The sequence below is a fragment of the Caulobacter sp. GW821-FHT12A07 genome, assembly GCF_058807655.1.
On record NZ_JBXAQX010000005.1, the window covers coordinates 167,975 to 208,405 of the forward strand.

The 40,431-nt window shown below is 68.8% G+C and carries 33 protein-coding genes and 1 tRNA gene (2 of these 34 only partly in view); 16 read left to right on the top strand and 18 right to left on the bottom strand.

All coding sequences use genetic code 11. The features are described 5' to 3' along the window. Nucleotides 1–443, top strand: partial view of an NAD(P)/FAD-dependent oxidoreductase gene (locus AC1RRS_RS12425; RefSeq protein ID WP_492855446.1) — the 3' portion only. The gene continues 838 nt to the left of window position 1, outside the view; 443 of the gene's 1,281 nt are visible here — the last part of the coding sequence; the start codon falls outside the window, past its left edge; the stop codon is at nucleotides 441–443. Nucleotides 444–569: 126 nt separating this feature from the next. Here the strand turns inward: AC1RRS_RS12425 and AC1RRS_RS12430 are convergent, their stop codons facing one another. Continuing rightward, nucleotides 570–1,673 (bottom strand): anhydro-N-acetylmuramic acid kinase, encoded by a 1,104-nt coding sequence (locus AC1RRS_RS12430; protein ID WP_492855447.1) that lies wholly within the window; start codon nucleotides 1,671–1,673, stop codon nucleotides 570–572. A 197-nt stretch (nucleotides 1,674–1,870) separates the two neighbouring features. On the opposite strand from AC1RRS_RS12430, the gene tyrS reads away from it, so the two are divergent. The 4 genes from tyrS (at nucleotide 1,871) to AC1RRS_RS12450 (ending at nucleotide 5,597) form a co-directional block, all read left to right on the top strand. Next, a complete protein-coding gene (gene tyrS, locus AC1RRS_RS12435; RefSeq protein WP_492855448.1) occupies nucleotides 1,871–3,199 on the top strand; it encodes a tyrosine--tRNA ligase in 1,329 nt (442 codons plus the stop codon). Nucleotides 3,200–3,278: 79 nt separating this feature from the next. After that, nucleotides 3,279–3,746 (top strand): peroxiredoxin, encoded by a 468-nt coding sequence (locus AC1RRS_RS12440; protein WP_110119815.1) that lies wholly within the window; start codon nucleotides 3,279–3,281, stop codon nucleotides 3,744–3,746. A gap of 221 nt (nucleotides 3,747–3,967) precedes the next feature. Continuing rightward, nucleotides 3,968–5,119, top strand: coding sequence for a M23 family metallopeptidase (locus tag AC1RRS_RS12445; RefSeq protein ID WP_110119816.1), 1,152 nt, complete (start codon nucleotides 3,968–3,970; stop codon nucleotides 5,117–5,119). Further along, on the top strand, nucleotides 5,100–5,597 hold the full coding sequence (locus AC1RRS_RS12450) for a bactofilin family protein (protein ID WP_492855449.1): 498 nt from the start codon (nucleotides 5,100–5,102) through the stop codon (nucleotides 5,595–5,597). The genes AC1RRS_RS12445 and AC1RRS_RS12450 overlap by 20 nt, the downstream gene beginning before the upstream one ends. Before the next feature lie 81 nt (nucleotides 5,598–5,678). Here AC1RRS_RS12450 and prfB read toward each other — a convergent pair. The 3 genes from prfB to AC1RRS_RS12465 all read right to left on the bottom strand — a co-directional run bounded on the left by prfB (nucleotide 5,679) and on the right by AC1RRS_RS12465 (nucleotide 10,770). Then, nucleotides 5,679–6,798 (bottom strand): peptide chain release factor 2 gene (gene prfB, locus AC1RRS_RS12455; protein ID WP_492855450.1). Its coding sequence is split into 2 segments (ribosomal slippage): nucleotides 5,679–6,728 and nucleotides 6,730–6,798, totalling 1,119 coding nucleotides; the frame shifts between segments, so codons are not numbered across the junction. A gap of 95 nt (nucleotides 6,799–6,893) precedes the next feature. After that, on the bottom strand, nucleotides 6,894–9,275 hold the full coding sequence (locus tag AC1RRS_RS12460; RefSeq protein WP_487289407.1) for a penicillin-binding protein 1A: 2,382 nt from the start codon (nucleotides 9,273–9,275) through the stop codon (nucleotides 6,894–6,896). Nucleotides 9,276–9,573: 298 nt separating this feature from the next. Beyond that, entirely contained in the window at nucleotides 9,574–10,770 is a 1,197-nt protein-coding gene (locus tag AC1RRS_RS12465) for an N-acetylmuramoyl-L-alanine amidase family protein (RefSeq protein WP_492855451.1), read from the bottom strand. A gap of 546 nt (nucleotides 10,771–11,316) precedes the next feature. On the opposite strand from AC1RRS_RS12465, the gene AC1RRS_RS12470 reads away from it, so the two are divergent. The 4 genes from AC1RRS_RS12470 (at nucleotide 11,317) to AC1RRS_RS12485 (ending at nucleotide 16,973) form a co-directional block, all read left to right on the top strand. Beyond that, complete coding sequence (locus AC1RRS_RS12470; RefSeq protein ID WP_492855452.1) at nucleotides 11,317–14,076, top strand: Rne/Rng family ribonuclease; 2,760 nt, start codon at nucleotides 11,317–11,319, stop codon at nucleotides 14,074–14,076. A gap of 161 nt (nucleotides 14,077–14,237) precedes the next feature. Further along, nucleotides 14,238–15,647 (top strand): M48 family metalloprotease, encoded by a 1,410-nt coding sequence (locus AC1RRS_RS12475; protein ID WP_492855453.1) that lies wholly within the window; start codon nucleotides 14,238–14,240, stop codon nucleotides 15,645–15,647. Nucleotides 15,648–15,690: 43 nt separating this feature from the next. Further along, nucleotides 15,691–16,455 (top strand): DsbA family protein, encoded by a 765-nt coding sequence (locus AC1RRS_RS12480; protein WP_487289411.1) that lies wholly within the window; start codon nucleotides 15,691–15,693, stop codon nucleotides 16,453–16,455. A 188-nt stretch (nucleotides 16,456–16,643) separates the two neighbouring features. Further along, a complete protein-coding gene (locus tag AC1RRS_RS12485; RefSeq protein ID WP_492855454.1) occupies nucleotides 16,644–16,973 on the top strand; it encodes a hypothetical protein in 330 nt (109 codons plus the stop codon). A gap of 150 nt (nucleotides 16,974–17,123) precedes the next feature. Here the strand turns inward: AC1RRS_RS12485 and AC1RRS_RS12490 are convergent, their stop codons facing one another. Together AC1RRS_RS12490 and thiS are read right to left on the bottom strand one after the other, a co-directional pair. Further along, nucleotides 17,124–17,939: a thiazole synthase gene (locus tag AC1RRS_RS12490; protein WP_110119826.1), complete on the bottom strand. Its 816-nt coding sequence runs from the start codon at nucleotides 17,937–17,939 to the stop codon at nucleotides 17,124–17,126. A gap of 1,000 nt (nucleotides 17,940–18,939) precedes the next feature. After that, nucleotides 18,940–19,140: a sulfur carrier protein ThiS gene (gene thiS / locus AC1RRS_RS12495; protein ID WP_058346516.1), complete on the bottom strand. Its 201-nt coding sequence runs from the start codon at nucleotides 19,138–19,140 to the stop codon at nucleotides 18,940–18,942. 78 nt (nucleotides 19,141–19,218) lie between these two features. Between thiS and AC1RRS_RS12500 the strand changes: the two genes are divergently transcribed. The 4 genes from AC1RRS_RS12500 to aat all read left to right on the top strand — a co-directional run bounded on the left by AC1RRS_RS12500 (nucleotide 19,219) and on the right by aat (nucleotide 22,339). Then, nucleotides 19,219–19,662, top strand: a complete 444-nt coding sequence (locus AC1RRS_RS12500) for a type II 3-dehydroquinate dehydratase (protein ID WP_110133346.1) — start codon at nucleotides 19,219–19,221, stop codon at nucleotides 19,660–19,662. A gap of 40 nt (nucleotides 19,663–19,702) precedes the next feature. Then, nucleotides 19,703–20,206 carry an acetyl-CoA carboxylase biotin carboxyl carrier protein gene (accB, locus tag AC1RRS_RS12505; RefSeq protein WP_492855455.1) on the top strand — a complete coding sequence of 168 codons (504 nt, stop codon included), beginning with the start codon at nucleotides 19,703–19,705 and terminating at the stop codon, nucleotides 20,204–20,206. 5 nt (nucleotides 20,207–20,211) lie between these two features. Further along, the gene (gene accC / locus AC1RRS_RS12510) at nucleotides 20,212–21,555 is read left to right on the top strand and encodes an acetyl-CoA carboxylase biotin carboxylase subunit (protein WP_492855456.1); all 1,344 of its coding nucleotides are present in this window, start codon (nucleotides 20,212–20,214) and stop codon (nucleotides 21,553–21,555) included. 130 nt (nucleotides 21,556–21,685) lie between these two features. Next, complete coding sequence (gene aat / locus AC1RRS_RS12515) at nucleotides 21,686–22,339, top strand: leucyl/phenylalanyl-tRNA--protein transferase (protein WP_492855457.1); 654 nt, start codon at nucleotides 21,686–21,688, stop codon at nucleotides 22,337–22,339. Here the strand turns inward: aat and AC1RRS_RS12520 are convergent. Both AC1RRS_RS12520 and AC1RRS_RS12525 read right to left on the bottom strand, forming a co-directional pair. Next, the gene (locus AC1RRS_RS12520; RefSeq protein WP_492855458.1) at nucleotides 22,276–22,935 is read right to left on the bottom strand and encodes a DUF2155 domain-containing protein; all 660 of its coding nucleotides are present in this window, start codon (nucleotides 22,933–22,935) and stop codon (nucleotides 22,276–22,278) included. The genes aat and AC1RRS_RS12520 overlap by 64 nt on opposite strands. A gap of 1 nt (nucleotide 22,936) precedes the next feature. Beyond that, entirely contained in the window at nucleotides 22,937–23,332 is a 396-nt protein-coding gene (locus tag AC1RRS_RS12525; RefSeq protein ID WP_492855459.1) for an NADH:ubiquinone oxidoreductase subunit NDUFA12, read from the bottom strand. Nucleotides 23,333–23,555: 223 nt separating this feature from the next. Between AC1RRS_RS12525 and AC1RRS_RS12530 the strand changes: the two genes are divergently transcribed. Both AC1RRS_RS12530 and AC1RRS_RS12535 read left to right on the top strand, forming a co-directional pair. After that, nucleotides 23,556–26,285: a TSCPD domain-containing protein gene (locus tag AC1RRS_RS12530; RefSeq protein ID WP_492855460.1), complete on the top strand. Its 2,730-nt coding sequence runs from the start codon at nucleotides 23,556–23,558 to the stop codon at nucleotides 26,283–26,285. An 83-nt stretch (nucleotides 26,286–26,368) separates the two neighbouring features. Beyond that, the gene (locus tag AC1RRS_RS12535; RefSeq protein ID WP_487288650.1) at nucleotides 26,369–26,866 is read left to right on the top strand and encodes a pentapeptide repeat-containing protein; all 498 of its coding nucleotides are present in this window, start codon (nucleotides 26,369–26,371) and stop codon (nucleotides 26,864–26,866) included. 3 nt (nucleotides 26,867–26,869) lie between these two features. On the opposite strand, the gene AC1RRS_RS12540 is transcribed toward AC1RRS_RS12535, so the two are convergent. The 8 genes from AC1RRS_RS12540 to AC1RRS_RS12575 all read right to left on the bottom strand — a co-directional run bounded on the left by AC1RRS_RS12540 (nucleotide 26,870) and on the right by AC1RRS_RS12575 (nucleotide 38,574). After that, nucleotides 26,870–27,415 carry a hypothetical protein gene (locus tag AC1RRS_RS12540; protein ID WP_492855461.1) on the bottom strand — a complete coding sequence of 182 codons (546 nt, stop codon included), beginning with the start codon at nucleotides 27,413–27,415 and terminating at the stop codon, nucleotides 26,870–26,872. Between the two features lie 108 nt (nucleotides 27,416–27,523). After that, nucleotides 27,524–29,362 carry an aspartate--tRNA ligase gene (aspS, locus tag AC1RRS_RS12545; RefSeq protein WP_492855462.1) on the bottom strand — a complete coding sequence of 613 codons (1,839 nt, stop codon included), beginning with the start codon at nucleotides 29,360–29,362 and terminating at the stop codon, nucleotides 27,524–27,526. Between the two features lie 1,072 nt (nucleotides 29,363–30,434). Then, complete coding sequence (locus AC1RRS_RS12550) at nucleotides 30,435–32,186, bottom strand: class I adenylate-forming enzyme family protein (protein WP_492855463.1); 1,752 nt, start codon at nucleotides 32,184–32,186, stop codon at nucleotides 30,435–30,437. A 260-nt stretch (nucleotides 32,187–32,446) separates the two neighbouring features. Then, nucleotides 32,447–35,170, bottom strand: coding sequence for a valine--tRNA ligase (locus AC1RRS_RS12555; RefSeq protein ID WP_492855464.1), 2,724 nt, complete (start codon nucleotides 35,168–35,170; stop codon nucleotides 32,447–32,449). A 150-nt stretch (nucleotides 35,171–35,320) separates the two neighbouring features. Next, complete coding sequence (gene popZ, locus AC1RRS_RS12560) at nucleotides 35,321–35,863, bottom strand: pole-organizing protein PopZ (RefSeq protein WP_110121235.1); 543 nt, start codon at nucleotides 35,861–35,863, stop codon at nucleotides 35,321–35,323. A gap of 135 nt (nucleotides 35,864–35,998) precedes the next feature. Next, entirely contained in the window at nucleotides 35,999–37,447 is a 1,449-nt protein-coding gene (locus AC1RRS_RS12565; RefSeq protein WP_492855465.1) for a TolC family outer membrane protein, read from the bottom strand. A 125-nt stretch (nucleotides 37,448–37,572) separates the two neighbouring features. Beyond that, the gene (locus tag AC1RRS_RS12570; protein WP_110121236.1) at nucleotides 37,573–38,145 is read right to left on the bottom strand and encodes a protein-L-isoaspartate O-methyltransferase family protein; all 573 of its coding nucleotides are present in this window, start codon (nucleotides 38,143–38,145) and stop codon (nucleotides 37,573–37,575) included. A gap of 99 nt (nucleotides 38,146–38,244) precedes the next feature. Continuing rightward, nucleotides 38,245–38,574 (bottom strand): hypothetical protein, encoded by a 330-nt coding sequence (locus tag AC1RRS_RS12575; RefSeq protein WP_487288659.1) that lies wholly within the window; start codon nucleotides 38,572–38,574, stop codon nucleotides 38,245–38,247. A 175-nt stretch (nucleotides 38,575–38,749) separates the two neighbouring features. Here AC1RRS_RS12575 and AC1RRS_RS12580 point away from each other — a divergent pair, with 175 nt between their 5' ends. Next, nucleotides 38,750–39,181 (top strand): hypothetical protein, encoded by a 432-nt coding sequence (locus AC1RRS_RS12580; protein WP_487288661.1) that lies wholly within the window; start codon nucleotides 38,750–38,752, stop codon nucleotides 39,179–39,181. A gap of 24 nt (nucleotides 39,182–39,205) precedes the next feature. On the opposite strand, the gene galE is transcribed toward AC1RRS_RS12580, so the two are convergent. Then, a complete protein-coding gene (gene galE / locus AC1RRS_RS12585) occupies nucleotides 39,206–40,180 on the bottom strand; it encodes a UDP-glucose 4-epimerase GalE (protein WP_492855467.1) in 975 nt (324 codons plus the stop codon). A 215-nt stretch (nucleotides 40,181–40,395) separates the two neighbouring features. Beyond that, nucleotides 40,396–40,431: transfer RNA gene (locus AC1RRS_RS12590), tRNA-Asn, on the bottom strand (it continues 139 nt past the right edge of the window).

Consider the following 40,431-nt stretch of genomic DNA (forward strand, 5'->3'; position numbering starts at 1 on the left):
TGGAGACCAACCGCCTCAACCAGTTCGTGGTCAACGACCGGCTGGAAAGCTCCGCCCCCGACATCTGGGCCCTGGGCGACTGCGCCGCCTGCCCGTGGAAGGACGGCAAGCTCGTCCCCGCCCGCGCCCAGGCCGCGCACCAACAGGCCAGCTACCTGGCCAAGGTCCTGCTCGCCCGTCTGCGCCAGGCGCGGGTGGAAGAACCCTATGTCTACAAGGACTTCGGCTCGCTGGTGTCGCTGGGCGAGAACAAAGGCGTCGGCGCCCTGATGGGCGGCCTCGGCGGCCCCAACTTCTTCATCGAGGGCCTGGTCGCCAAGTGGTTCTACGTCTCGCTCCACCTGGCCCACCACAAGGCCATCCTCGGCGTGACCAAGACCGCGCTGCTGGCCCTGGCGCGGCTGCTGCAGCAGCGCGTGGCGGGGCGGCTCAAGCTGCACTGACCGCCTGCGGCGGCCCCCTCAGTCGCTCCGCGACAGCTCCCCCAAAGGGGGAGCATCTATCGCCGCAAAGATCCTCCCCCTCTGGGGGAGGTGGCCCGGAGGGCCGGAGGGGGCCCGCGCAGCGGGCTACGGCCGCACGATCCGCCCCCCCGTCATCGCCCGCGCCACCCCCGTCGTCCCCGGGAAGCTGATCGGCAGCCCCCGCGCCGTCCGGGCCGCGAGATACGCAAACGCCTCCGCCTCGATCGCATCGCCGCGCCAGCCGTAGTCCTCGGCCGTCTTCACCGGCACCGGGCAACGCTCGGTCAGCACCTTCATGATCTGCGGATTATGTCGCCCGCCGCCGCAGACGATCAGGGCGCTGGGTCGGGCGCCGTGTTCGAAGGCCTTGACCACGGCCTCGGCGGTAAAGGCCACCAGGGTGGCCGCCGCGTCCTCGGCCGACAGCGGCTCCACCAGGTCGAGCGGGAAGTCGTAGCGGTCCAGCGACTTGGGCGCGGGGCCGGCGAAATAGGCGCTGGCCAGGAACCGCTCCAGGATCGCCTCGTCCACCTTGCCGGCGGCGGCCAGGCGGCCGTTCTCATCGAACCGGCCCAGGCCCCGCTCCTGCAGCATCAGGTCGATCATGCCGTTGCCGGGACCGGTGTCGAAGGCCAGCAGCGTGCCGTCCTCGTCGACCAGGGTGATGTTGGCCACCCCGCCGATGTTCAGGGCCGCCACCGGCGCGGCCAGGCCCGAGGCGCGGGCGCGGGCATCGTGATAGATCGGGGCCAGCGGCGCCCCCTGCCCGCCCGCCGCCACGTCTGCGGTGCGGAAGTCGAAGGCCACCGGCCGGCCGGTCAGGCGCGCCAGCCGCTCGGCGTCGAGCAACTGCACCGTCCGGCCGATCCGCTCGGGCGTCGGCCGCTCGTGCAGCACCGTCTGGCCGTGCACGCCCAAAAGGTCGAAGTCGCCCCAGGAGAGGCCGTGCTCGGCCAGGAAGCTCTCGGCGGCGTGGAAATGCTCGTCGGCCACGACCTGGGCGGCCTCGGCGAAGATCTCGGGCTCGGGTCGCTCGCGCGGCCAGCCGCGGGCGATCTCGGTCGCCACCAGCAAAAGGTCGCGCGTCGCCTCGCGCAGCTTGCGTTCGCCCGAAGGCCCGAAGGCCTGGATCGTCTCGCCGTCGGTCTCGAGCACCGCCATGTCGACCGCGTCGAGCGAGGTGCCGGTCATGAATCCCAGAATGCGCATGGGTCCGTTGACTGCCACGGCCCGCGTCGGGTAGCTAGGCCCCATGACCGCCAAGGCCCTCCGTACCCGCGCCTATTATCGCCCGCTGATCTAGCGGGCGAACGACCGGTCATGTCGACGCACCGCCACCTGGCCGGCGATGCGTCCCTCCCCTTACCGACGACGTCTCCGGCGCACAGCCTTCAAGGAGACTATCGATGAAACCCTCGCCACAGACCGCCCCGCCCGTGCTAGACGCGCGGACCAGCGATACAGAGAGTCGAGCCATGTCCGCGCCGCAGAGCTTTAAGTCCGATTTCCTCAAGACCCTGCAGGCGCGCGGCTACATCCACCAGATCACGCATCCGGAAGAGCTGGATACGGCGGCCGCCTCGGGCGTCGTCACCGCCTACATCGGCTTCGACGCGACGGCCCCCAGCTTGCACGTCGGGTCCTTGATCCAGATCATGATGCTGCGCCGCCTGCAGCAGGCCGGCCACAAGCCGATCGTCCTGATGGGCGGCGGCACGACCAAGGTCGGCGATCCGACGGGCAAGGACGAAAGCCGCAAGCTGCTGAGCGACGCCGACATCCAGGCCAACATCGCCGGCATCAAGCAGGTCTTCGCCAAGTTCCTGACCTTCGGCGACGGCCCGACCGACGCCATCATGGTCGACAATGACGAGTGGCTGAGCAAGTTCGGCTACGTGCAGTTCCTGCGCGACTACGGCGTGCACTTCACGGTCAACCGCATGCTGGCCTTCGACTCGGTGAAGCTGCGGCTCGAGCGCGAGCAGCCGATGACCTTCCTCGAGTTCAACTACATGCTGATGCAGGCCACCGACTTCCTGGAGCTGAACCGCAAGTACGGCTGCGTGCTGCAGATGGGCGGCTCGGACCAGTGGGGCAACATCCTCAACGGCGTCGAGCTGACCCGTCGCGTCGACCAGAAGGCCGCCTTCGGCCTGACGACGCCGCTGCTGGCCACGGCCTCGGGCGCCAAGATGGGCAAGACCATGTCGGGCGCCGTGTGGCTCAACGCCGAGCAGCTGAGCCCGTACGACTACTGGCAGTTCTGGCGCAACACCGAGGACGCCGACGTGGGCCGCTTCCTGAAGCTGTTCACCGACCTGCCGCTGGAGACGATCGCCGAGCTGGAGGCCCTGCCGGGCGCTCAGATCAACGACGCCAAGAAGGTGCTGGCCGACCAGGCCACCCGCATGGCCCACGGCGAGGAGGCCGCCAAGGCCGCCCGCGACGCCGCCGAGAAGGCCTTCGAGCAAGGCCAGCTGTCGGCCGACCTGCCGACGGTCGAGATCGCCGCGGCGATCCTCGCCGAAGGCGTGCCGCTGGCGGTGCTGGCCACCGACATCGGCCTCACCGCCTCGCGCGGCGAGGCCCGTCGCCTGGCCCAGGGCGGCGGCCTGCGCCTGAACGACGCCCAGGAGAAGGACGGCGACCGCCTAGTGACCAACGCCGACCTCGTGGACGGCGTGGTCAAGCTCGGTCAGGGCAAGAAGAAGATCGTGCTGGTCAAGCCGGTCTGAGATGCTGCGTTCCCGGGGTCGGCCTCGCCGGCTCCGGGATCACTATGATGTTGGCCTCCGTGATCTTGGAGAGAGTGCGATGCTGAGCCCCGGCGACAAGGCCCCCGACTTCGACCTGCCCACCGACACCGGCCGCGTCAGCCTGGCCGGCCTGAAGGGCAAGGCCGTCGTGCTCTACTTCTATCCGAAGGACGACACGACCGGCTGCACGTCGGAAGCCCTGCAGTTCTCGGCCGAGGTCGAGGAGTTCGCCAAGGCCGGCGCGGTGATCATCGGCGTGTCGAAAGACAGCGCCGCCAGCCACGGCAAATTCCGCAAGAAGCACGACCTGACCGTCGAGCTCGCCGCCGACACGCTTGGCGAGACCGTCGAGGCCTACGGCTCGTGGGTCGAGAAGAACATGTACGGCCGCAAGTACATGGGCATCGACCGCTCGACCTTCCTGATCGACCGCGAAGGCGTGGTCCGCGAGGTCTGGCGCAAGGTGAAGGTGCCCAACCACGTCAAGGCGGTGCTCAAGGCCGCCCAGGCGCTGAAGGCGTCGTAAGCGCGCGACCAACAAAGTGTGGCGCCGAGGCCGCAAGGCCTCGCATTTCGGCAACGACTCCCGTGTCGCGTGTAGCCAAGCCGTTCATGCGGCGTTAATCGACGCAGACGCATGGTCGAAACTTGGCCTTCCGCGCCTTCGCAGGTGCGAAGAGTCTTGCGCCTTTCCGCTTTCTCGTTGCATATCGCCAGGACCTTGAGAACTGGGGGGTTTCCTGGGCAATGGCGATCGCGCGCTTTCAACGCCTATTCAAGACCCTCGAAAGTCTGTTTCCCGAACGACATCTGTATGTTCGCTCGGGCGGAGAGATGCGCGGCTACGTGCTGTCGACGGGTAAGCAACTGGCCTGCGCCGCCGGCGTCGGCGCCGCGGCCCTGTGGATGGGCGTGTGCACCGCAGCGATGATGGTCAACGCCCTGGCCGTAAGCCAGACCGACCAGGTCGTCCTCAAGCAGAAAGCCTATTACGAGCGGCTCAACGCCGACCGCCAGGCGCGCCTCAACAGCGCTGTCGCCCAGCTGTCGGCCACCAGCGGTTCGCTCGACGAACTGGCCGCCTCGGTCGAGAAGCGCCACGCCGCGCTCGCCCTGCTGGTCAGCGACTTCAAGGGCGCGCCCGGCGCCGCCCAAGCCCTGGCCGTGGGCAAGCCCACCCTCGCCGACGCCTCGCCGGTCGAGCGCATCCAGGCCACCCGCATCGACCAGGAACGCCTGATCGACGCCGCCGAAGGCTTCGCCAAGAGCCGGGCCGAGCGCCTGCGCCTGGCCATGCGCATGGCCGGCCTCGACGCCGGCAGCTTCACCGGCCGCGGCTCGGGCCTCGGCGGTCCGCTGATCGAGGCCAAGGACCCGCGCGCTCTGGCCGCCGTCCTCGACGTCGACGAAGAATTCGCCAGCCGCATCCACCGCGCCGCCAGCGACATGTCGGACATGCGCTCGCTGTCCAGCGCCGCCCAGCGCCTGCCCTTCTACCGCCCGACCTCGAACCCGGCCCTGTCGAGCAGCTACGGCGTCCGCTTCGACCCGTTCACCCACCGCCCGGCCTTCCATTCGGGCCTCGACTTCCCCGGCGCCTTCTATACGCCGATCATGGCCACGGCCCCGGGCGTCATCTCGTTCACCGGCGTGCGCTCTGGCTACGGCAACACCGTCGAGATCGACCACGGCGGCGGCTTCAAGACCCGCTACGCCCACCTGCAGGCCATCGCGGTCCGGGTCGGCCAGCGCGTTTCGATCGGCCAGCGTGTCGGCGCCATGGGCTCCACCGGACGCTCCACCGGCCCGCACCTCCATTACGAGGTCTGGGTCAACGGCCGCGCCCAGAACCCCAACCGTTTCCTGAAGGCAGGCGAGTATGTTCAGCAAGCCAGCTAAGGGGTCCAAGACCCAGCCCCAGATCGAGCCGCTGCCGCTCACCCCGGCCGCGCCCGCCGTCGAACCGGCCCGCAAGGCCCCGCCGCGCGTGGCTTCGCTGATCTCGTCGGACATCACCATCGAGGGCGGCGTCAACGGCGACGGCGAGCTGCAGATCGACGGCGTGGTGCGCGGCGACGTCCGCGTCGGCCGCCTGACCGTCGGCGAGACCGGCCATGTCGAGGGCGGCGTCTACGCCGAGGTCGTGGAAGTGCGCGGCCGCGTGGTCGGCGCCGTCACCGCCAAGCAGGTCCGTCTCTACGGCACGGCCTATGTCGACGGCGACATCACCCACGAGCAGCTGGCCATGGAAACCGGCGCCTTCTTCCAGGGCCGCAGCCTGAAGTTCCAACGCCAGGCCCCGCCGCAGGTCGCCCCGGTCTCGGCGGCGCCCGCGCCCGTCGCGGACCTTACACTGACGGCGCGGCCGGTCGGCTGAAGCCAAGGCCACCGCGCCCCCAAAGAAAAACGCCCCGGATCACTCCGGGGCGTTCGTCGTTTCAGGCCATGCCGAAAGGCCTCAGCCCTCGGCGTCCCGCGTCGCGCCGACCCGCTGGGCCAGCGAGGCGCCCATGAAGGCGTCCAGGTCGCCGTCCAGCACGCCGGCGGTGTCGGAAGTCTCGACGTTGGTCCGCAGGTCCTTGACCATCTGGTACGGCTGCAGGACGTACGATCGGATCTGGTGACCCCAGCCGATGTCGGTCTTCTGGTCGTGCAGCGCCTGCTGGGCGGCTTCACGCTTCTGAAGTTCGGCCTCGTACATCCGGGCGCGCAGCATCTTCCAGGCCTCGTCGCGGTTCTGGTGCTGCGAGCGGCCGGCCTGGCAGGCCACCACGATGCCGGTCGGGATGTGCGTCAGACGCACGGCCGAGTCGGTCTTGTTGATGTGCTGCCCGCCAGCGCCCGAGGCCCGGTAGGTGTCGGTGCGCACGTCCGAGGGGTTGATGTCGATCTCGATCGTTTCGTCGATGACCGGATAGACCCAGGCCGAGGCGAACGAGGTGTGGCGCCGGGCGCTGCTGTCGTAGGGGCTGATGCGCACCAGGCGGTGCACGCCGGCCTCGGTCTTCAGCCAGCCGTAGGCGTTGGCGCCCTTGACCAGCAGCGTGGCCGACTTGATGCCGGCCTGATCGCCGTCGGTCTCTTCGACCAGCTCGGTGGTCATGCCGTGGGCGTTGGCCCAGCGGGTGTACATCCGCAGCAGGATGCCCGCCCAGTCGCACGACTCGGTGCCGCCGGCCCCGGAGTTGATTTCGATATAGGCGTCGTTGCCGTCGGCCTCGCCCGACAGCAGGGCCTCGAGTTCGGCGCGGGCGGCGCGTTCCTTGATGGCCTTCAGCTGGGCGCGGGCGTCGTTGAGGGAGTCCTCGTCGGACTCCATCTCGGCCAGTTCGGCATATTCGAGCGCGTCCTTGACGTCGCGTTCGATGCTCTGGACGGCCTCGACCTTGGCGGCCAGGTTGGCGCGCTCGCGCGACACGGTCTGGGCCTCGGACGGACGGTCCCACAACGTCGGGTCTTCGACCCGCGCGTTCAGTTCATCGAGTTTTCTAAGGGCGACATCCCAGTCAAAGACGCCTCCTGAGCAGTCCAACGGACTGCTCGATGTCGGCCGCGGCGGCCTCGACATCCGGTCTCATCACGTAGCTCCGTGACACAAAGTAAGGGCGCGGGACATAGCCCGCGCCCGGAGTCGGCGCAATGGGGCGGCGCAACCGCCCCGGCTCCTCAAGACCTAATAGAGCCCGCTGATGTCAGGCTGCTTCGGCTGCTGCCTGGGCTGCGGTTCCGACGGCGAAGGCTGGCCGGTCGGCACGCCGTTGGGCCAGGCGTCGCCGTAGGAGATCGGGCCGCCGGTCGGGGTCGGCGCGACGACCTTGGGCTCGGTGCCCGGACGGAAGGCCTCGCGCACGCCGCGCACCACGGCGAACTTGGCGGTCTTGGGCGGCTTGAAGTCGGTCTTGGGCTGGTCCTTCAAGGCCACCTTCATGAAGTCGATGAACACCGGCACGGCGTCCTGCGAGCCCGTCTCGCCCTCGCCCAGCGAGCGGTTGTCGTCGAAGCCGACGAACACGCCGACGATCAGGTTGGGCGAATAGCCGATGAACCAGGCGCTGCGGTACTCGTTGGTCGTGCCGGTCTTGCCGGCCAGCGGATAGCCCAGCTGGCTGACCGAGGCGGCCGTGCCGCGCTGGACCACGCCCTGCAGCATCGAGGTGATCTGGTAGGCCGTGACCGGGTCCATCACCTGCTCGCCCGGCGCGGTGACGCGCGGGCTCTCGTCGCCGTTGAAGCCGGCGGTGCAGCGCGGACAGTCGCGCTTGTCGGCGCGGAAGATCACCTTGCCCTCGCGATCCTGCACCAGCTCGATCAGGTGCGGTTCGATGCGGCGGCCGCCGTTGGCGAACGGCGCATAGGCCGAGGTGATCTTGAACGGCGTGGTCTCGCCCGCGCCCAGGGCCATGGCCAGCACCGGCGACATGTCGCGCGTGACGCCGGTCTTCTTGGCCATCTCGATGATCTTCTTCATGCCCACGCCCTGGGCCAGGCGCACGGTCATGGCGTTGATCGAGCGCTCCAGGCCCTTGCGCAGCGGCAGGGCGCCGTAGAACTTCTTCTCGTAGTTCTCCGGGCTCCAGTCCTGGCCGTTGGCGCCCTTGAAGGTGATGGCGCTGTCCAGGATCACGCTGGCCGGCGTGTAGCCGTTCTCCAGGGCCGTGGCGTAGACGAACGGCTTGAACGACGAGCCGGGCTGGCGCATCGCCTGGGTGGCGCGGTTGAAGTTCGACAGCGAGAACGAATAGCCGCCCACCAGGGCCACCACGCGGCCGGTATAGGGCTCGATGGCCACCAGGGCGCCGTTGACGGCCGGAACCTGCCTCAGGCGATAGGTGGACGTGCCCTCGACCTGCTCGACGAACACCAGGTCGCCGGTCTTCAGGCCCTTGCCGGCCTTGGCCCAGACGATGTCCTCGCCGGCCAGGGTCCCCTGCCCTTCGCCCTTGATCAGGCGCACGCCGCCGCCGGCCGAGGTGACCACGGCCGCGCGCCAGCCCCGGCGCTCGGCCGGCGGACGCTTGGCCTGGGCGGCCTTCTCCCAGCCCTCGTCCAGGCTCTCGACATGGCCCCAGGCCCCGCGCCAGCCGTGGCGGCGGTCATAGTGCTCCAGCCCGTCCATCAGCGAGGCCCGCGCGGCGGTCTGCAGCTTCGGGTCCAGCGTGGTGCGCATGTAGTAGCCGCCCTCGTTCAGGCGGTCGCCCAGCGTGGCCATGCCGCGCTGGCGCACTTCCTCGACGAAGTAGTCGGCGTCGCGATAGGCCGCGCGCTTGGGGGCCGGCTGCACGACCAGGTCCTCGGCCATCGCCTTTTCGGCGTCGGCCCGGCTGACCCAGCCCAGCTCGGCCATCTGGCCCAGGATCCAGTCGCGGCGGGCCTTAGCCTTGGCCTTGTTGCGGATCGGGTGGTAGTTGTCCGGCCCCTTGGGCAAAGCCGCCAGATAGGCGCTTTCGGCCAGGGACAGCTCGGGCAGCGACTTGCCGAAATAGTTGTAGGCGGCCGCGCCGACGCCGAACGAGCGATAGCCCAGCCAGATTTCGTTCAGGTACAGCTCGAGGATCTGCTGCTTGTCGAGCGACTGCTCCAGGCGCCGGGCCAGGATCGCTTCCTTGAACTTGCGCCCGACCGTGGCGTCGCTGGTCAGCAGGACGTTCTTGGCCACCTGCTGGGTGATGGTCGAGCCGCCTTCCAGGCGCCGGCCGCGCATGGCGTTGCCGACGTTCTTGAGCATGGCGCGCGAGAAGCCGCCGACGTCGACGCCGCCGTGCTTGAAGAAGTTGCGGTCCTCGGCGGCCATGAAGGCCTGGGCCAGCTGCGGCGGGATCTGATCGTAGGGAACGAAGATCCGGCGCTCCTTGGAGTATTCGCCGATCAGGGTGCCGTCCCAGGCATAGACGCGCGTCGCCGTCGGCGGACGGTAGTCCTGCAGTTCGCCCGCGTCGGGCATGTCGTGGAACAGCCACGCGGCGTAGATGGCGATGGCGAACCCCGCCACCGCGATCGTCGACAGAACCGCGACGCCGGCTATGGCGATCCATCTTTCGGCGGGCTTCAAGTCCACGCGGCCTCCGTCGAGCGGCGCGGGGGTCGCGCGCTCAAATCATCTCAAGCGATGGCTGTAACCCGCATCGGGCGAGGCGCCAACGCCCCTGCCCCGTCTCGGACTCGCCGCGAAGGCCGCGCGACATCACAGCCCCCTTATCCGAGCATCCCCGCGAAGGCGGGGACCCAAGCTGATTTTCCGGACGAAGCCCCGCACGCGAGAGCATCCGCAGACTCGGCTTGGGTCCCTGCCTTCGCGGGGATTGAACGGTTGAAAAGTCGAAATTCGGCGGCCAACCAGGGGCGCACCGGCAGCCTCAGCGCGCCGCCATTCGGGTCTGGGCGGCGAAATAGGTCTCGATCGAGGTGGCGACCGCGCCCATCAGGCGTTCGCGGCCCGAAGCGCTCTTCAGCAGCTTCTCGTCCTCGAGATTGGTCATGAAGCCCATTTCCAGCAGCACGGCCGGAACGTCGGGGGCCAGCAGCACGATGAAGCCGGCGTCGCGGTGGCTGCGGCGAAGCAGCACGGTCTCGTCGCCCACCTTCTCCAGCAGGGTCTCGGCGAAGGCGGCCGAGCGGTTCTTGGTGGCGCGCTGCGACAGGTCCAGCAGGATCTGGCCGACCGCGCGGTCGCGGCCCGGCAGGCTGGCCTTCATCAGCCAGTCGTCCTTCTCCAGCACCCGGGCGGCGCGCTCGGCGCCCTTTTCCGACAGGGTGTAGACGCTGGCGCCGCGGGTGCCGACATCGGGGCCCGAGTCGGCGTGCAGCGAGATGAACAGGTCCGCGTCGGCGCGACGGGCGATCTGCACGCGCGATTCCAGCGGGATGAAGGTGTCGGTGTCGCGGGTCAGCACGACGTTGAAGCGGCCGGACTTCTCCAGCTTGGCCTTCAGCGCCTTGGCCGCGGCCAGGGTGACGTCCTTCTCGTTGGTGTTGGCGCCGGCCGAGCCGGGATCCTTGCCGCCGTGACCGGCGTCGATGACGATCGTCTTCTTCAGCTTCAGGCCCGAGGGCTTGATCGGCGTCGAGACGGTGGTCGGGCGCATCACCGCGGCGTTGGCCGTGGCCGGATCGCTGGCGGCCAGGTCGATGACATAGCGATAGGCGGTCGCGCCGTCGGCCGGCGGCAGCAGGAAGCGCCGCTTGACCACGGCCTTGGCCGAAAGATCCAGGGAAAGGCGCGCGCCGCCGGCGGCCTCGTCGATGACCCAGCGGTCGACCAGACCGTGGCCCGCGCCCTGAAGATCACCCGAAACGGTCACGTTGGGCAGGCCGACCACGACTCGGCTGGCGGCCGCGCCGTCGCCGATCAGCTTGCCGACGGCCGCGCGGTCCAGGTCGATGACGACTCGGGTCTCGGCGCGGTCGCCGCCGAAGCGGACCTTCTGCACGCCGGCGGCCGGCGCCGGACCCTGCACGGTCGCCACGGCCACGCCGGCGAGCGCCAGCGCGCCGACGATCAGCGCCGCCTTCGCCCAACCCGTTCTCGCAGCTCCGATGACGACCTTACGCATTACCGCCCAGCCTGCTGGCGCTTACTTGAAAACCAATGAGGGATATCCGCACGGACGGGTAGCAAAACCGTTAAGGAAACCGATCTCTTCATCAATTTCGATGCTTGCTCCACGGCGCTTTTCATTTGCGTCGCGTTCTTGCTAGAGTAGCGCCGTACGCAGAGCGACGTCGTCAGACGCAGCGCCTTGCGTGAGCGGTTCCCAAATGTCGGACGCGCCCCATGCGTCCCCCACGCCGGAGCCGCCGGACTTTTTGAGCTTGCGGGCGACGGCCGGCCTGGGACGCGATGTCTCGGAGCCCGAACCCAACAAAGGCCCCGCGTCGGGCCTTTCGCCGCTCCCGGCGACGACGCGTCATCCGAACCGCGCCACCCCGGCGCGTCAAAGGAAACAAACGAAACCCCATGGGCTGCGCCGCACCCGATCGCCTCTGGCAACCGCCCTTCGAACTTCGCTCCGGCGAAGTCGCGGTCTGCGATGCGCGCGCCCCTCATTCATATCGGCGCCCGGGCCTCGCGCCCGCCGCGCGCCGTGGAGATTCCCTGTATGTCGAAGAAGATGTTGATCGACGCCGCCCACGCCGAAGAGACGCGTGTGGTGGTCGTGGACGGTTCGCGGGTTGAAGAGTTCGATTTCGAGAGCCAGACCCGCAAACAACTTCGTGGAAATATCTATCTCGCCAAGGTGACCCGCGTTGAACCCAGCCTCCAGGCTGCGTTCATCGAATACGGCGGCAACCGCCACGGTTTCCTCGCCTTCAACGAGATCCATCCGGACTACTACCAGATCCCGGTCGCCGACCGTGAAGCGCTGATGCGCGACGACTCGCACGACGACGAGGACGACGCGCCCGTCTCGCGCCGCGCTTCGGGCGGCGACGACGAGGACGACCACGATCACGCCATCGACGACGAAGACGACGACGTCGAAGAAGAACTGGCGCGCCGCAAGCGCCGCCTGATGCGCAAGTACAAGATCCAGGAAGTGATCCGCCGCCGGCAGATCATGCTGGTTCAGGTCGTCAAGGAAGAGCGCGGCAACAAGGGCGCGGCCCTGACCACCTACCTGTCGCTCGCCGGCCGCTACGGCGTCCTGATGCCCAACACCGCCCGCGGCGGCGGCATCAGCCGCAAGATCACGGCCGTGACCGACCGCAAGCGCCTCAAGAGCGTGGTGCAGAGCCTCGACGTGCCGCAGGGCATGGGCCTGATCGTCCGCACGGCCGGCGCCAAGCGCACCAAGGCCGAGGTCAAGCGCGACTACGAGTACCTGCTGCGTCTGTGGGAGAACATCCGCGACAACACGCTGCACTCGGTCGCCCCGGCGCTGATCTACGAGGAAGAAGACCTCGTAAAGCGCGCCATCCGCGACATGTACGACAAGGACCTCGACGGCATCTGGGTCGAGGGCGAGGCCGGCTATCGCGAAGCCCGCGACTTCATGCGCATGCTGATGCCCAGCCAGGCCAAGAAGGTGTTCCCGTACCGGGAAGCCGCCCCGCTGTTCGTCAAGCACAAGATCGAAGACCATCTGGCGCAGATCTACTCGCCGGTCGTGCCGCTGCGTTCGGGCGGCTATCTGGTGATCAACCAGACCGAGGCCCTGGTCGCCATCGACGTCAACTCGGGCAAGGCCACGCGCGAGCGCAACATCGAGGCCACGGCCCTCAAGACCAACATCGAAGCGGCTGAAGAAGCCGCCCGCCAGCTGCGCCTGCGCGACCTGGCCGGCCTGATCGTCATCGACTTCATCGACATGGATGAAGGCAAGAACAACCGCACGGTCGAGAAGGTCCTCAAGGACGCTCTCAAGGACGACCGCGCCCGCATCCAGATGGGCAAGATCTCGGGCTTCGGCCTGATGGAGATCAGCCGCCAGCGCCGCCGCACCGGCGTGCTGGAAGGCACCACCCACGTCTGCGAGCACTGCGAAGGCACCGGCCGCGTCCGCTCGGTCGAATCGAGCGCCCTGGCCGCCCTGCGCGCCGTCGAGATCGAGGCCCTGAAGGGCAGCGGCTCGGTGGTGCTGAAGGTCAGCCGCGCCGTCGGCATCTACATCCTCAACGAAAAGCGCGCCTACCTGCTGCGCCTGCAGCAGAACCACGGCCTGTTCGTCACCGTGCTGGTCGATGACGGCCTGCGTCAGGCCGAGCACGAGATCGAGCGCACCGAGCTGGGCGAGCGCATCGTGCCGCCGCCGGTCGCCTACGAGCCCGATCCGGTGTTCGACGAGGTGTTCGACGACGAGGACGAAGACGAAGACGAAATCATCGTCGACGAGTCCGAAGAGGACGAAGACGAGGACGAGGCGCCCCGCAAGGCCCGCTCGTCGGACGACGATCGCGGCGGTCGCCGTGGCAGCAAGCGCCGTCGTCGCGGCCGTCGTGACGAGGAAGAAACCGCCGAGGACGCGCCGGTCGAGGACGCCGAAGCCGAGTTCGACGCTGAAGGCGACGCCGACGGCGACGACGAGGAATCGCGCCGTCGCCGTCGGCGTCGGGGTCGCCGCGGCGGCCGTCGCGGCGGTCGCGAGGACGGCGATCGCGCCGCCGACGCCTATGTCTGGACCCGTCCGCGCGTCCCGTTCGGCGACAACCCGTACGTCTGGCACGATCCGGAAGCCCTGGAGGCCCGTGGCGGCGAAGGCCGTCGCGACCGTCCGGAACGCGGCGAGCGTCCTGAACGGGCTGAACGTCCCGAGCGCGCCGAGCGTCCTGAACGCACCGAAGCCGCCGAGCGTCCCGAACGCGCTGAACGCCCCGAGCGTTCGGAGCGCCGTGACCGCCGTCGCGGCCGCGACCGCCAGCCGGCCGCCGAGACCCCGATCGCTCCGGTCGCGGTCGAGGACGTCGCTCCGCTGGTGCTCGAGCCGCCGGTGATCCTGGGTCCGCCCGCCGACGTCTGGGTCGAACTGCCCGAGGCCGCCGAAGCGGCTCCGGCCAAGAAGCCGCGCCGTTCGCGCAGCCGTGGCCGCAAGGGCGCCGCCGAAACCGAAGCGACCGAAGCCGAGGCCGTGATCGCCGAAGCGGCCGCCGAGCCTCAGGCCGAGGCCCTGGCCGAAGTCGTCGCCGAGACCGCGCCGCTCGTCGCCGCCGATGTCGAGATCGCCCCGGAGCCGGCTCCCGAGCCCGTCGCGCCGGAACCGGTGGTCGAAGCCGTCGCCGAACCGGTCGTCGAGGCGGCTCCCGTCGCCCCCGCCCCCGTAGTCGCCGAACCGGAACCCGCGCCGATCTCGGCCGAGCCGGATCCGAACGAGATCACCGCCCCTCCCGCCGCGCCCAAGCGCGGTTGGTGGCGCCGCGGCTGATCCAGCAATAAAGGACCGCGGCGGCGCCATGGCGTCGCCGCGGTTCGCGCCTATATCCCCTCCTAGACAAGCCTCGCTCTGAACAAGCCTAGCCTTTGCGATTCCCACTTGAAGCGCGCTAGTCTGCCCGACGGCGCGGGGGCGCGACCAGGAGACCATCGATGACGTCCCGCAAGAGGGCGGTCGGCAAGACCTTCGGGGCCGGCCTCTCGGCCCTGGCGCTTCTGACCGCCGTCATGGCCCCGATCGGCGCGGCCCACGCCCAGGACGGCGGCATCTCACTGATCCGCGACACCGAGATCGAAGAGATCCTGCATCGCGACGCCGACCCGATCTATGCGGCGGCGGGCCTGGATCCCAAGACCGTGCGCATCCTGCTGGTCGGCGACAAGGAACTGAACGCCTTCGCCACCCAGGGCCTGATGATGGGCCTCAACACCGGCCTGATCCTGCAGACCGAGACGCCTAACCAGCTGAAGGGCGTCATCGCCCACGAAAGCGGCCACCTCGCCGGCGCCCACCCGCTGCGCTCCGACGAGATGATGAAGGCCGGCCTCAAGCCGATGATCCTGACCATGGGCCTGGGCGTCCTGGCCGCGCTCGCCGGCGCGCCCGACGCCGGCGCGGTGCTGTTCGGCAACGCCAGCTATTTCGGCACCCTGGGCGCCCTGGGCTACAGCCGCGAGCAGGAATCCCGCGCCGACCAGGCCGGCGCCAACTTCCTGGAAGCCACCGGCCAGTCGGGCCGCGGCCTCGTCGAGTTCTTCGACAACTTCCGCTATCAGGAGGTCTTCGACCAGTCGCGGCGCTTTGCCTATTTCCGCAGCCACCCGCTGTCGTCCGACCGCATCGAGGCCTTGCGGGCCAAGGTCGAGCGCCTGCCGCACTACGACGCCGTCGACAGCCCCGACGAGCTGGCCGAGCACGAGATCATGAAGGCCAAGCTGGAGGGTTTCATCAACCCGCAGACGGCCCTCATCAAGTACCGCGAAAGCGACCGCGGCTTCCCCGCCCGCTACGCCCGCGCCATCGCCTACTACCAGATGAAGGAGCCCGATCGGGCCCTGCGCATCCTCGACGACCTGATCGGCGAGAACGAGAAGAACCCCTATCTCTGGGAGCTCAAGGGCCAGATCCTGTTCGAGTTCAACCGCGTGGCCCTGGCCGAGGAACCGCAGCGCCGCTCGGTGGCGCTGAAGCCCGACGCGGCCCTGCTGCGCATCAATCTGGGCCAGACCCTGATCGGCCTCGACGATCCCAAGAAGGTCGAGGAAGGCGTCGGCGAGCTGAAGCGCGCCCTGGTCAACGAAAGCGACAACGCCGTGGCCTGGCGCCTGCTGGCCCAGGCCTACGACAAGCAGGGCAAGGACGGCGACGCCCGCCTGGCCACCGCCGAGCAGTACTTCAACCTGGGCGCCGTCCGCGAGGCCCGGGTGTTCGCCATGCGCGCCCGCGAACTGCTCAAGAAGGACACCCCCGAGTGGCGGCGCGCCACCGACATCGTGCTGGCCTCCAAGCCCAGCGACCAGGACCTCAAGGCGCTCGCCAAGGAGGGCCTGTTCGGCCACTGACCTCCCGATACTTCCGCATCAAGACTTCCGCATAGAGACCTGAATGCCCCTTCGCCGTCCCCTCGCCTTCGCCGCCGCCGGCCTCGTCCTGTCGATCGGCATGGCCGCCTGCAGCCAGCCCCAGACCGCCGGCAAGGCCGACACGCCCAAGGTCGACGAGGCCTTCGGCAAGAAGGTCCGCGCCTATCTGCTGGAGCACCCGGAGATCCTGCTGGAAGTCAGCGCCCGGCTGCAGGAGAAGCAGCTGGCCGAGGCCTCGGCCAAGTCGCAGGGCGCCATCGCCAAGCACCGCCAGGCCATCGAGCGCGACCCGCGCGACTTCGTGGCCAACCCGAACGGGACGATCACCGTCACCGAGTTCTTCGACTACAAGTGCGGCTACTGCAAGCTGGCCGCCCCGCAGATCCTCGAGATCATCGAGAAGAACCCCGACGTCCGCTTCGTCTTCAAGGAGTTCGTGATCTTCGGCCACACCTCCGAGGTCGCCGCCCGCATGGCGATCGGCGCCCAGGACCAGGGCAAGACCCTGGCGGTCTACAAGGCGATGATGGAGGAGAAGAGCCTCGACGACGCCGCCGTCGATCGCCTGGCCAAGGCCGCCGGCGTCGATGTCGCCAAGGCCCGCGCCGCCGGCCAGAGCGCGGCCGTCACCCAGCAGCTGCAGGACATCCAGGGCCTGGCCCAGACCCTGGCTATCGAAGGCACCCCGGCCTTCATCGTCGGCGACAAGATGATCCCGGGCGCCGACATGAACGCCCTGAAACTGGCCATCGAGGAAGCCCGCCTGGCGGCCAAGAAGAAGGGCTGACGCGGAGCGCGCACCGGGCGGCAGTAGTCGCCCGGCGGTCGAAACGGCGCGGCAAGCTTTGCCGCTCCGGCCGGGCCTTGCCGCGACACGTCGCCGCAACCTTTTGAAATCTTTGGTAACCGCCGTGCGAGCCCCGCTTGCACGGCGTTTGCTTTGCACATCCCGCCAGATCCTCGGCGGGAGTTCCCATGCTTGTTTCAAGTTCCAGTTCCTGGTCGGTCCTGTCGACCGCGGCCGCCGATCGCGTCAACGGCGCGACCGCCCAGTTCGCCTCCGCCACGTCCGGCCTCGGCGGAAGCTCGGCCAAGCAGGAGCTCTACGACTACGCGTCCAAGTCGCCGGCCGAGAAGATGCGCGCGGCCATCCTCGGCAAGCTTGGCCTCACCGAGGAGCAGGTGGCCGCGATGGATCCCAAGGAGCGCCAGAAGGTCGAGGACCAGATCAAGCAGATGATCAAGGACGAGGTCACCCAGCAGGCCGAGGAGAAGAAGGGCGTACTGGTCGACTTCAAGGCCTAAAGCCCAAGATCCTTTCCCTCTGGGGGAGGTGGCCGCGAAGCGGACGGAGGGGGGCGTTTTCAGCTAGTGCTGAACCGGCCAATTTCCCGGTCACTCCCCTCTCCGTCGCCCTCGGCGACACCTCTCCCACAGGGAGAGGGCCTTTGTTCCCTAGATCAGCCCCGCCAACGGCGAGCTCGGATCGGCGTAGAGCCGCTTCTGCATCCGTCCGGCCAGATAGGCTTCCCGCCCGGCGATCACCGCGTGCTTCATGGCCTTGGCCATGCGGATCGGGTCCTTGGCCTCGGCGATGGCGGTGTTCATCAGGATGGCGTCGCAGCCCAGCTCCATGCCGATCGCGGCGTCCGAAGCCGTGCCGACGCCGGCGTCGACCAGCACCGGCACCTTGGCGTTCTCGATGATGATCCGCAGGTTGACGCGGTTCTGGATGCCCAGGCCCGAACCGATCGGCGCGCCCAGCGGCATGATCGCCACCGCGCCGGCCTCTTCCAGCTTCCGGGCGTAAACGGGATCATCCGAGCAGTAGACCATGACCTGGAAGCCGTCGGCGACCAGCAGCTTCAGCGAGCGCAGGGTCTCTTCCATGTCCGGGAACAGGGTCTTGGGGTCGGAAAGGACCTCCAGCTTCACCAGGTCCCAGCCGCCGGCCTCGCGGGCCAGGCGCAGGGTGCGCACGGCGTCCTCGCCGGTAAAGCAGCCCGCCGTGTTCGGAAGATAGGTGAACTCGGTCGGCTTGACGTAGTCGACCAGCAGCGGCTGGCTCGGATCGGTCAGGTTCACGCGGCGCACGGCGACGGTGACGATCTCGGCCCCGGCCGCGCGGGCGGCGGCGGCGTTGGTCGCATAGTCCTTGTACTTGCCGGTGCCCACGATCAGGCGCGAGCGGAAGGTGCGGCCGGCGACGGTCCAGGTCTCGTCGGCGTCGACGGTCTGGACGGCGGATTCGGGGGAAACGTGCGCGTTCATCCGGCCGGTTTACGCCTGGGCAGCCTGGGATTCAAATCCGTAGAGACGCGGGGGTGATCAGCTGCGGGGATTGCCTGGCTTCCACCGGCCTTGGCCACCCCTCCTCCGTAAAATCCCCGCGAAAGCGGGGACCCAGGCTTTTTCTGAAACGCGCAGGCTGTTCCCTCTCCCCTTGCGGGAGAGGGTGGCCCTGCGGAGCAGGGTCGGGTGAGGGGTCTCTCAGAACCCAACACCGCATGCGGCGGTCAGGCCGGGTGATGCGTCTCACATCTGAGAGACCCCTCATCCGTCGGCCTTCGGCCGCCACCTTCTCCCGCAAGGGGAGAAGGATCGCTTAAGGGGACAGACGAAGCTGGATCCCCGTCGAGCTCAGACCAAACCCCAACCAATCCAACCCCTTACAACTTTCTCACCGCCCTGGATCAGACGCGCTGAAACCCGCTGCATAATCACTGGGTCTCGCCGCACCGAAGGGGCGCGCGGCCAGCGACCATGCGGCGGCGGGATGCGATCGAGCGGGACTGGGTCGGATTGGGAAGATCCGTCGCGTCCGGGGACCTGGCGCTGGCCAGGCCCGCCCGCCGTCGGCTTGGGCGAGGATTACAGAGCACCCCTCTCCTCGCCGCCGCTAGAAAGGGAAACCTCGAAGGCGGTCCTGGTAAGGCGTTAAGAGCGCCGCCGCCCGGGAAGCCGGCAGCCAAACGACCGCGCGGAGCGTCTAGGCTTCGTCGAAACGGTAACAACACAAAGCACCTCCGGGCGTCGCCCGGGCGCTCCGCTCCCCTTCGACAGCTCAGCGGTTCACCGCGTGAGATCGCCAACCCGTTCCCTCTCCCCTTGCGGGAGAGGGTGGCCTGCGAAGCAGGTCGGGTGAGGGGTCTCTCAAAACTCAAAACCGCGTGCGGCGGTCAGGCCGGGTGGAGCCTCCAACGTCTGAGAGACCCCTCATCCGTCGGCTTCGCCGCCACCTTCTCCCGCAAGGGGAGAAGGACGCTCCCAATCACCCCCCGCCAATAAAGGTCACGATCTCGATCCGATCCCCGTCGGCCAGCGCCGTGTCGGCATAGAGCGAGCGCGGGGCGATCTCGAGGTTGCGCTCGACCGCCACCTTGCGTGCGTCCAGGCCGAGGGCGGCCACCAGGTCCGCGATGCTGGCGACGCCGTCGAATTGGCGGTCTTCGCCGTTCAGTAGAAGTCTCATCTCACCTCCGAAGCGAGGCATGCTTGTGACGCGAGGGAACCGGCTATACAAGACCTCCGGAATCGACGGCGGAGCCGAATGGTCAAACCGATCCATGTGCTGAGCGGGCCCAATCTCAACCTGTTGGGAACGCGGGAGCCCGAGATATACGGCAAGGACACCCTGGATGACGTGCGCAAGCGCTGCGAAGCGCGGGCCGCGGCCAAGGGGCTTTCCGTCGTTTTCCGGCAGAGCAATCACGAAGGCGTGCTGATCGACTGGGTGCAGGAAGCTCGCACCGAGGCCAGCGCGCTCGTGATCAATCCGGCGGGTTATGGACACACCTCCATCGCCCTCCTCGACGCCCTGAAGACCTTGAATATCCCGGTCATCGAGTGTCACCTGTCGAACCCTGCGGCGCGGGAAGAGTTCCGTCGCCACACCTTCGTTTCGCTTGCCGCGACGGGCCTGGTCTCGGGCTTCGGCGCGGCAAGCTATGAACTGGCCATCGAGGCCGCCGCCGGACTGATCAGCGCCGACTGACGTCCGCGCTCCCGGCCCAGAACCATAAGGTACGATTTCAATGTCCACTCCGAAGGCTCCCGAGACGGTCGAAACCCCGTCGATCGACGCCCGCCTCGTCCGCAAGCTCGCCGACATCCTGAAGGACACCGGCCTGAGCGAGATCGAAGTCGAGCATGCCGGCCTGAAGATCCGCGTCGCCCGTGAACTGACCGTCGCCCCGACCGCTTACGTGCAGGCCGCTCCGGCCGCCGTGGCCGCGCCGCTGGCCGCCCCGGCCCCGGTCGCCGCGCCCGCCGCCGAAGCCGCCGCCGCTCCGGCCGCCGCCCGTGGCGACGCCGTGAAGTCGCCGATGGTCGGCACCGCCTATCTCTCGCCTCAACCGGGCGCCGACGCCTTCATCAAGGTCGGCGACACCGTCAACGCCGGTCAGACCCTGCTGATCGTCGAAGCCATGAAGACCATGAACCCGATCGCCGCGCCCAAGGGCGGCAAGGTCGTCGAGATCCTGATCAGCGACGCCCAGCCGGTTGAGTTCGGCGAGCCGCTGGTCATCATCGAGTAAGCGCGATGTTCGACAAGATCCTCATCGCGAACCGGGGCGAGATCGCGCTCCGGGTTCACCGCGCCTGCAAGGAAATGGGCATCGCCACCGTGGCGGTCCACTCCGAGGCCGACTCCAACTCGATGTGGGTGCGCCTGGCCGACGAAAGCGTCTGCATCGGCCCCGCCCCCGCCGCCAAGAGCTACCTCAACATCCCGTCGATCATCGCCGCCGCCGAGATCACCGGCGCGCAGGGGATCCACCCGGGCTACGGCTTCCTGTCGGAGAACGCCCGCTTCGCCGAAATCGTCGGCGCGCACGGCTTCACCTTCATCGGTCCCAAGCCCGAGCACATCCGGATGATGGGCGACAAGATCACCGCCAAGCAGGCCGTGAAGGACGCCGGCATCCCGGTCGTTCCCGGCTCTGACGGCGGCGTCTCGACCGAGGAAGAGGCCTTCGAGGCCGCCGACAAGATCGGCTTCCCCGTGCTGATCAAGGCCGCCGCCGGCGGCGGCGGTCGCGGCATGAAGGTCGCCCAGACCCGTGAGGACCTCGCCGAAGCCGTCTCGACGGCCCGCGCCGAAGCCCGCGCCGCCTTCGGCGACGACACGGTCTACATGGAGCGCTACCTCCAGAAGCCGCGCCACATCGAGCTGCAGGTCATCGCCGACAGCCACGGCAACGTGGTGCACCTGGGCGAGCGCGACTGCTCGCTGCAGCGCCGCCACCAGAAGGTCCTGGAAGAAGCCCCCTCGCCGGCCCTGTCGGCTGAAGGTCGCGCCAAGATCGGCAAGGTCGTGGTCGATGCGGTCAAGGCCATCGGCTACCTCGGCGTCGGCACCATCGAGTTCCTGTGGGAGAACGACGAGTTCTTCTTCATCGAGATGAACACCCGCCTGCAGGTCGAGCACCCGGTCACCGAAGCCATCACCGGCATCGACCTGGTGCGCGAGCAGATCCGCATCGCCGCGGGCCTGCCGCTGTCGTTCACCCAGGACGACGTCGTGTTCGAAGGCCACGCCATCGAGTGCCGCATCAACGCCGAGAACGCCCGCACCTTCACGCCCTCGCCGGGCACGGTGACGGACTTCCACGCGCCGGGCGGCCTGGGTGTTCGCCTCGATTCGGCGATCTACACCGGCTATTCGATCCCGCCCTACTACGACAGCCTGATCGGCAAGCTGATCGTCCACGGCCGCGACCGCGAGGAGTGCATCGCGCGCCTCAAGCGCTGCCTGGGCGAGATGGTCGTCGGCGGCATCGAAACCACGATCCCGCTGTTCCAGGATCTCCTGGTGCAGCCCGACATCCTGGCCGGCGACTACGACATCCACTGGCTGGAACGCTGGATCAAGTCGCAGGGCTGAGGCCTTAATGTCTTCGCCGGCTCCCGCGCACCGGGAGCCGGCGGATGACGCTCAGAGCGTGATAGCCGAAAGTGGATGCCGGTTTCGGCGGCGATCACGCTCTAAAGGCTCAAGGATCGACTGACCGCCCATGGACGACGCCTTCGGCCTCGACGACCTCGTCGCCTGCTACGAGCGCGGCGTCTTCCCCATGGCCGACGCTCGCCATGACGAGCGCCTCTTCCTCATCGACCCGCAATGGCGCGGCGTGCTGCCCCTGGAGGCCATGCACGTGCCGCGACGCCTGGCCCGCACCGTGCGCGGCGAGCCGTTCGAGGTCCGCGTCGACACCGCCTTCGACGCCGTGGTCGAGGCCTGCGCCTCCTCGCGTCCCGGACGGCTGGAGACCTGGATCAACGCCCCGATCCAGAAGATGTACGGCATGCTCTACGCCGCCGGCCGCGCCCACAGCGTCGAGTGCTGGCAGGACGGTCAACTCGTCGGCGGGCTCTACGGCGTCTCGCTGGGCGCGGCCTTCTTCGGCGAGAGCATGTTCTCGACCGCCCGCGACGCCAGCAAGGTGGCGCTGGTGCATCTGGTCGGCCGGCTGCTGGTCGGCGGCTACAAGCTGCTCGACACCCAGTTCATCACCGATCACCTGGCGCAGTTCGGCACGCAGGAGATCTCGCGCGCCGACTACAAGCGCCGGCTGTCCAAGGCGCTCTCGGCGCAGGCGGATTTCTACTTGCTGGGGCCTTCGGCGACCGGCGTCGACGTCTTGCAGGCGATCAGCCAGGCGTCATAGACCGGGTGCTCCAGCGGGTTCAGGCCCGGCGAGCTGGCGTACATCCAGCCCTTGAACACCTGCCGCCCGGCCGGCGCTGCGCGCCCAGGCAGAGCCTTGGGCTGGGTGTCGATGGTCAAATAGGCGATCTGGTCCGGTGCGACCTCGTCGCTGGCCGTGGCCTCGCAGGCCCGCACGGTGAAGACCAGGGTCTTGTAGCGGATCGGCTGCCCCACCGGGACCTCGAAGCGCATGGTCTCGGTCGTGACCTTGTCCAGCGCCTGGATGATGGCCACGCCATAGCGACCGCGCTTGGCGGGTTCGGCGGGCTTGGCCGGGGTCTGGGCGACCGGCTTGGCCGGAACCGGCTCGGCGGCCGGCGGCGGCGAAGGCTCGGGCGGCGGCGCGGCGTTGGTCGGCGTCGTCTGCTGGACCGGCTTGGGCGCCGGCGCGACCGGGGCGGGCTGAGCCACCGGCGCGGTCGTGGCCGCGGGCGGCTGCTGCACGGGCCGCGCCTGTTGCGGAGCGGCCTGCAGCGCCCAGGCGGCGCCGACGGCGAACGGAACCGCGGCGACCAGGATCGCCGCGCCCTGCAGGCTGCGCCGCTTGAGGCTCATCTTATTCCGGCGACCAGGACTGGTAGTCGCTGGTGGCGACGGCGCGCTCGCCGCCACGGCCGATGGCGCCCTTCGGACGCCAGGCGTGGACGGTGCCGGTGAGATTCGGCAGGTGGTCCTTCTCCCACGCGCGACGCGGCAGCGGGGCCTGAGTCGGCAGCTCGTCGAAGGTGTAGTGCAGCCAGCCGCTCCAGTCGGGCGGAACCTTGGAGGCCTCGGCGTAGCCGTTGTAGATCACCCAGCGACGCTTGCGCTCGTCGTAGCTGTCCTTGTTGTCGCGGGCTTCGAAGTAGCGGTTGCCGAACTCGTCCTGGCCAACAAACACGCCCCGACGGGAGATGTGGAAGCGCTGACCCAGGGTCGCTCCGTTCCACCACGTGAAGATCGCTTTCAGCACTGCGCGGCACCCAATCTGGCAAATGCCTTCGCGACCGAAAAAGCGCGGCGCGAAGCGGGCGGACTATAGGTCGCCGCGCCGTCAGCGTCCAGCCGAGGCGATACGAAGCCGCACTTCAAGATGTTGTGGACAGCGCTGTGCATAGCCCCAACATCTATTGATGGTTACCGACCCACGGTTTAGGGTTGACACCATGACGAAGCACCCGCCGCGGAATCGGCCCATGCGCTTTGAACGACTCTTCACCGGACGAGCGCCGGAAATCGACCTGCGCGAGATCGAACGGCCCGACCGTCTCGTCGAAACCCTGGCGCCGCTGGGCTGGCCCGACGCCCGCGTCGAGGCCTGGCTGGACTGGGCCGATATCGCCGCGCCGGGCGAAGCCGACTCCGAATCCGTCCTCGACGGCGCACCCGAACGCTACGCCGCTCGCCTGACACAGGCGGGTCGCGCCGCCGGCCTCTTCGCCTCGGAAGACGACGCCCGGTCGTTCGCCGCCGACCTCGTCGACAGCCTGCTCGCGGGCCTCGCCACCCCGGCCGGTCCGGGCGCCGCCCTGCCCGCCCCGCTGCACGTCGCCGCCATCGAATTCCGCGCCGCCGCCGCCGAGCACATCGGCCAGGCCCGCGCCGGCCGCCTCGCACTGGAAGCCGCCGCTCAGCTGGAAGCGGCCCTGATCGCCGTCTCCGACGCCGTCCTGCGCTGCGAGGGCGACGCCCGAGCCTGTTCCGACCCCGGCCGAAACGTCGCCCTGGCCCGCGCCGCCCAACGGGCCCGCGCCGCCGGCGCCAGCGACGCCAGCATCGCCGACGCCATCGCTTCGGCGGGCGCAGCGGGCTTCTCGAACCCGCTGCCCGAACCCGCCAAGCCGTCGCCGCTGCTGGCCCTGGCCGAGCCGGCAGACGTCGCCGCCGGCGACGAGGCCGCCGCCCTCGCCGCGCGCGCCAGCTGGGAGACCGGCCAGATCGTCCTGGCCCTGTCGCCCGCCGACGCCGATCACCTGTCCGCCGGCCACGCCGCACGCGCCGCCGTCAACGCCGCCGCCTTCCTCGGCGACGAAGGCTTCGACATCGCCGGCTTCCGCCACGTCGTGCGCCTGTGGGCGATCGCGCTGGAGCTGGAACGCCCCATCAACGGCGCTGTGGCCCTGAGCCTGGCCGGCGTCGGCGACTGGCTGCTGGCCCAGGGCCTTTCACCCGCCACGTCCGCCGGTCGTGACGCCGCCGCAGCGCTGTGGGCCCTGGCCGCCGGCGAGGCGCTCACGGCCTCCGCCGAAGTCGCGGGTACGCTGGGCGCCGCCGAGACCTTCACGAACGACCAGCAGCGCGTCACGGACACCCTGGCCGAACGTGCGGCGCACGCCGCCAAGCTCGACGCGCCGCTGGCGGCCGAAGCTGTCGCAGCGCTCGATCGCGCCCTGACCGCCGTGCGTGCGCACGGCCTGCGCGGAACGGGCGTCGTCGCCGCCTTCGAGGACGCCGAAACGGCCCTGCGCCTGGGCGCCTGCCCGGGCCTCGATAAGGCCTGGAGCCTGATCCAGGCCGCCGAGACCCTGGATGGCGTCGCCGTGCGCCAATTCTCCGGCGCCGCCCAGGCGGCCCTGCGTTCCGTCAGCGCCGACCTCGACGCCGCGCGCCTGCACGCACTTGGCGCAGGATCGCTGGAGGAGGCCCAGGGCCTCGACCATCGCGCCCTGGCGGCCGTCGGCTTCACGGGCCACGAGATCACGCTTGCAGAGAGCGTCCTGCGGTCCACCGGCGACCTGCGCGCAGCGTTCGCGCCGGCCGTGGTCGGCGCCGACTTCCTCAGCGACGTGCTCGGCGCGCCCGCCGAGGCTCTGGCCGATCCCGCCTTCGACACCCTGGCCTTCGCCGGTTTCGCGCCGGAGACGATCGCCGCCGCCCAGGCCCACGCGGTTGGAACCGGCCGCATTCACGACGCGACGGCCCATGCGCCGGAAGCCAAGACCCTGTTCCGCGCCTTCGAGGCGCCGGGCCACGCTGACCGGATCGCCTTCACAGCCGCCGTCGAGGCCTTCGCCTGCGCGCCGTGGCCGCTGGCCCTGGTCGCGCCGTTCGACGCCCGCCCGGCCGACCTGCTGCGGCTGCAGGCCTCGGCCGCCCGCGCCGGCGTTCGTGCCCTGAAGCTGTCGCGCGCCGCCGCCCCGGCCAACTTCACGCTCGACCTGCCCGATGCGCCCGTGGAAGCCCCGCGCGCCAAGCCGCCCGAACCTGTCGTCACCGAGCGCGTGGTCGAGAAGGTGGTCGAGCGTCGGCGCGAACGCCGCAAGCTGCCCGACCGCCGCAAGGGCTACATCCAGAAGGCGGCCGTCGGCGGCCACAAGGTCTATCTGCACACCGGCGAGTACGAGGACGGCGAGGTCGGCGAGATCTTCATCGACATGCACAAGGAAGGCGCCGCCTTCCGGTCGTTGATGAACAACTTCGCCATCGCCGTGTCGCTGGGCCTGCAGCACGGCGTGCCGCTGGACGAGTTCGTCGACGCCTACGTCTTCACCAAGTTCGAGCCGGCCGGGCCGGTGACGGGCAACGACTCGATCAAGTCGGCGACCTCGATCCTCGACTACATCTTCCGCGAACTCGGGGTCTCGTACCTGGGTCGAGACGACCTGGCCAACGGCGACCCGCAGGAGTTCAACGCCGACGGCCTGGGCCGTGGCAAGAACGCCGAGACCGAGGACGAGGCCGACGAGCCCGCGCCTCTGCCGGCCTCGAAGTTCATCTCCAAGGGCTTCTCGCGCGGCGCGACGCCGGACAACCTGGTCTTCGCCGCCTTCGGCCGTCGCAAGGACGGAGAAGCCAAGCCCAGCGCGCCGGCCGACCAGGCCGACATCTGCCCGGCCTGCGGCGACGTCGCCCTGAGCCGCAAGGGCGGCCTGGTGGTCTGCGAAAGCTGCAACGGCCAGGCCGAACGGCCTTCGCCTCGCGGCTGAAGCTGAGTTTATGGCGCGAGGCTTGCTGCGATGACGGCAAGCCTCGTATGTGGCTCCCCTCATCGCCTAGGACGCGTGCCGAAATGAAACCGCTGGCCCTCCTCGCCGCCGCCGCGCTGTCGACCCTGGCCCTGGCCGGTCCCGCCCTGGCGCAGAACGCCGGACAGATCGAGCGCGTGCGCCGCGGGGCCGACTGCCCCAAGTGCAATCTCTTCCAGGCCGACCTGTCGGGCCTGACGTTGAAGGCCAAGAACCTGGCCGGCGCCCGCCTGCGGCAGGCCGACCTGTCGCTGGCGGTGATGGGCCGCACGCGGTTCACCGGCGGCGACCTGCGCGACGTCAACGCCTATGGCGGCGTCTTCGGCGGCGCCAGTTTCGCCCGCGCGAACCTGACCAATGCGACCTTCGTCGGCGCCTATCTGGAAGGAGCCAGCTTCGCGGGCGCCGACCTGTCGGGCGTCAACTTCTCGGGCGCCGAGCTCGACCGGGCCACGGGCCTGACGCAGGCGCAGTTGAACCGCGCCTGCGGCGACCCGTCGACGACCCTGCCGCGCGGCCTGTCGATCCCGCGCTGCCGCTAGGCCTCAGCGCACCGGCAGCATCAGGTGCGCGTAGGGCGTATCGGGGAACATGACGTAGGGCTTGGACGTATCCGGACGCGCGCCGCCGGGATAGCCGGCCAGCATGCCCGGCGCGCCGACGACCATGACGTGCGGACCGGTCTTGACCCAGGGATCCCCGGCCATCGGCTTGGTCGCGTAGGGGTCGAGGTTGCTGGGGTCGGAGCCGCCCTTGAGCATGTAGATGAAGCCCGGCTTGCCTTCCGGCGGCGGCTTGCGGCCGAACATGGCGCCCGCCCATTCCATGGCGTTGGCGTCGGCGCACATGGGATCGACGCCCGGCGTCGTCGGGATGTCGGGCATGCAGGTGTAGCCGTTGGTCCCGTCGCGCAGGTGACGCATCGAGCCGTCGGCGGCGAAGGTCATGATCGCCGCGTCCTTGCCGATGGCCGGCGGGGCGGCCGACATGGCGCTGGCGATGATCTTCTGGTCGGCGGCGGATGGCGGCGCGGCTTGGGCGACCGTCACGGCGGACAGGCAAAGAGATAGCGCTAAAGCGGTCCTGAACATCGGGAACCCTCCCTGGGCGCACCCCCGACAGCGGCACCATAGCACGAAAAAGCCCTCCGAGCCGAACGGCTGGAGGGCTTTGTCTTTCAGGTGCTTGCCCTCAAATCCTTAGACCTTGATGGGCGGAGCCGTGCGGATGTGCAGCTCCTTGAGCTGCTTGTCGAGCACGTTGGCCGGCGCGTTCATCAGCAGGTCCTGGCCCTGCTGGTTCAGCGGGAAGGCGATGACTTCGCGGATCGCGACCTGCTCGGCCAGCAGCATGACGATGCGGTCGATGCCGGGGGCCAGACCGCCGTGCGGCGGCGCGCCGTAGCGGAAGGCGTTGAGCATGCCGCCGAACTGCTCCTCGACCACTTCCGGGCCGTAGCCGGCGGTCTCGAAGGCCTTGAGCATGATCTCGGGCTTGTGGTTCCGGATCGCGCCCGAGCACAGCTCATAGCCGTTGCAGACGATGTCGTACTGGTAGGCGCGGATGGTCAGCGGATCCTGGGTCTCCAGGGCCTCCAGACCGCCCTGCGGCATCGAGAACGGGTTGTGCGAGAAGTCGACCTTCTTCTCGTCCTCGTTCCATTCGAACATCGGGAAGTCGACGATCCAGCAGAACTTGAACTGCTCTTCGGCGACCAGCTTCAGCTCGGTGCCGACGCGGGTGCGGGCCAGGCCGGCGAACTTGGCGAACACGGCCGGATCACCGGCCACGAAGAAGGCGGCGTCGCCTTGGCCAAGGCCCAGGCTTTCCATCAGGGCCTGGGTGGGTTCACCCAGGTTCTTGGCGATCGGGCCGCCCCACGCGCCCTGGTCTTCCGACCAGAAGACGTAGCCGAGGCCCGGCTGGCCTTCGCCCTGGGCCCAGCTGTTCATGCGGTCGCAGAAGGCGCGCGAACCGCCGGTCGGGGCCGGGATGGCCCAGATGGCGTTCTTGGCGTCGGCGCCGAGGATCTTGGCGAACAGGCCAAAACCGCCGTCACGGAAGTGCTCGGAGACGTCGGCCATCTTGATCGGGTTACGCAGGTCCGGCTTGTCGCTGCCGTACCAGGCCATCGACTGGGCGTAGGTCAGGCGCTCGAAGCCCTTGTGCTCGAGCGTCGCGCCGAAATCGTTGGTGAAGGTGTGGGTCTCGCTGATCGGCGAGACCGGCTTGCCCGAACCGAACTCCTCGAAGATGCCGTGCATTACCGGCTCGATGGCCGCGAACACGTCTTCCTGGGTGACGAAGCTCATCTCGACGTCGAGCTGGTAGAATTCCAGCGAGCGGTCGGCGCGCAGGTCCTCGTCGCGGAAGCACGGGGCGATCTGGAAGTAGCGGTCGAAGCCCGAGACCATCAGCAGTTGCTTGAACTGCTGGGGCGCTTGCGGAAGCGCATAGAACTTCTCGGGGTGCAGACGCGAGGGCACCAGGAAGTCGCGCGCGCCTTCCGGCGAGGAGGCCGTCAGGATCGGCGTCTGGAACTCGTTGAAGCCCTGGGCGAACATGCGGTTGCGGATCGACTGGATCACGCGCGAGCGCAGCACGATGTTCTTGTGCAGGGTCTCGCGGCGCAGGTCGAGATAGCGGTGCTTGAGGCGAATTTCTTCCGGATAGTCCGGCTCGCCAAAGACCGGCAGCGGCAGCTCGTCGGCGGTCGACAGCACTTCGACGTCGGTGACGCGAATCTCGATCTCGCCGGTCGGCAGGTTGGGGTTCACGACGCTGGCGTCGCGGGCCACGACCTGGCCGTCGACGCGGATCACGCTCTCGGCGCGCAGGCGCTCGACGATGGCGAAGCCCGGGGTCTCCGGGTGCAGCACCAGCTGGGTCAGGCCGTAGTGATCGCGCAGGTCGATGAAGACCAGGCCGCCGTGGTCGCGCTTGCGGTGGATCCAGCCCGACAGACGCACATTGGCGTTGGTGTCGCTGGCCCGAAGAGCGCCGCAGTTATGGGTGCGATAGGCGTGCATCGTGGTCATGAAAGGCTTTGAAACGCGTTGATTTGCAAGGCGCGGAAAGGCGCATGCGGGGGCGTTTATGTCAAGGATTCTGAGGCGATCGGCAGGTAGGACCGCCTGACGGCGACCCCCTCCGGCCCTCCAGGCCACCTCCCCCAGAGGGGGAGGATCTGGTCGGCGCGGCGCTCTGCAAGATGCTCCCCCTCTGGGGGAGCTGTCGCGGAGCGACTGAGGGGGTGGCGCAGGCATGGGCTCTCGCACTCCCGTGAAAACTCACGAAAGTTGATGGGGAGGCGCGGAGCGGCCGGGCGGAGCCCGGAGACCGTGATGTGGTTTAGCGTTTCGGCTTCGTCTGACCGCTCCGCCACATCGTAGGCTCGAAGGACCGGGGGCGCGGGTGCTTTTTCAACCCTGGACCCGGTTGTCCCTCGGACGGGCAGGACCAATAGCCCCGCGGTGATCCGGCGGCGCCTCGGCTGATCCTGTTAGGCCGGTTTGAAACGATCCCGACCCTGTCGACCCGCTCGTCTCGTCACGGAACGGCTGGCGGCCCAATCACGCCTTCTGAGCGATCCTGCAAACCCGCCCTTCCCATGACGCTTCAAGCGGCCCCGCTCGATGCGATCCACAGCCGCTAACTCGGGCCGGTACCAAGAGCCCTCCCCATGGCTGGGATGGGGATGATTATGGGGCGGCTCGATCAGGTGGGGATAAGTTGGGATTATAAAGTTGTAGGGCGTTGAGTTGGTTGGGTTCTTTTCCGATTACGCCGTGCGAGCAGCGTGCGTTCCTTCTCCCCTTGCGGGAGAAGGTGGCGGCGAAGCCGTCGGATGAGGGGTCTCTCAGATGGGAGACGCTCCGCCCGGCCTGACCGCTGCACGCGGTGTTGAGGTCTGAGAGACCCCTCACCCGATCTCGCTCCGCGAGGCCACCCTCTCCCGCAAGGGGAGAGGGATCCGGTGCGAAACCCGCTTTCGCGGGGATTTTATGGTGGAGAGCCGAGATGGGACCGCCGGCGGTGTAACCCCTCACCCTCCCACGCTTCGCGTGGGCCCCTCCCTCTCCCTATGGGAGAGGGAGCCTCGGGGAATCTTCACCCAGTCACGAAGACCTTCTTCAGTTCGGTCTTGAGGATTTTGCCGTTGGCGTTGCGCGGCAGGGTCTCGGGCCAGAACACCACCCGCACCGGCACCTTGAAGGCGGCCAGGCGGTCGGCGACGAAGGCGCGGAGTTCGTCTTCGGTGGCTTCGGCGCCGGGTTTCAGGGTGACGACGGCGGCGGGTTCTTCGCCGAGGGTCTTGTGGTCGACGCCGACCAGGGCCGCGTCCATCACCGCCGGGTGGTCGTAGAGGACGTTCTCGACCTCGATGCAGTAGATGTTCTCGCCGCCCCGGATCAGCATGTCCTTGGCGCGGTCGATGATGTAGCAGAAGCCCTCTTCGTCTAGGCGGGCCAGGTCGCCGGTGCGCACCCAGCCGTCGACGAAGGTCTGGGCCGTGGCCTCGGGCTTGTTCCAGTAGCCCTTCACCACCTGCGGGCCCTTGCACCACAGCTCGCCCACCGAACCGATCGGCAGCTCCTGGTAGGGCGCCTCCAGGGTCATGATCTTCAGGTCGGTGACCGGCACGGCCGGGCCGCAGCTTTCGGGACGGTTCTCGTAGTCCTCGCCCGAGTTGGAGGTGGCGGTGGCCGAGGTCTCGGTCATGCCCCAGCCGTTGCCCGGCGAGGACTTGGGCCAGATCTCCTTGATCTTGCGCACCAGCTCGGGCGCCGAAGGCGCGCCGCCATAGGCCACGGCCTCCAGCGACGACAGGTCGTAGTTGTCGCGGGACGGATGCTCGATGATCTGCCAGGCGATGGTCGGCACGCCGCCCATCTGGGTCAGCTTCTCGTCCTGGATCAGCTGCATGGCCTTTTCGGGATCCCACTTACGGATCATGGCGAGCTTCGCGCCGCCGAACAGGCCCGGATTCATCACCGCGAAGCAGCCGGTGGCGTGGAAGAACGGCACCGAGATCAGCGCGCCCTTCTGCGGCAGGCTGGGATCGGGCTGGGGCGGGGCTTCGCCACGGCGCAGGAAGCTGCGCGCGGAAGCGGCAGCGGCGGCGAAGATGTTACTGTTGACCGCGCGATGCGTGGCGAGAGCCCCCTTGGGCTTACCCGTGGTGCCGGAGGTGTAAAAGATCGTCGCGTCGTCCTCGGGACCCAGCTCGACGGTCGAAAGCGGCTTTTCCTCCAGCTTGATCCAGTCGTTGGGGCCGCCGATCACGCTTTCCAGGCGCGTGACATAGGGATGGGCGATCTCTTCCCTGGCGCGCGAGACGTAGACGCGCTGGAGGTCGGGGCAGTTGTCGAAATGCTCGGCCAGGCGCTCGAAGCGCTCGACGTCCATCACCGCGACCGAGGCGCCGGAGTCGACGAGGCCGTATTCCAGCTCCGGCCCGGTCCACCAGGCGTTCAGCGGGGTCAGGATCGCGCCGATGGAGAGGCCCGCATAGAAGGCCACCGGCCATTCGGGCAGGTTGCGCATGACCAGGGCCACCCGGTCGCCCTTCTTGACGCCCTTGGCTTCCAGCTCGGCGGCGAAGACGGTGACGGCGCGGTAGAAGGCCTCGAAGCTGACCCGCTCGTCCTCGTGGACGAGATAGATCTTGTCGCCGTGGGTGCGGCCGACCTGCAGGGTGTGGCGCAGGGTGGGCGGGAGGTTCTTCCAGGTCCGCGTCGGCACGCCGCGGATCTCGACCTCCTCCATCTCGCCGGGCGTTCCCGGGGCGGTGATCAGGGCGTAGGCCTGTTTCACCGACATGGCGGGCCAAGGGGGCAAGGCGTGAGCGGCCTGGGTCATTCGTTACTCTCCCGGTGTAGCTCGCGCTCGTTGGAAGCGGCGCGTTTCCGTCGAGTAAGCACGGCGGGACGACCGATGTAAACGGTCGTTTGGATAGATAAGGGAACAATGTTTAGTTGGCCGCCCCGTCCTTCTCCCCTTGCGGGAGAAGGTGGCGGCGAAGCCGACGGATGAGGGGTCGCGCGGACGGTTCTGAGAGACCCCTCACCCGACCCCGCTCCGCGGGGCCACCCTCTCCCGCAAGGGGAGAGGGATCGCAGTCAGGCCATCGCCGCCAGACGCTGCAAAGCCGCTTCCAGCTTGGCTTTCGCCGCTTCGGCTTCGGCCAGGCGTTCGCGGTTTTCGTCGACGACCTCGGGCTTGGCGCGGGCCAGGAAGTCGGGGTTGCCGAGCTTCTTGCCGGTCTTCTCGATCTCCGACACGTGGCCGGCGATCTCCTTGGTCAGGCGGGTCTTCTCGGCGGCGACGTCGATGAATTCGGCGACGCCGAGGGCGCCCGTCGCTTCACCCATCACCACCGGCGCCGTGCCGGCAGGCGCGGCGTCGGCCAGGGAGATCTCGCCCAGGCGGGCCAGGCTGAGCAGCAGGTCGCGGTGGCGCGACAGGCGGCCTTGGGTGCCCTCGCCCGCCCCGACCACGGCCAGGGCCGGCTTGGCCGACGGCGGCACGTTCATCTCTGCGCGCAGCGAGCGGATCTCGCCGACCGTGTCGACCAGCCAGCCGATCTCGGCGGCCGCGTCGGCGTCGATCCAGCTTTCCGGCAGCTCGGGCCACGAGGTCGAGATCAGCATGGCCTGGCGGGCCGGACCGCCCTCCTCCGCCGTCTTGTCCCACAGCTCCTCGGTGATGAACGGCATCACCGGGTGCAGCAGGATCAGGATCTGGTCGAGCACCCAGGCCGTGGTGGCGCGGGTCTCGGCCTTGGCGGCCTCGTCCTCGCCATTGAGGATCGGCTTGGCCAGCTCCAGGTACCAGTCGCAGAAGACGTTCCAGATGAAGCGGTAGAGGCTGCCGGCGGCTTCGTCGAAGGCCGGGGCTTCAAGCGCCTTGGTGACCTCGCCGAGGGTCTTGACGACCTCGCCGCGGATCCACTTGTTGATCGGCTGGGACACGGCCGCGGGGTCGAAGCCCTCGACACGGACGCAGCCGTTCATCTGGGCGAAGCGCGTGGCGTTCCACAGCTTGGTGCCGAAGTTGCGGTAGCCCTCGATGCGCTGCTTCGAAAGCTTGATGTCGCGCGCCTGGCCCGACATGGCCGTCAGGGTGAAGCGCACGGCGTCGCAGCCCAGCTCGTCGATCAGGGCGAGCGGGTCGATGACGTTGCCCTTGGACTTGCTCATCTTGGCGCCCTTCTCGTCACGGACGAGGGCGTTGATGAACACCTGCTTGAACGGGGCTTCACCCATGAAGTGAATGCCCATCATCATCATCCGGGCGACCCAGAAGAAGATGATGTCGAAGCCGGTGACCAGGGTGCTGGTCGGGTAGAAGCGGGCGACGTCCGGGGTCTTTTCCGGCCAGCCGAGGGTCGAGAACGGCCACAGGGCCGAGCTGAACCAGGTGTCGAGGACGTCTTCGTCGCGGTTCAGCACCACGTCGGCGCCGAATTGCTCGCGGGCGGCGGCGTAGGCGGCTTCTTCGGTCTCCTCGACAAAGATCGAGCCTTCCGGGCCGAACCAGGCCGGGATGCGGTGGCCCCACCAGAGCTGGCGCGAGACGCACCAGGGCTCGATGTTGCGCAGCCACTCGAAGTAGGTCTTTTCCCAGTGCCTGGGCTCGAAGACGGTTTCGCCGGTCTCGACGGCCTTCAGGGCCGGCTGGGCCAGGGTGTAGGCGTCGACGTACCACTGGTCGGTCAGGTAGGGCTCGATGACCACGCCCGAACGGTCGCCGTGCGGGACCATGTGCTTGGTCTTCTCGATCTCCTTCAGCCAGCCCTCTTCCTCGGCGCGGGCGACGATGGCCTTGCGCGCGGCGAAGCGGTCCATGCCCTGATACTCGGCCGGGACGGCGTCGTTGAGCTTGGCTTCGGGGGTCAGGATGTTGATGGCCGGCAGGCCGGCGCGCTTGCCGACGCCGAAGTCGTTGAAGTCGTGCGCCGGGGTGATCTTCACCGCGCCCGAGCCCTTGGTCGGGTCGGCGTAGTCGTCGGCGACGATCGGGATGCGGCGGCCGACGATCGGCAGGACGACGTCCTTGCCGACGAGGTCCTTGTAGCGCTCGTCCGACGGATGGACGGCGACGCCCGTGTCGCCCAGCATAGTTTCGGGACGGGTGGTGGCCACGACGATGTAGTCGCGTGTCTCAAATTGGGTCGGCTTGCCCTCGTCGTCGAAGGCGACCGGGTGCTCGTAGGTCACGCCATCGGCCAGCGGATAGGCGAAGTGCCAGTAGGCGCCGTCGACCTCCTTCTGCTCGACCTCGAGGTCGGAGATGGCGGTCTGGAATTGCGGGTCCCAGTTGACCAGGCGCTTGTCGCGATAGAGCAGGCCCTGCTTGTAGAGCTGGACGAAGACCTTGCGGACGGCGGCCGACAGGCCCTCGTCCAGGGTGAAGCGCTCGCGCGACCAGTCGCAGCTGGCGCCCAGACGGCGCAGCTGGTTGGTGATCGCCCCGCCGCTCTCGGCCTTCCATTCCCAGACGCGCTCGACGAAGGCGTCGCGGCCCATGTCGCGGCGGCCGATGTTGCCGGCGGCGGCCAGCTGGCGCTCGACCACCATCTGGGTGGCGATGCCCGCGTGGTCGGTGCCCGGCAGCCAAAGGGCGGCCTTGCCGCGCATGCGGTGGAAGCGGGTCAGCACGTCCTGCAGCGTGTTGTTCAGCGCGTGGCCAATGTGCAGGGAGCCCGTGACGTTCGGCGGCGGGATCACGATGACGAACGGCTCGGCGTTCGGATCCTCGCTCGGCTTGAAGGCCCCGGAGGCCTCCCAGGCGGCGTACAGGCGGGGTTCGACGGACTTGGGATCGAAGGTCTTTTCAAGCATGGCGGAGGGGATATGCCACTTAGCGCCGCCCCGCGAAACCGGGCGACGGGATTATCGGGGATTTTGAACGGGAAAAGGCGGCCGCCGGAGCGACCGCCTTCTCAATTTCAATGCGTCGGCGGCCGCCCTAGGGACGGTGCGACGCAAGCATCATACGCCGCGGCCGCGCGAGATCCGGTGGACCTCTTCCTCGACCTTGTTCTCGACGATGCGCGGCAGGTTGGTGTCCAGCCACTCCTTGAGCAGCGGGCGCAGCAGCTCGCGGACGACGTCTTCCAGCGTGCGGCCGTTGGCCGGCATCAGCAGGGCCGAGCTCAGGCTGCCGAAGGCGCTGGCGGCGAGGCCGGCGGCGTGGTCGCCGACCAGGGTCTCGGCCACTTCGTCGCGGTTGAAGGCCGGCGACGGCGGGGTGTAGGCCGGTTCCGGCGGCGGGGGCGGCGGCTCATAGGCCGGCTCCGGCTCGGGTTCCGGGGTGTAGACGTCGAGGTCGCCGAGCGTCTCGACCGGAGCCGGCGGCTCGATCGGGTCGGTCAGGTCGAGGACGTCGTCCTCGATCAGCGGCTCGGGCTCGGGAACCGGCTCGGGCGCGGGCGGCGGCGCTTCGGCCGCCGGAGCGTCGTCTTCGGAGATGATCCGCCGGATCGAGGCGAGGATCTCCTCCATCGTCGGTTCTTGAGAGCTCTGGTCGGACATGATGGGCTGGGCCGTATTAAAGGGCTACGAATCCTTGGCGTCCTGCAAGACGCGCACCACCGATGGTGCAGACTTGCACGGCTTAAGCAAGGCCAAGGATGGGCGAGGCGATGATTCGTCCAGGATTGGACGGACTTACTTACCCGGAGCGGGCGTCGCCACGGCCGGCGAGGCGATCTTGTCGAGCGCCTGCACGGCCGGCTCCCACGGCACCCACCCGAAGGCGTGGTTGACCTTGTCGTACGAGGTCTTGGGATCGTAGCGCTCGACGCCGGGGGCCAGCTTGGCGATGTCGAGCGCGCCCATGGCCTGCAGCACGCCGGTGCTGGCGACGTACTCGTCGCGGCGGGCGGTCACGAGGGCCAGTTCGGCGGCGCGCAGCTCCTGCTGGGCGTTGAGCACGTCGAGCGTGGTGCGCAGGCCGACCTGCTGCTCCTGGCGGACGCCCTCGAAGGCGATCTTGGTCGCCCTCACCTGCTCTTCGTTGGACACGAGGTTGGCGCGGGCGGCCAGCAGGGTGCTCCAGGTCGACGAGACCTGCTGCACGACGGTGCGCTTGGCGCCCTCGACGGCGATGCGGGCGGCGTTCTCGCGCTCGCGGGCGGCGCGGACGGCCGAGGCGTTGAGGCCGCCGGTGAAGATCGGCACGCGGGCGGTGATCGAGCCGGCGACGGCGCGGTCGTAGTCGCCGAACTGCTTGCCGGCGCCGTTCACCTCGCTGGCGTCATAGCCGAGGCTGGCGCCGGCCGAGACGGTGGGCAGGTAGGCGGCGCGGGCCGCGGCGACGTCGGCAGTGGCGGCCTGCTCGCTGTAGCGGGCGGCGACGACGGCCGGGTTGTTGGCTTCGGCGGCGTCGAAGGCCTGCTCGACGCTGGCCGGCAGCAGAGCGGCCAGCGAGGGTTCGGGCGCCAGGTCGGTCGGGTTCTGGCCGACGATCTGGGCGTAGCTGGCGCGGTCGACGGCCAGGTTGGCCTGGGACGAGGACAGGCTGGCCTTGGCGGCGGCCAGGCGCGCCTGCGACTGGGCCACGTCGGTGCGGGTGATCTCGCCGACCTCGAAGCGGGCGTTCGACTCGTCGAGTTGGCGGGTCAGGACGTTGACGTTCTCCTGGGCGATCCGGAGGCTTTCCTCGGTGCGGCGGACGTCGACATAGGCGGTGATGACGTTGGCCAGCACCGACTGCTCGACGCTGCGCAGGTCTTCACGGCCGGCCAGGACGGTCGCCTCGGCGGCCGACAGGTTGGCGCTGGCCTTGCCGCCCGTATAGAGCGGCTGCGACAGCGAGACGGTGGCGCCGCTGCCGCTGGTCTTCAGGCGATCCAGACCCGCCGAGGTAGTGTTGGCGTAGTCGGTGCGCGAAGCCGAGATGTCGGCGGTAGCGCTGACGGTCGGACGGAAGCCGGTCTTGGCCTGGACGACGGTCTCGTCCGTGGCCCGCTGCACCGCGCGCTGCTGCTGCAGGGTCGGATTGGTCTGGTACGCCAGGGTGACGGCGTCGGTCAGCGTCTCGGCGTTCGCGGCCGAGGCCATGAAACCCATGCAGCAGGCGGCGGCCAGCAACCCGGCCCGACGGCTCTTCGACATCCCGTTCTTCCCCAACACACCCGAAGCTCTCGCTTCAATACCAGCGCTGTAAGGCCGGCCGTCAACCGTCGCTAGTTAAGCTTTTTTCACGCAGGCGTTGTGCGCCCGCGTGAAAAAGGCCCGGATCAGAACGCGAAGCCGGCCTCGACCGGGAAACCGGCCAGGAGCGACGGCGTCGAATCGAACACCGGACGACCCGCCACGCCGTCTTCGGCGCGGACATAGAGCGTGGCGCGGCCGACCGGCCCCTGACGCTCGACGACGCCCAGACGGCCGTGCAGGGCGAGCGCCCCGGTCCACGAGGCCGGCGCCTTCGGCACGGCGCCTTCGGTGACGATGACATCGTATTCGCCGGCCGGAACGGCGGTCAGGTCGTCGCCGTCGAGACGGGTGACGGCCAGGCCCATGGTCTCCAGCACCACAGCGGCGTACGGCGCGGCGATGACCAGGGCCTTCTCGCCGGCGCGCGGCTTGATGATCTGCAGCAGCTTGCCGATGTCGCGCGGGCGCATCAGCGTGCGGCCCGGCGCGTATTCGACTTCGGCGTCGGCATAGGCCAGGTAGGCCTTGCCGGCGGGCACGAGGTTTTCGCGCGGAACCACACGCAGGGCGTCCTGCAGCGGCAGGTCGGTCACGTCGGCGGTGCGGATCTGGCTTTCCACCATGTTCAGGCGGGCGGCCGCGAAATCGGAGCTCATGGACTTCCTCAGAAAGCGGTTCGACAGGCTTATAGGTCCGCGTCTCGTCGGAAGGCAATCAGCCGCTTGCATTACGCATGCAAGGCGTTCGGCGTCGCGTCAGACCCCTTCGCCGAGCAGGCGGCGCAGCTGGTTGACGGCCGGACGCATCAGCGGACAGACCGTGGCGGCCGTGGCCAGGGGCGGGCCGAGCACGGCGGCGCGGGCGGCGTCGTTCTCGCAGAGCTGCACGGCGATGCGGGCGATCAGCGCCAGATCCGGTTCCAGCAAGGCGGTGCGCTGGTCGATCAGGCGGGTCAGGTAACGCGGGTCGGCGTCGTCGGGATAGCTTTCGATGGCTTCCTCGACGCTTTTGAGCAGCACCTCGATGCGGCTTTCCACGCCCACGGCGGTGGCGGCCTCACGCAATCTGGCTTCGATCTCACTCATGCCCAGCCGCGCCCCCGCGTACGCCTTCCCCTGAATTCGGCGGCCCGTATGGCGCAAAATCGTCGTTAACGCCTCCCCCAAAAGCATACTGTCCCCAAAATGGGGACATGGTGAATTTTGCTGGCGCGGCGACTCAGCACCACGGTTAATCGGGCCAAGGGCTTCAGGGGACGGTATGGGCACGGATGTTCGGCGCGCGGTTGTCCGCCTTTCGGCGGGTTATTTCCTGCGCTCGCTGGATGTCGCCAAGGGCCTGCACGGCAACGACCCAGTCCGGGCCATCGTCTTCACCACCATCTGGGTGGCCAACACCGCCCATATCCGCCCCAACATGGGCTTCGACGCCAAGGAAAAGGTGGTCCAGGACGCCCTGCGCCGCCCCGTGACGGTGGTGCAGATCGCCGACTCGCTGGTCATGCCGGCCGAGACGGTGCGCCGCCACGTCAGCGGCCTGATCGCCGACGGCCTGTGCGTGCGCCACGGCCGCAAGGGCGTGACCATTCCGGCCGAGGTCTTCGCCCGCCCCGAGATGCTGGCCAGCCTGGACCAGCAGCACCAGTACACCGAGACCTATTATCGCGAGCTGCAGAAGCTGGTCGAGGCGTAGGCTCGCCGGATCACGGGGCGGGGCTCAGCCCTGCGCCGCCTCGAACCGCATGGCGTCGGCGATCATCGTTTCCAGCGAGCGCGTCGGCCGCCAGCCGAGGTCGGCGGCGATGCGGGAGATGTCGGCCACCAGGGCCGGCGGGTCGCCCTCGCGACGAGGGCCGTAGCCGTAGGGGGCCGGCTTGCCGGCCACGGCCTCGGCGGCCTTGATCAGCTGCAGCACCGAAGCCCCCTGCCCGGCCCCGACATTGTAGGTGTCGCCGCACCCGCCCTCGATCAGGTGACGCAAGGCCAGAACGTGGGCGTCGGCCAGGTCGGTGACGTGGACGTAGTCGCGGACCGCCGTGCCGTCGGGCGTGGGGTAGTCGTCGCCGAACACGGTGAGCGGCCCGGCGCGGCCCAGCATGGCGCGGCACAGCAGCGGGACCAGATGGGTCTCCGGCTCGTGGCGCTCGCCGATCTCGCCGTCGGGATCGGCCCCGGCGGCGTTGAAATAGCGCAGGACGGTGACGTTGAGGCCGTAGGCCGGCTCCATCCAGCGCAGGGCGTCTTCCAGGGCCAGCTTGGTCGAGCCGTAGGGATTGATCGGCCGAGTCGAGTGGCTCTCGGGGATGGGCGAGACCTCGGGCGCGCCGTAGACCGAGGCCGTCGAGGAGACGACCAGGGGCGCGACGCCGGCGTCAGCCAGGGCCTTGGCGAAGATCACCCCGGCGGTGAGGTTGTTGTCGTAGTACTTGGCCGGATCGCGGTTGCTCTCGCCGATCAGGCTGTGGGCGGCGAAGTGGATCGCGCCCTTGATGTCGTAGCGGGCGACCAGCTCGGTCACCAAAGCCTCGTCGCGGATGTCGCCCTCGTGCAGCGGCCCCCACTTCACGGCGTCGGCGTGGCCCATGACCAGGTTGTCGAGCGTGACGGGGCTGTAGCCAGCGGCCGCCAGGGCCTTGCAGGCGTGAGACCCGATATAGCCGGCGCCGCCGGCCACGAGAATCGAACCGGACATCGATTGGGACATCGATTGGGAACTGGACACCGGGCCTCTTTCGCCGCCCGCGATCCTGGCGCGCGAGCGTCACTGCATGTCGCCGAACCTTGCGCCGGCCGCAACCCCAAAGCCTTGGCCATGGAGCCCACGGACGCGCCGCGTCCGGATGATCAGGCGAAGGCGGAGGGGGAAATCTTCCTGACGGCGAACCCTTCGAACGGTCGAAGGGAGAGTGGCTCCGCGGGTAGGATTCGAACCTACGACCAGCA

Bases quoted from the DNA above. Each gene is read 5' to 3' on its own strand.
- AC1RRS_RS12430 (WP_492855447.1), bottom strand. From the start codon at position 1,673: ATGCGCATTCTGGGATTCATGACCGGCACCTCGCTCGACGCGGTCGAC.
- tyrS (WP_492855448.1), top strand. From the start codon at position 1,871: ATGAAACCCTCGCCACAGACCGCCCCGCCCGTGCTAGACGCGCGGACC.
- AC1RRS_RS12440 (WP_110119815.1), top strand. From the start codon at position 3,279: ATGCTGAGCCCCGGCGACAAGGCCCCCGACTTCGACCTGCCCACCGAC.
- AC1RRS_RS12445 (WP_110119816.1), top strand. From the start codon at position 3,968: ATGGCGATCGCGCGCTTTCAACGCCTATTCAAGACCCTCGAAAGTCTG.
- AC1RRS_RS12450 (WP_492855449.1), top strand. From the start codon at position 5,100: ATGTTCAGCAAGCCAGCTAAGGGGTCCAAGACCCAGCCCCAGATCGAG.
- AC1RRS_RS12465 (WP_492855451.1), bottom strand. From the start codon at position 10,770: ATGCGTAAGGTCGTCATCGGAGCTGCGAGAACGGGTTGGGCGAAGGCG.
- AC1RRS_RS12470 (WP_492855452.1), top strand. From the start codon at position 11,317: ATGTCGAAGAAGATGTTGATCGACGCCGCCCACGCCGAAGAGACGCGT.
- AC1RRS_RS12475 (WP_492855453.1), top strand. From the start codon at position 14,238: ATGACGTCCCGCAAGAGGGCGGTCGGCAAGACCTTCGGGGCCGGCCTC.
- AC1RRS_RS12480 (WP_487289411.1), top strand. From the start codon at position 15,691: ATGCCCCTTCGCCGTCCCCTCGCCTTCGCCGCCGCCGGCCTCGTCCTG.
- AC1RRS_RS12485 (WP_492855454.1), top strand. From the start codon at position 16,644: ATGCTTGTTTCAAGTTCCAGTTCCTGGTCGGTCCTGTCGACCGCGGCC.
- AC1RRS_RS12490 (WP_110119826.1), bottom strand. From the start codon at position 17,939: ATGAACGCGCACGTTTCCCCCGAATCCGCCGTCCAGACCGTCGACGCC.
- thiS (WP_058346516.1), bottom strand. From the start codon at position 19,140: ATGAGACTTCTACTGAACGGCGAAGACCGCCAATTCGACGGCGTCGCC.
- AC1RRS_RS12500 (WP_110133346.1), top strand. From the start codon at position 19,219: ATGGTCAAACCGATCCATGTGCTGAGCGGGCCCAATCTCAACCTGTTG.
- accB (WP_492855455.1), top strand. From the start codon at position 19,703: ATGTCCACTCCGAAGGCTCCCGAGACGGTCGAAACCCCGTCGATCGAC.
- accC (WP_492855456.1), top strand. From the start codon at position 20,212: ATGTTCGACAAGATCCTCATCGCGAACCGGGGCGAGATCGCGCTCCGG.
- aat (WP_492855457.1), top strand. From the start codon at position 21,686: ATGGACGACGCCTTCGGCCTCGACGACCTCGTCGCCTGCTACGAGCGC.
- AC1RRS_RS12520 (WP_492855458.1), bottom strand. From the start codon at position 22,935: ATGAGCCTCAAGCGGCGCAGCCTGCAGGGCGCGGCGATCCTGGTCGCC.
- AC1RRS_RS12530 (WP_492855460.1), top strand. From the start codon at position 23,556: ATGCGCTTTGAACGACTCTTCACCGGACGAGCGCCGGAAATCGACCTG.
- AC1RRS_RS12535 (WP_487288650.1), top strand. From the start codon at position 26,369: ATGAAACCGCTGGCCCTCCTCGCCGCCGCCGCGCTGTCGACCCTGGCC.
- AC1RRS_RS12540 (WP_492855461.1), bottom strand. From the start codon at position 27,415: ATGTTCAGGACCGCTTTAGCGCTATCTCTTTGCCTGTCCGCCGTGACG.
- aspS (WP_492855462.1), bottom strand. From the start codon at position 29,362: ATGACCACGATGCACGCCTATCGCACCCATAACTGCGGCGCTCTTCGG.
- AC1RRS_RS12550 (WP_492855463.1), bottom strand. From the start codon at position 32,186: ATGACCCAGGCCGCTCACGCCTTGCCCCCTTGGCCCGCCATGTCGGTG.
- AC1RRS_RS12555 (WP_492855464.1), bottom strand. From the start codon at position 35,170: ATGCTTGAAAAGACCTTCGATCCCAAGTCCGTCGAACCCCGCCTGTAC.
- popZ (WP_110121235.1), bottom strand. From the start codon at position 35,863: ATGTCCGACCAGAGCTCTCAAGAACCGACGATGGAGGAGATCCTCGCC.
- AC1RRS_RS12565 (WP_492855465.1), bottom strand. From the start codon at position 37,447: ATGTCGAAGAGCCGTCGGGCCGGGTTGCTGGCCGCCGCCTGCTGCATG.
- AC1RRS_RS12570 (WP_110121236.1), bottom strand. From the start codon at position 38,145: ATGAGCTCCGATTTCGCGGCCGCCCGCCTGAACATGGTGGAAAGCCAG.
- AC1RRS_RS12575 (WP_487288659.1), bottom strand. From the start codon at position 38,574: ATGAGTGAGATCGAAGCCAGATTGCGTGAGGCCGCCACCGCCGTGGGC.
- AC1RRS_RS12580 (WP_487288661.1), top strand. From the start codon at position 38,750: ATGGGCACGGATGTTCGGCGCGCGGTTGTCCGCCTTTCGGCGGGTTAT.
- galE (WP_492855467.1), bottom strand. From the start codon at position 40,180: ATGTCCGGTTCGATTCTCGTGGCCGGCGGCGCCGGCTATATCGGGTCT.